Genomic DNA, 48354 nt, shown 5'->3' with positions numbered 1-48354 from the left:
TGCGAAAGGTTAGGATGTGAAGAGACGCAATATCGTGTAAAGAAGCGTAAAGCCGAAAACGAGTTTGCAGATGCTTTTGAGACGTGTTGTCCATGGTGGAAAGATTTACACAAATATAAGTGAAAAAGTCTGAGAAATCAGGCTTTTTTTAATATAAAAGTATTGCAATTACGTAATGTATATAGTACACTAAAATAGTACCAAGAAGGAGGTGAGATTGATGAGCCTACTTAAAAGGTTACAAGCAAAAAAGCCCACAAAAACCAAACTTGTTGTCAAGATCAATTTGGTAATTGCGAGCTTTGAGCTTACTTTTGAGTGGTAACATTGATTAGTTACCACAGGAGGGGAATCGCCCTTCCCCTTCTTGGTACTTTTAGTATAACACATCAAATAGGAGGTTGTACAAATGAAGTTATTTGAATATCAAAAGGGTAAATTTAAAATGAGTGCCTCTGTTAGAAGAACAACTAAAAAAGAGATGATCACAAGTGCTATCGCCTTGATCGTGATAGCTGGATTAATTGCTTGGTGGGTGATGAAGTAATGGCATTATCACAGACAGAACGGAATAAACGCTGGCAAGCTAAGAACAAAGAAAAGGCTGCCTATATGCGCAAGCGATCGGTAGCAAGGACATTTATCACGAAGTATGGCAAGTATGAAGATCTATTAGAACTTAAAGAACTGCTTGATAAGAGACTATCAGAATAAACCGTTGCTTTTCCGCTGGAAATCCGCTGTAAAACCGTTGAAATAGCGCTGGTAAACCGTTGGAACATCATAGTATTATGATAGTGTTCCAGAAATGGGACATGAGTTTGATTATTTACTTTGAGAATATCTTGGATGAGAAAGCATGACGTGCTAGAGCGTCACTAAATAAGTTTAGCGTGTGGGCGCGATAAGTCCAGCTCGCAACTGACCGAAGCGAGCAAAATGGTCTATCTAGTGATAAAGTGTTGGTGCAAGTCCAACCTAGGCCTTTAGCTATCAAAAATGGAGATGCGTACATGTTAACAATTTATTTACTGACAGCATGTGTAACATTGCTGATTATATTAGCTATGTTGATCGTTGTAGCTAAGAAATTCAAATAATATCTAAGTCAGCTGTAATAGGCTGGCTTTTTATTTTGCAGAAAGGAGCGATCAAATGAAAGTGATCGAAATGCCTATTGATCAAGTTAAGCCATATGAAAACAATCCCCGAGTTAATGATGATGCGGTGCAAGAAACAGCTAATTCAATCAAAGAATTCGGGTGGCAACAACCGATCGTGGTTGACAAGGATAACGTGATCGTTGTAGGGCATACACGTTTAAAAGCTGCTAAGAAATTAAAATTGAAAAAAGTACCAGTTGTGATTGCTGATACATTATCAGAACAGCAAGTAAAAGCATATCGTTTAGCTGATAACAAAACCGGTGAATTAGCTGATTGGGATATGGAACTGTTAGATATAGAACTAGATGATATTGTTGATCTGGATATGTCTGATTTTGGATTTGATGATTTTATGGAAGATGAACAATCAACTTTTAGAAAAGTCATGTCACAAGATAATGATGCTCCCCCTTTATCTGAAAAATTCGGAGTATTTCCTGGATCTATCCTTGATACACGTCGTGGAGAGTGGCAATCACGCAAGAAACAATGGTTAGACTTAGGGATTGCTAGTGAGGTCGGACGAGAGGGAAACCTAACATTTGCTAAATCACTTGATATGGGTGGTGCAACGGGTGGAACCTCAATATTTGACCCTGTTTTGTGTGAATTGATGTACAACTGGTTTACTCCACATAAAGGTTCAAAAATTTATGACCCATTTGCTGGTGGTAGCGTTCGTGGCGTAACTGCTTCGATTTTAGGTCATGAATATACTGGAATAGAGCTTAGAAAAGAACAGGTTGAAGCCAATATTGAAAATGCTAAGCAAATAGGTGTTCCTAATGATATTACATGGATCAATGATGATAGTTTGAATGTTGATGAGTATGTTCAAGATAACAGCCAAGATCTATTATTGACTTGTCCGCCGTATGCTGATCTTGAAGTATACTCTGATGATCCTCAAGATATATCGAACATGAGTGAGTCTGATTTTGATAAGACTTATGTTGAGATATTGAAGCGTGGTGCTAACAAAGTCAGGGATAACCGCTTCGCCGTAGTTGTTATTTCTGACGTCAGAAGTAAGAAAGATGGACACTACCGCGACCTGCAAGGGCTAACTAAAAAAGCATTTAAAGAGCAAGGATTTATATTTTATAACGATATTGTGTTAGTTAACATCATTGGTTCAGGTGCTATTCGTGCTCGTCGTAATATGGTAAATCGTAAAGTGGTTAGATGTCATCAAAACGTTTTAGTGTTTTATAAGGGAGATACTAAGAAAATCAAAGAGCATTTTCCAGAAATAGAAGTGGCTGATGATCCGTTAGAAGAAAGTGAGTAAAAGCTTGGATAATCTCTTGAACCCCCTATACTCTTACCTTAAGCTTACAGTGTACCAAGGAAAGGAAGGTAAGATAAAATGACAAACGAAACAAAACAATTGAGAGACCAAGCAGAAAAAGGACGTATGTTATATCGAAGTGGTAACGCAACAATGGAAGAAGCTAAAGAATTGGTTATGCCTTACATCAATCATTTCAACAACCGTTCAAAAGAACTAGCAAAGAAATTTAACCAACGTCCAAAATTAATTAGTTTCAAGAGCTTTTGCCGATAGGAGGATATCAAGATGATGACAAAAAAGGAATACAATCAAGTAATGAATTCAAATTTGGTTGCAGAACATAATGGTATGTCCGAAGAAATGCATGTAGTAGATTTTTTAAATGATTTAGGAACAGCAATTAATTTCTATGGGACTATTGATAATGGCGTAGTAATCGACAGTGGAAATTTAATTACTTCTTCGTATGAATTAAAAAAATATATCTCTGATTTTTTAGAAGATGTGGCAGAAGATATGGCGTTTGATGTATTAAAATTCGTTTGATTAATTAAATTACATTGGGATAATGAACGTAAATTTGTATATATTGATTTTAGATAGTCGGGGTTCGAATCCTTGATTGATCTATTGGCATATCCTATCGGGAAAATAAACATAAGGAGTGCCTATCAAGCCGAGCGCAGAGTTGTAACGAACTAAAGCGAACGGCTTTTTTGTTGCTGACTTTTAGGATAAGTGACCGGAGCTCATAACTCTAGTTGGAAGTTCGAATCTTCCCAGCAGCGCTATAACTTGAAAGGAGGTGGCGTTACTTGAAATGGCAAGAGGACAGTACAAGAAGTGGTTAGAAACTGAAAATTTATTATTACTGCAAGGCTGGAAACGTGATGGTCTGACTGATGAACAAATCGCTCATAATATTGGAATTAGACGTGAGACGTTGTATGACTGGATAAAGAAATACCCTAACATATCCAACGCCTTAAAAATGGGAAAAGAGCAGGCTAACTTTATCATTGAGAATGCACTGTTCAAAAAAGCTAAGAGTGGGCACGTCACCGCACAGATATTTTGGCTCAAAAATAATTGGCGTGATAAGTATAACGATAGTCAGTTATCGGTTGAAGAAAGAGAGTTGCTTAAGCATCGTATTAAAGACTCTGAACTTGATACAAAAATCAAGGAAGCTAAACTTAAGATCTTACAAAACGGTGACGGTAGTGCAGAAGATCACTTATTAGAATTGATCGAAACGATTGAAAGCGAGGATGAACGGGAACATGGCACTGAATGATGTACTGACAAAGAAACAGCGTGAAGTGTTACATGCTTATCGCACTAAAGAATTTCGTTTTCTAATCAATTCGGGTTCTGTTCGTTCAGGCAAGACGTATATTGACAATTATTTGTTCTTGCTTGAGTTGTATAGAGTCAGAAAGCTGGCAAAACAGCTGAGAGATTCAAATCCTAAATATATTCTTGCTGGTGTATCGTCAGGTACGATCTATACGAATATCATTTCAGAGCTTGGCAATCAGTTTAGGATAGCGCCTAAGACTGATAGATTTGGGCATTATCACTTGTTAGGCGTTGAGATCGTGCCAGCATATACTGGTTCTATCCGTGGTATGGCCTCTATCCGTGGTATGACCAGTTATGGTGCTTACGTTAACGAAGCTTCATTAGCTGATCAAAACGTATTCCAAGAGATAAATAACCGCTGTTCACGACCAGGAGCACATATTATTTGTGATACTAACCCAGACCATCCCGAGCATTGGTTAAAGACACAGTATATCGATAAAGAAAATGATAGTGGCAAGACGTTGTACTTTAATTTTAAGCTTGAAGAAAATACAACACTTGATCAAAGCTATATCGAAGGTCTTAAGGCGACCACACCAACGGGGATGTTTTACGATCGTTCTATCTTGGGTTTATGGGTATCAGGTCAAGGGCTTGTTTATCCCGAGTTTGATAGACGTACAATGACAATAAACAGGCAACAAGCGTTCGATGAAACATACGAGCGCTTTTTTGTTGGAGTTGACTGGGGCTTTAACCATAAGACTGTTTTTACTGTTATGGGATATAGAGATGGTCAATATACGCTAATGGAAGAGCATGCTGCTAGTTATGAGCAGATCGCTTATTGGGTAGATGTGGCAAAGGATATTAAGGAGCGTTTTGGGAACATCCCTTTTTATTGTGATACTGCCAATCCTGAACATATTTATGATCTGAGTCAAGCAGGCATTCGAGCAATGAACGCTAATAAAAATGTCTTGAATGGTATCGAGTATGTAGCTGGAGCAATGCATAACGACAAATTTAGAGTCGTCTATGATGATTGTCCACAGTTTCGCAAAGAGATCTATAACTATGCTTGGAACGAAAAGACGGGTGATGTCATCAAGAAAGATGATGACTGTATGGACAGCATGCGTTACGCAATGTATAACGATTATCTGGACCACTTAGAAGAAAGCATGTCAGTTGAAGAGCTGGCTAGATTGAAGAGGTTTATGTAATGGATAAAGTAAGTGAATTTGAATATGGTTTGGGGAGCAATGCTAATAAAAATAGCTTGTTCCCTTTTTCTGTAAATAGCAATATTCATTATCGAGTCAACTCTTTAGATGACTTGACAGATAATAATTATGAGACGCTAACACAGATGATACTGCACTTCATCACTAATCAAGTGCCACGATTAGAAGTTTTAGATGGTTATTCTAAAGGACGTAATGCAGGTATCTTTAGTGGCGATCGCCGTTTGGATAAAAATAAAGCGGATCATCGGATCGCACATAATTTTGGTAAGTTGATCGCGCAATTTGTGGCGGGATATACGACTAGTGTACCACTGTCATATAATTTGCCAGATGATAACAAGTTGAATGATAAGCTACTAGAGTTCAATAAAGCAAACGATATAGTGACCTTGGATAACGAGTTGATGTATGACGTTGCGAAGTTTGGACGTGCTTACGATATCCAATATAAGAATGATGACGGCAACAAGATCAAACAAGCAAATGTGTTTGAAACGTTTGTGATCTATGACACGACTATCGAACGCAGGCCGGTAGCAGCAGTAAGGATCGTCGAAGCTGGTTTCAGTAAAGATAGCGTGAAATCATATCAGACGATCTTGTATACCGATAAAAACATCGTTTATTTTAAGCCAAGCACGTTTAAAAATGCTGCCTTACAGGAAGATCACACCGATGGTCATTTCTATAATGGTGTGCCGATCGTTGAGTATCAAAGCAACAAATATCGCACGTCGTGGTATGAAGATGTATTGCCGTTGATCGATGCTTACGACCAAGTGGAAAGTGATACGAGCAACTATATGACTGACGTTATCAATTCATTGTTAGTCATCAATGGTGATTTTTCGACTGCTAATACTAACGTAAATGAGTTGATAAAGCAGATACAGCAATATGGTATTTTAGGTCTTCAAAGTGGTATCGATCGCAATGGTAATGCTACAAGTCTTGACGCTAAATATATCAGCCCTGAATTTGATAGTGCTGCTAGTGAGAGTTACAAAGAGCGTATTCGCAAAGATATTTTTAACATCAGCAATATTCCAGATATGACTGATCAAAACTTTGCTGGCAATACAACGGGCGTGGCTATGCGGTATAAGATCTTTGGCTTTGAACAAGCTATCGGGCAAACGATCAACGCTTTTAAACGTTCGATTGCTAATCGTTGCGAATTGTTGTTCAACTTAGAAAGTAATCTATCTGTTTCTAAGAAAGAGCATTCTAATGTGTTAGTAGATTACACACCTAATCTGCCTTATGCGGTCAGTGAAGAAGTAACGATGTTGATAGATGCAGGCGTGCCTATCTCACGTAAGACTTTATACGATTTAACACACTTTACCACGGCTGAAACAGAAGAAAGCAATCTCAAAGCAGAAGAAGAGCAACTACAAAGCTCTGACAAGCTATCAGAGAGCTTTAAACAGGCTAACAATGTAAATAGATTAGACGATAAAGAAGTGCGCTCAAATACGACTAAAGAAAGCAAAAACGGTGATGTAGATGGATAGCAAGGATTACTGGCTCAAACGTGAGCAGGAACATGCTAAAGAATTACGTAAAGTCGTATCGGGTAAGACCGATGAGATCATGAAAGAGTATCATAAAGCTTTAAATGATATTGAAGCTGATATTAACCGTAACTTTCTACGCTATGCTAAAAACGGTAAAATGACAATGGCGGAAGCTATGAAACTTGCCGATAAAATGGATGTTGAACGTTTTGCTGATAAAGCTAAGCAGTATGTGCAAAATATGGATACCTCACCGCAAGCTAATGCTGATTTGAAGTTGTACAACTTGAAGATGCGAGTAAGTCGCTTGCAACTGTTAAAAATGGAGCTCAACCTTGAGATCGATAATTTGACAGGTAAGCTGAATGATGAAGCTTATAAGCATTTACACAAAGTTGCCTTAGATGAATATCGACGCCAAGCAGGTATCTTAGGACAGTCACTTAGATTTGATGATAAGAAAGTAAAAAGCTTAGTCAATGCGTCATATAAGCTTGGTAATGGCTATGTGACGTTTAGCAATAACGTGTGGCATAACACAGAAGCTTTAAAATCTAAGCTAGGAAGTGTGCTAAACAGTGCGATCTTACAAGGCAAGAATCCTAACCAATATATCTCTGAATTTAAGAAAATATTTGACGCTCAGTCGTATCAGGTTGGGCGTCTTTTGATTACTGAGACAGCTAGAGTACAAGGTGATGTTCAGCTAGATAGCTATAAACAAGGTGTTATCGAATGGTACGATATTAGCTTTGAAAGTGGTGCGTGTCGTATTTGTCGTCGTGCTGCATCTGGTGGGCCATATCGGCATGATAGAGCTGTTGTAGGGTATAACATGTACCCGTTTCATCCTAATTGCTTATGTTCGATAATGCCGGCTGAGATAATGAGTGAGAAAGAACGTCACGCCTTGAATAGATACATTAGTTCTGAATCATATACTCTAAATAATATGCTTAGATATTATCCAGACATGCTGACCGATGATCAAAAAGAAATGGTAAGATACCTTGATGCTGCACTGGATAAATTACCAAAATATAGTGGTAGATTACAGCGCGACTATTTCTTTGAAACTGCTGATGACCTTAGGAGCTTTGCAAAGAATTTCAAAATTGGAGAAATTTTTTCAGACAATGCTTATCTTTCAACTTCTAAAATACACTACGGCGAAAATCAGGAGCAATTACACTTTGAAATATTGAATAGCAAGACAGGGAGAGATGTTTCAAAGTATAATGAGAACGAACAGGAAGTATTGTTCAAGAGAGATACACCATTTAGGATACTTAGAATATATTACAACGATAAAGGTATTCCTACCGTAGATTTGGAGGAAATAATCGATGATAAAGAAGATAGATAAACATTCGAGGTTATACGGTACAAGTGGGCAATTAAAATTTTGGAATAATGTCAAACGACCACAAACAAAAGAAGAAAAGGAATGGGTTGAAGGCACTGTAAAATGGTTTGCTGAGAATCATGGTGATAAAAAGAAAGATAAGAAATGATATTTTGTCTTTTTGCGATCGCAGACGTTAAAGAACGATCGTTAAAAAATAAAACTGTATATGGATGACTAGATGCGCGTGCTTGGAAGCTTTGCTTGTGAGTGGGCGCTTTTATTATGTCTAGATCGTGTGTATGTGGTTAGGAGGAAAACCAATGAATACTGAAGAAGTATTAGATACAACAGCAACTGAAGAGGAACAAGCAAAGCCATATAAAACATTTGAGTCGCAATCTGATTTGGATAGCTATACGGATAAGCGAGTAGCTAAAGCTTTAGAAACGGCACGTTCTAAATGGAATGATGAGCTTGATACCAAGTTAAAAGAGCGTGAAGACGAAGCTAAGCGCCTTGCCAGCATGAATGCTAAAGATCGTGCTGAAGCTAAGCTAAAGAGTCGTGAAGAGGCTTTAAAGCAACGTGAGCATGAACTAAACATGAAAGCATATCGTATCGAAGCACAAAAGCAATTAGAAGAGCAGAAACTACCTGCAGATCTTGTTGATTTGGTATTGACTGATGACGCTGAAAAGACGCACAGCAATATTCGCAAACTTGCTGAGTCAGTTGATATGTTGGTCAAAGCACGAGTCGAAGAGCTATCTAAAACGGATAGTCCAAAGGAAAGTGCAGGTTTTAAGACTAGTGACAATTCAATGAATGATATTGCTAGCTTTGCACAAACCAATAGATTAATTAAATAGAGGAGGGCTTACAATGCCACAAACATTTGATCCAAATAACGTAACACTTTTACAAAAACGAGATGGGAGTATCCCAGAAAAACATGCGATCTTGACGATCCAAGAGATCATGCAAAATTCAAAAGTCATGCAACTTGGTAAGTATGAAGCTATGGATGGCTTAGAAAAGAAGTTCGATGTCTTCGTTAAAGGTGGCGGGGCTTATTGGGTAGATGAAACTCAAAAGATCCCAACGGCCAAGAGCGAATGGAAGACAGTCGAAATGCGAGCTAAGAAATTGGCTGTTATCTTGCCTGTATCTGATGAATACCTCAAATGGGGTATGAGCAATTTCTTTGAATTCATGAAACCTAAAATCGCTGAAGCTTTTTATAAGAAATTTGATGAAGCTGTTTTGTTAGGTAAGAACAACCCGTTCAAGCAATCGTTGGCACGTTCGATCGCTACTGCTGGTACAAACATCACTGGTTCGATCGATTATGATACTATCTTAGATCTTGAAGATAAGTTATATGACAATAATATTGAGCCAAATGCCTTTATTTCCAAAGTGCAAAACCATTCAGCCTTACGCAAAGCGGTCAAGACTGAAAACGGTGTGGCAACATCATTATATGATCGGGCCAATGGAACAATCGACGGGATCACGACCGTAAATCTAAAGTCAGATGAACTTCCTAAAGGATCTTTAATCGCTGGGGACTTTAATTATTTATATTACGGTATTCCAGCAGGCTTAGAGTACTCTGTATCTGACCAAGCACAATTATCTACGTTGACTAACGAAGACGGCACACCTATCAACTTGTTTGAACAAGGTATGAAAGCTTTACGTGTAACAATGCACGTAGCTGCTTTAGTAGTCAAAGATGAAGCATTTGCAGGATTGAATATGACAACAGACGATAACGTCTTTGAAACCATGCCAGGCCATGATACGAATTCCTCTGATCCAGATGCAGTAAAGAACACAAAGAAAGCTAAAGCCAAAGCTAGCGAGTAGGTGATCTAATTGTCAGAAGGAACAATGAAAGTGGTAAACACGGTCAAGCTTCTGGCAGGGATCACAGATAATGAACAAGACGATGTCATCTTAGCTCTAGAAGAGATGACACGTAATCAGCTTTCAATGATGGTTGATGAGACCTCAGTACCACCACCATTGGAAGCCGTAGTATTACCTGTGACGCTTGCCAGATTTAACCGTCTTGGTAATGAAGGGATGCAGTCTTATAGCCAAGAAGGAGAAAGTATCACTTATCCTGCAAGCGATTTTGATGAGTATACGAACGTGATCGAGCGTTACAATTCTGAAAAAAATTCAGAAAAAAAGCGTGGGAAGATCGTATTTTTTACTGAAGATAAGGCTGGTGCTTAAGATGCGTTTTAACAAAAGAGCTTCTTTCAAAAAGAATGATCTTGAAGGTGAGATCTTACCTGTTAACTTAACATCGATGGGAGCACAACAACAGCAATTAGTATTCGGTGATGTAAAACAAGAGCGTGTGATCGCTCGCTTTCAACGACCTGTGAGCGTTAGAACGGGCTATTTTATTGTTGATGATAAATCATATCAGATAACGTTAAACATTAGCTCAGAGCGTCGCACAGCGTTATATGGAGTTGAGTATCGTGGCAGGTTATAAAGTTGAGCTAAAAGGGACGGATGAACTTGTTAAAGCTCTGATGTCTAATAAAAAAATGACTCAAGTAAAAGAACTGGTAAAAGGTTCAACGGTCAATATTGCACGTCAAAGTCAACAGCTTGTACCTGTTGGCTGGGGACGCAGATATCCAGCTAAGACAAAAGCGCCAAATGGTTATCGTGGTGGTACGTTAAAACGTAGTATGACGCAAACTATCGGTAATGGCGGTCTGGAAGGCAAGGTCATGTACGATACAGCTTATGCAGCTTATCAAGAGTATGGGACACGTAAACTGCCTGCTCGCCACTATCTCAAGAAACCTTTTGAGAGCGAAAAAGAAGTGTTTATCTCGAAAATGAAAGGGTTGGTTAAATGATGGACCCATATCAAGAAATTTTTGAGAAGGTCATAGAATTATCAAATGAATCAGGATATGCGACTTTTGACTATTTACCAGATGAAAGTCAAGCATATCCTTTTGTTTATGTCGGTTATCAACAAAATATCGATAGGATCACTAAGACTCGATTTTTAGGTAAAACGCATATTCAACTTGATGTGTATGCGGAGCATGATCGACGTTTTGAAGTGTCAAGGATCTTGAATGATCTGCTAAATGTGATCCAACACAACAGACGAACTGAGCACTATAACTATACTGTTGTAAACAGTGAAAGTCAGTTGATGGGAGATAATACGACAGATATTCCGTTGATCCATGGAATCTTAGAGTTAGAAATTCAATACAGTTAACAGGAGTGTGACTAAACATGGCAGAAAATATTAAAACATTACATGGGAAAGATACATTTCTCTTTGTTCGCAAGTTAAAAGATGCTAAGACGAGCGAAGGTAAGTTGATCCCATTTCAAACGTCGTTAAGTTTTGGACCTAGTCGGGACTCAGATACGACACAAACTAAATCAGGTCCAGTAACAACTGCAGGTGGTATCGAAACAGATCTAAGTGTGGAGTTTATCAATAACACATCTGCGATCGTAGATGCTTTACAAGATAGTTTGTTTGATGGTGACAAGTTAGAGTTTTGGATCATTTATACAGGGCGAAAGAACGCACAAGGACAGTATTTCTCATTTTATGGTCGTGCGATCGTGTCAGAAGATAGCAACGATAACGATGCGGATGATCTATCAACTCGTGAAGTGTCATTTGGCGTTGATGGTACACCAAAACGAGGGTGGACCACATTGCCACAATCTGCTCAAGAAGCTATCGAATATGTTTACCGTGGCTTAGAAGCTTTAGGCGATAAAGAAACTACTGGTACAGCTTGGAAAGATGCTGATGCTGGAATCAATTCGGAGGAATAAAAGATGATCTTAAAAATTAATGAAAAAGATGTTGAATTAAAATTTGGTATTCGTTTTGTGCGTGAACTTGATAAAGTTGGTGGTGTTGATACTGGTAACTTCAACATGGGAATGGCGTTGACTAAAGCTATTCCAGCGTTACAAGCATATGACCCTGTGGCGTTGAGCAATGTTATCTATGCTGCGTCTTATGGCAACACTCCCCGTCCAGGTATGACGGAAGTTGATGATTTTTTAGATGGCTATGCGAAGATCGAAAAATTATTTGATGATGTCACAAAAGAAATGATGAAAGCTAATGCTGTAAAAGTTGCAGCAAAAAACCTAAAAGCCTAGATAACCAATCTGGAGATCAACAATATCATGAGATAATGTTAAACTCATTGGCTTATCTAGGTTTTTCTGATATTAGAAAAATCGAAGATATGACATTTGCCGAGTACAATTTGCGGATCGAAGCGCATCAACTCAAGCAGATCAAAGAACAAGAAAAGTTGGCTTTGTTAGCGTGGTTTAATCAATCGGTTCAAGCTACGACAGGCAACGCTAAGCATCCTAAACCGAAATATCGAAAGTTTACTGATTTCTTTGATAGTTTAGAGATGATAGATGAATTACGTGATGAATTTGAATTGGATTATCAACCACGCACACAAAAGGTCAAAGATAAAAAACGTCGTGATCTGATCAATGCTAGATTAGCAGAATTTGAAATGATGAGGAGGGGAAGTCATGGCGCAGAGTTATAGTGTTACTGCTGTTTTAAGTGCTGTTGATCGTGGCTTTTCTTCTACAATGGATAAGGCTGCAACAGCAACAAAGTCGTTAGGTAGTACAGTTCAAGAAAAGATGAGCGGTATCGGAAAAGCTGTAACAATTGCGGGTGCTGCAACTACTGCAATGGGTGTTAGTGCTTTAAAGAGTTATGGATCTTTTAAACAATCATTAAACCAAGCAGCAGTCATTGCAGGTGGTACGGCTAAAGATATTGATGGTTTGGCTGATGTAGCTAACAGAATGGGTGCAGAATTGCCGCTAAGTGCGCAAGATGCTGCAGACGCTATGGTGGCTATGGCTCGTGATGGTGCTTCTATTGGTACGATCAAGAAAGAATTTCCTGCGATTGCTAAGGCTGCAACTGCTGCTGGAGCAGATCTTCAAACAACCGCCTCTGTTGTTCAACAATCGATGAACATTTGGGGAGATAGCTTAAAGTCACCAGAGCAAGCAGCGGGCATTTTGGTTTCAACTGCTAATATGTCCAACGCTTCGATTGAAAGTATGCAACAAGCTCTTGCTACAATGGGACCAACGGCAACCATGACTGGCATGGACATGCAGACTGTTGCTACAGCTATTGGTTTATTGACTAATAAAGGTTTTAGTGCAGCACAAGCATCTGATGACTTGAATCATGCAATTCTGCAAATGGCAGCTCCATCAAAAGTTGCTAAGGGTGCAATGGAAGACCTGGGTATTTCTTATCGTGATGCCGAAGGAAATATGAAGCCATTTCCACAGATTTTATCTGAAGTAGCGGAGAAAACAGATGGCTTAGGCAAGGCACAAAAAGATGCAGCATTAAAAGCATTATTTGGGACTGCTGGTATGAAAGCTATCTTGCCATTATTAGATTCGGTTAAGGATAAGACAGGCAATACTGCTACGAGTTGGGATGCTTTCACTAAGGCAATGGATGAAGCCGCAGGAACAACTGAAAAAGCAAATAAAACACTTAACAAACAAGCTGTTGAAATGCAGAAAAATGTCGGTTCAAAGATTGAGCAATTAGGTGGTAACTGGGAATCTTTGCGTAATAAAGCAATGGATTCGCAGAGCAAGGTTACAGGTTCTATGCTTGATATGGCTAATACTGCTTTAGATTGGGCTGGGAAAACTGATTCATCTACTGCTAAAGTTATACGTGGTTTTATAGGTCTTAGTCCTGCTATTGGACCAGCCATGACGGCTGTTGGTGGTTTCTTAACTAATGCGCAAAAAATTGGTAGTGCATTGGGCGGTGGTATTAGAGCAATCAAATTATTTGGTAGTGGCGTAGGAAGTTTTATCAACGTTTCAAGAGCCTTAATCGGAATTGCAAAAGGATCGCAATCAGCATTATTAGCATTACAAATGCTAGCCAAAACGTCAATTATCGCCAAAACAGCATTATTCGCATACAATGCTGCAGTAAAAATAGCGACAGTTGTACAAGCTGCGTTTAATGCTGTTATGGCGTTGAATCCGTTTATCTTGATAGGTGTGGCGATAGCTGCTGTTATCGCTGCATTAGTGTTGTTTTTTACAAAAACTAAGTTAGGTCAACAGATTTGGCAAGGTTTTGTTAGCTGGCTGTCTAATGCTTGGAATACTTTGAAAGAATTAGCCTCAGCGGTTTGGAACGCTATAGCTGAAATAATTTCTAGTGTTGTTGAAAAGATCAAACCTATTTGGAATACAATTGTAGAATTTTTTTCAAATCTTTGGAACACGGTCGTTAATATAGCAACAAACACTTGGGATTCATTTATTGCGGGCGTTGCACCAATCATAGAAAGTCTTAAAAATCTCTGGAATTCATTAGTTGAGTTCTTTTCAGCGCTATGGCAACAGATAATTACTGTTGCAACGCCAATGTGGAATATTTTAGTTATTGTGATTACAACAGTCTGGGAACAGATAAAAATGGTGGTACAGGCGGCAATCACGATTTTATCGTCAGTAATTCAAGCTGGGTTAAGTGTTATTCAGGTTATTTGGAGTGCTATTTGGAATGTTATAGTTGCTTTATTGGCAACTATTTGGGATCAAGCGAAGATTATTATTCAAACTGCTATATCTGTGATTTCAACGATAATTCAGACGGCGATGTCTCTTATTTCGACAATCTGGAGTGCGATTTGGAATACTATTGTAAATATCGTTTCGACTGTTTGGAACATAATATCAACAGTGGTTTCCACTGCTATCAATGTCGTTGCTAATATTATTAAAGCAGTGACTGCAGCTATAAAAGGTGATTGGTCTGGTGTATGGCAAGCAATTAAAAATATTGTTTCGACAATCTGGAACGGTATAAAATCTGTTGTAACAATAGCTATTAATGGTGTTTCTACTGCGATCAGCATTACTTTAAACGTTATAAAATCTATTTGGTCTGCAATTTGGAATTCTGTTAAAAATGTTACAATTAGTATTTGGAACGGTATTAAGGCGTTGATTTCAACAACGTTAAACGGCATCAGTTCGATTGTTTCAAGTGTTATGAATGGTATTAAAAGCGTCACTTTAAGTATTATGAATGGCATTAGAAATGTATTTTCAACTGGATGGAACACTGTTTCAAAGGTTACCGGCGAGGGTATCAATCGAGCATATAAAGCTGTTAAAAATATAGCAGGTAATATGTTAAGTGCAGGACGTGACTTTGTCATGGGGTTTGTAAAAGGTATTACTGGTGCGATTGGGTCAGCTGTTAATGCAGCGGCTAATATGGCTAAAAAAGCTTTGAATGCTGCTAAAAGTGCATTGGGTATTCACTCACCATCACGTGTTATGCGTGATGAAGTTGGTAAATGGGTGCCAGCTGGTCTTGCAGTAGGTATCATGAATAATTTATCTGATATTGAAAATGCAAGCGATAAAATGGCACAAGCATCAATGTTTAGTATTCCACCGGTTAATACGCATGACTTTGTTAATTCGATTGCAGCGATGAATGGTCAATTAACTGGTAGTGTCAGTGGTGATTTGACACATGAACTGTCGATCAATCAGCAATCTGCTTACATCAATGTTTCACTTGGTGGCACTGATTATGGCGCATTTGTTGAGGATATTAGTCGTGAACAAGGATCACAAGCTAGTTTGACTCGTAACTATAAATTCTAAACAAAAAGGAGGAATTAATCATGTACGATTTTAGAGATTTACAACCACGGGCAGAACCTAGCCCATCTTTGCCACTTGAAGCAATCTGTTATGCGGGTAAGTGGCTAGATCGTGAAATTCCAGAATTCGAGACTTTAGTTGTAGAAGGTCGAGCTGGTTTTGAACGTCAAATAAACGCTCCTGATCGCGTTGGAGATGGTAGCCTATATCTTAACTCACGTATCAAGGAACGAAAAATCACAGTTACTTTTAGATTGCTATGTAATACGATTGAACGATATAACAAATCACTAGCTAAGTTAAATCAATTAACGTATGCTACTAATGTTGAAGTTAAGTTTGCTGATGAACAGGATTATCACTATATCGGAACGATTGAAAGTATCAGTTTAGATAAGCCATTATTTAGTACGACTGGAAAAATCGAGATCGTTTGCGCTGATCCATACAAGTACAGCACAGCTAAAACAATTAATTTTACTGGGACATCGATAAACGTCTTAGATATTGAACTTAGCTATCCTCAAACACCAAAGCTCATTGAATTCACACCAAATGAAGCTATTTCTAAGTTTGAAATGCGAACAAATGATTCTAAAGTATTTACCTTCAATGAATCGATTGGGGCAGGAACCAAATTAACGATCGATTTTACAAAATTGACGGTTAAGCTCAATACTGTTCAACATTTGATGGGTTTGAAACTATCATCTAATTTTAGTGATTTCTATATTCGAAATGGTACAGTAATCACACTCAATGCTAGAGGATATTTTAAAATGATTTACGAGGTGAAACGCTTATGATTATGTATTTATTGGATAAACAGCAAAATATCATCAAAGCGATTTCTGATGGGATCATCGAAGCGAAGATGACAGAAGAAATCAACGCAGCGGATAAATTGTCGTTTAGCTTAGTTCAAAATCAGCGTTTAACAAGTAATATCTATTTTGTATGCATTCCTGCAACTCGCGGGGATGCTTTTTTGATGTTTAAAATTATCTCTGAAAGTGTCAAAGATGACTGCATTGAATACACATGTATTGAGTCTGCTTATGATGAACTAAAAAGTTATGCGTATATCAAAGATGTTAGACCACAAGATAAAACGGCTAGTGAAATGTTGCGAATTGCTTTGGATGGGACGCGTTGGGAAGTTGGACATAGTGAAGAAACGGTACGTAAGAGAACGAATTTTTACTATATTTCAACACTGGAAGCTATCCAAAAAGTTGTGGAACTATTTAAGATCGAACTAACATTTACAGTTGTTATTGATCCGATCACAAATAGAATTGTCAGACGGCAAGTTAATTTGTACAGTCAACAAGGAGAACGTACAGGCAAGCGTTTTGAATACGGTTCTAACTTACTTAGCGTTACTCGAGAAGAATCTAGCGAGGACCTCGTTACAGCGCTTGTAGGACGTGGGAAAGGCGAACAGCTAGACGATGGTAATGATGATACGGTTGATGGCTATGGTCGACGTATTATGTTTACTGACGTTGTCTGGAGTAAAGCTAATGGCAATCCTACTGATAAACCAGCAGGTCAAGAATACGTTGAAGATAAAGAAGCTACTAAACTTTACGGTTTTGATGATGGAAAACCAAGAATCGGAATCGCTGTTTTTGAAGATATTGAAGATGTTACACAGCTTATAAATGCAACGTGGGCAGCATTACAGGTGGCTAAGCGTCCGAAAGTGTCTTTTAAAGCTAGTGCCTTAGATATTGGTGATCTTAGTCTAGGTGATACAGTTGCGATCATCAGACATGAGCTAAATATTGAATACTTCACCCGTGTTTATAAGGTAGAGCACGATTTACTAGACAAAAATAATAACGTGATCGAGTTAGGTGATGATTTTAGCGAAAAGAGTCTAACGAGCTATGTGGCGTCGGTCAAGCAAGCTCAAGAAGAAACATCAAGAGTTGCTAATATCGCTCTGACATCTGCCAATGGCAAAAATAAAAACTTTTATTCGAATGTTAAACCCACGACTGCAGCTGAAGGAGACAACCTTTTTCTTGATCTAGGCAATGGTGAGACAGAGTATTACGTTTGGCGTAATGGTAACTGGGAACTCATTTTAAGTACAGCAGAGATCAAAGTAACACAAAAAGAAGTTGATAAAGCGCTCGAAGATATTGAAGATGTAAGGTTAAAAGCTAACGAAGCGTACAACTCAGCTAAAAGTGCGCATTCAACCTCTAATTCGATTTATGCGTCGTTTATGGATATGCAAAACAGCTTATCTACGCAATTAACTGAAATCGATACGAGAGCACAGCTAGGCGTACAGAATGCTTTGGATAACGTAACAAAGCTTGCTAAAAATTATGATGATTTTACGAGAGCTGTTAATGGGCGAATCGATTTATCTGCTTCTGAATCAGCTAAAAGGATTGCAGAGGTATCTGCAAGCACTAAAGAATTATCAGATAGGGCCAAGCAACAGCAAAAAGCGATCGCAGATCTAACTACGAGTGTTGATGGTGTTAGAAGTCAGTATGCGACTTTGGATGGACGTGTTAGTCAATTCAGCGCTGGCATTGATGGATTAGACGCCCAATTAAGAGATGCTAAAGGTCAGTTAGCAGCAATTAAAGTAACTGCTGATGGCACTGCGACTAATCTTGCTAATGCACAAGGAGATATTGCCAATGTAAGAGAAAAAGCTAATTTACTTGAACAGCAAATGCTAGGTAAGGTCGGTAATGACGTCTTTGAGAGTTTTCGATCAAGTACGGCACAAGCGCTAAATAGTAAGTTAACTGCTAGCGATCTTAATGGATATGCTAGATCATCAGAAGTTGAACAAACAGCAAATGGCTTAAGAGCAAGTATCATTAGCGTAGATGGTAAGATCGATAACTTGAAATTGGGTGGTCGTAATTATCTACAAGGGTCGTTAGATTTTACTTGGCCGACAGGTATTGGTCAAAATAACGTCACTCCTACGTTTGATACACAAGGCGATACTAAGATCATGCATCTAAGTAGTCAATATGCTGGTGGTGTGTATACCAAATGGGGTGGAGCATTTCCAAATGGAGAACTACAAGTTGGCGACGATTATACGTTATCATTTGATGCTAAAGGATCAGGCGTATTTAAAACTGTGAAAAACGAAAGCGAGGCTGGCGACGGATCTTTATCTGGAACTAGTCTTACTTCAAACTGGAAACGATATAGCGTATCTGGAAAGATCAATAGTCTTAACAAAGCATATGTCATCTATTTTAACGGTGGATATGATGCGAACATTAAACGTGTGAAGATAGAAAAAGGTAATAAACCTACTGACTACACACAAGCACCAGAAGATATTGAGAGCAAATTTAACAGTGTAAATAATACGCTCAAAGCTTACAAAACAGACTTTGATTTATTCAAAGATGGGATGAGTTTACGGGTAGCTGAGATCGATCGTGTAAACACTCGAATTAATGATCTAAATATTCAAAACCTTGTCTATAATTCTGAATTTTCTAATAATGCTGAAGCTTGGACTTTGTTTGGTATTGAAAATGGTAGGACAATTCTTTTTGCGAATAACGAGTGGGACGCTTACAAAGGTTCAACAGGTTTGGCCTTTAGAAATACTATTGGTGGTTATTACAACTTATCAGCAACAAGTAAATCGATCAGAGTAACTCAATATGACAAACTATCTGCAAGTGTTTGGATGCATGTAACGGACAACATTACCAACGGAAACTGCAAAGCAAGAATGGAAATTGTATTTTTCAGAGAAGAGTCTACGGGATACTTAAGTAGCTCAAATCAAGCTACGCAAGAGGTTAGAAACATCAGTAATGGGCATCAGCAGTTGCTGTATTGTAACGATGTTAGCTTACCGGACGGGACAAAATATGTTGCAATGCGTTTAATCACTAACGGAGTAGGAAATGTGATTTTTAACCAACCTATGATGTCATTTAGTAGTTCATATGTTCCATATACGCAAAATACAGGGCTATTAGAAACATTGCCAGGAAGGTATTCAGCTATTAATGTTAGAGTTGATAGTATCAATTCGACGGTAGCCAACAAGGCCGATAAATCTTATGTAGATCAGAGAGCTAACGAGATCACGGCTGCTGTGTCTGATAAAGCAAGTTGGGCATATGTCAATCAGAAAGCTAGCGAGATTAGTAGTGTTGTTGCAAATAAAGCCGATGCTTCTTATGTGGATCAAAAAGCAAATCAATGGCAACTTATGCTACAAAATATGCATATCGGCGGTACTAACTTACTCAAGGGAACCTCTAAGGAATTTAAATTCATCAGTGCACCAACAACAGGATTGATAGAAGGAATTCGCTATGACACTTCCAGATCGCTTGATAAAAACCGTTATACTTTGTCATTTGAAGCAAAGGCGTTATTTAGTGGTCAAAAAATGGCATGTTATTTATGGCATGGAGATCTTGGAGGAGATAATAGGGTTAGGGGCGTTATTGAATCAAATGGCGTCGAAAGAGATAATTCGGTAGATGGTTATTGGGAAGTTACCTTAACTTCCAGTTGGAAAAAATACTATATCACTTATAAGCTAGATCCTGACGATAAGCGTAAAAGTGTCATTATCGGAAGACGTTTTGCAGATTCATCTCCAAAACCTGCAGGTTATGTATATGTGCGTTGTGTGAAATTAGAAGAAGGAACAAAAGCGACTGACTGGTCACCTGATCCAGAGGACACAACCGTTGCAATCACTGCTGTAAAAAATGAGCTAGATACTGCGATAAATTTGCGAGTACAGAAGGATGAGTTACTATCACAGATCAACATGCAAGCCAACCGTACGTTGATTCAGTCGAAGAAGATCTATCTTGATGCTGATTCGGTTGCTTTTAGTGGTCGAGCATTTATTCCAAGTGCTGCGATCACTGATTTAAATGCAGATAAAATTACAACGGGTACACTCAATGCCGCCAACGTCAACATTATTAACCTAAATGTTTCTAAATTAACTGGTGATAGGACAGAGTTTGTGAGATCGTTTTGGCGTAGTGCTTACGGAAGTTATGTGAATATAGATTATAGTGGTATGCGTGTTACTTACGGAAATACTACAACTCAGTTTTACGATCACGGGATGTTAATACAGGCAGTCGGTGAAAAAATCGGTGGGATTGGATGGCAAGGCATGCAAGGAATGCCAAGCAATTACCAAGGCTTATTGTTCTGGTTAGATGGTGGCGGTGATTATATGGCTTGGGCAGCTAGGGATAATGGAAATTATAGTATGAATCCACAGATTAAGATGAGTTGGTATAGAAATGAATGGAGACCTAATAGTGCTAATTCAGGATTCAATTTCTATGATCCAGTTACGTTTAGCGAACCGATTACATTACGCAATGTGGTATATCCTAGTGGAAATCCTAGTGATGGGATGGCTATTAGATTTTTCACTGTAAACTACAATGGGCATAGCTATCCTACAATTGGATCGAAAAGTATGAAAGCAGGGATAATGATTGGCGATTGGGATTTATTCTTGCTCTTCAATAATAAAGTATATCCTTTACAAGGTTGGAAGGTTCCGACAAATCTTGATCAAGGACGTGTAGCAAGATACCTAGATATTGAATACTAGAAACTAATGGAGGTTTATCATGAATACAGTAACATTTAAAAATAGTGAATTAGTACACATTTCTAATTTGTTGACTAGTCTTAAATTAAGCGGTAAAGCAAGCCGTGGGCGTTCTAAGTTGGTTAAATTACTGGCGAAAAAAGAACAAGAATATAATGACGATTTTAATGAGATTCGTAAGCCACACATTTTATTAGATGATAGTGGGCAACCAATTATTCAAGATGACAAAGTTCAATTTAAAACTAAAGAAGATCGCCTTCAGGTAAATATCGAACTTGAAGAGTTGTCCAATGAACAAGCAGTGATTGATATTACTGAGTATAAAGAAAAATTAGATGCTCTATATCAAGCGTTGGATAGCTATCCTTATGAATTAGAACGAATGGACGCTATGGCTTATGATACTTTGATGGATCAGTTAGAAGAAAGTATGGAGGACAAATAATATGTTAAAAAAAGAAAAAACACTCAATTTAACGGGGCAATCATTGATCAATGATACTGATGTAGTACGTTTCGATGCTCGATTGTCGTCAAATGGTGGTACTACAACAATCAACACGTACATTAATAATCAAGAACTTTATGAAAAAAATCGGCGTGAAGTACGTAAAGATATGAATGATTTTCGTCAATATGTATTTGATCAAGAAGACGAGCTGTTTGATGATGTGAAAACAGATGAATCAGATACAACGACCACAGAATAATTCATGGTGCTGGGCGGGAGCGGTGGAGAAAGGATATAACCATGATCGAAAATTTAAAAAAGAATCGTTTTTGGTTTATTAAAGCACTAGAGACATATTCTCTAGCGCTTTATTTTATTGTAAAACGAAGTGCAGGCACTTTTGACTGGATTCATAGTCCATTAGCTGTGCTTGATGATCCGCCATTTATTTTTTTATTGGCGTGTGTTGGAACTGTTGCACTAGTTTATGCGCTCTGGAATGTTAAACATTTGTACTATAAACAAATTATGACTGGAACACTGACTTTTGTTTGGTTAGTGTTCTTTTTGTCGTTTGTTTTGGCTGATATTTTTATTGGCAGAATTCTTAGTTTTCCAGCAATTTATGCTTTCTTTGTGTTATCTGGCATAGTAGCTGAAGTTCTAGTGAAAGGGTGAGGTGATGAGTGATCAAGTTTTAGTTGCGATTGTGAGTGCCTTGGGCTCTGCTTTAGTCGCATGGATCACGGCACACGAGAACAATAGGCAAAAAATGGATAAGCTCGAAAAGAAAAGTGAGTTAGAGAAGCTACGGGAGGAAAACACTCGCTTAAAAGAAGAATTAGAAAGGAAGAATTGTGATGAAAGTAGCAAATGATGTAATTGATTGGTTGATCTCAAGTGGTGCTTTAGTAAGCTTTATTGCTTTTGCTTGGGCTTATGTAAAGCCTTGGCTTGAAGCTAAAGTGAAAACTAATGAAGCTAAACAATCAGCTTTAGCTTGGGAATTATTAGAAAAAGTTGCTACAACCGCAGTAGAATCATTAGTCAGCCAAAATTTGGACGGTAAGACCAAATTTGATCTAGCAACTAAAAATGTCCAAATGGCTATGCAATCAGCAGGATTTAAAGTTAATGATGAAGCTGCACAAACAGCAGTACAATCAGCTTACGAAAAGTCAGAATTAACACCAACAGTAGAAATCAAGGAGGACAAATAACATGGTTAATTTAGTAGCAGACGTTTCATCTCACCAACCAGATACGCTAGCGTTTTTCCAAGCAATGAAAAACGCAGGCGTTAAAGCGGTAATTGTCAAGATCACGCAAGGTTCTAATCCGGGGGATGCTTATGTTAACCCTAAGGCACGTAATCAAATCAAATATGCTCGTCAAGTAGGTTTGCTAGTCCATGCTTATCATTATGCTAAATTTCATGGTGTGGCAGATGCTAAAGCAGAAGCAGCGTGGTTTGTAAAAAATGCTCGTGATCATGGTATTGGACCAGAAAGTGTAATGGCACTTGATGTGGAAGATGAAGTGCATAAGTATGATGTAACTGAAGATAGCAATGCGTTCTTACAGTACGTTAAAGATGCCGGCTATCCTAACGTTGACTTCTATACAGGAGCAAGTTGGATTTGGACTAAACGTGTCGATCGTAACCGATTGATTGCCAAAAATTTATGGATCGCATCTTATGGTGTAAGTCAACCAGGTGTCGATAATGTAGGTACTTGGCAGTTTAGTAGTACTTATCAAATCGGAGGAGTTGGTATCGATATGAGCTATGATTTTAGCGGTTTTTACACTAATGCTAAAGTTACAGCTAACTCATCTAGCGTTATCAATACACCTGCACCACAACCAATCGCAGTGCCTGACAAGTGGGTCGACACGCTTGGTGCTACTTGGCACAAAGAAGATGGAACATTCACGTCTAATACAGTAATCAACTTGCGCTGGGGTGCTACATTGCAATCTAGTAAGTTAGCTGAACTTCCTGCAGGTAGTGAAGTCAAATATGATGCATACTCAATCAGTAATGGGTTTGTATGGATCAGACAACCACGAGGCAATGGGCAGTATGCTTATTTGGCAACAGGACGTGCATATGATGGTAAACGTCTTGATAGTTGGGGTTCATTCAAATAACGGAGGTACTTATGAGAAGAGTATCTATTAATGATCAGATCCAGAAAGCTCGTGATACTAGCCGTATTTACGAGCTTTCTTTATTTGATGATAAAACTGCTGTTAAATTGACTGATGAAGATGATGTGATCGTTAAGATCGGAAATCGTATCGGATATTTAGCAGATATTGAATGTGACGTAAAGAATGGATCAGTGCTACTTGATAGTACAAAACTTGCAGAATTCCCAGCTGATAAGTATCGGTTAGAAATTTGGATCGAAAAGGAAGATCGAAAGTATATCTATCCTGATAAAGATCAGATTTTGTTAACTTTGACTGATAATTTAATGGATGTTAAAGGTGATTTAGTCAATACGATCACGATTGAACAGATTCGAAAAGAGCTCGCCGAAAGTGGTGGTACTAGCATCCCTGTTGCTGGTAAAGATGGCAAGGATGGTGCTCAAGGACCTAAGGGTGATAAGGGTGATCCCGGCCCTGCTGGTGAACGTGGACCCGCTGGAAACGATGGCCAAAATGGGCATGACGGCAAAGATGGAAAGTCAGCCTATCAAATTTGGTTAGATCTTGGAAATACAGGATCAGAGCATGACTTTATTGACAGCCTAAAACCTAAGCCAGATGAAGACAACAAGGGTGAAGTGCGACATGCACCGACTGCGTGGACGTTAGATCGTAGCATTACGCCTTGGACGATCCGGTTTGATAACGGTTGTGGATTACAGTTTCCAGAGTATGCTACAACGGCTACTGTTTATGGCTATGGCTTTGCTGGCAATTTAAATGCTACTGATTTTGTAACTTGGCCACTCATTCCAAACGTGATCAGTGCATCACGAGGAACGCTTACACTTGAAAAATTTAAATCTAAATCAGGTATGTTTGATTATTGGTCACCACGAACAAAAGTGCTCAACCCGTTGCAAGACGCAAGTAAGTACGATTGGACTAATGCTTTTGGTGATGCTGGTACAAATAGCGGTTCGTATGGTCGTAAGCCAGTTTACGCCCGCGTGATGTACGAATTAGGCATTTGGTCTGATGATGATGTGTTGAGTATTGGAGCTGTTAGGAAGGAAGGATAACATGGCAATCTATTATATGTATGATGCAGTGACGAAAGAATATATTGGTGAGGTGCAAGCGCCAAACCAACCGGAGTACTCGACAGAGCTACCGCCAACTAGAACTTTAAATAATGAAGTTTATCATTTAGCAAATCCTAAATGGGATGGCATTAAGTGGACTGGAGACAACAAAGACTTAGATTTATTGAAGGCGATCGAAGATCTATCTATTCAAGTAGCGCAAAATACAGAATTGCTTTTAGCTTTAACTGGAGGTGATGAAGAAGATGTATAACGTGTGCAAATCACTTCACAAGTTAGGTTTGTCGATCAAAAAATTTGTGAAGCTTAAATCTATTACAGCTGAGCAGTATGAAGAGATCACAGGCAAGGAATATGAATAGCTAACTTAAGCGCCTCGCTCGATTTTTCGGGCGGGGCGCTTTTTTGTGTTCAATTATATAAAATTGTCTATTTTGATATGAAAATAACCGGCAAGTCAGTCAAAAATACAGTCACGATTGTGCATTATGTTGTGAGTTGTTGATATATTAAGCTTTCTGAAGCTATATCAGAAAATGACTTATTTTTGTGTAAAATAGTTTGATTTGATTATCCGACTGAGAATAAGTATAATTGGGGATAGAAATAATATAAGGGAGATGGGCGATTGAGCGCAGAACAAGTAGTTGAAAGAAGTTTCGTTCTCAACGATTCTCAATTGCAAATTTCACTGTCAGGTATTAATGACAGTCATTTGGAGCTAATTGAAGAAGGGTTAGATGTCGATTTAAGTCCGTTTGGTGGCACGATCAAGCTCACTGGAGCGGAAGAGAACGTGGCATTAGCATATCAAGTCCTCAGTGAACTGACTGGACTTTTACGTAAAAAGATCACAATCAGTAGTGCTGATGTAGTGTCAGCGATGAAAATGGCACAGCGTGGGACTTTAGAATACTTCAAAGATCTTTATACTGAAGAATTGATAAAAGATCGGCGTGGTCGTTCGATCCGCGTTAAAAATTATGGTCAGCGCCAATATGTGCAAGAAATAAAGCGTAAAGATCTAGTTTTTGGGATCGGTCCGGCTGGGACAGGGAAAACTTATTTAGCGGTAGTTATGGCTGTAGCAGCGCTCAAACGTCATGAAGTTGAGCGCTTGATTTTAACGCGTCCAGCGGTTGAAGCTGGTGAGTCTTTGGGCTTTTTACCGGGTGATTTAAAAGAAAAAGTTGATCCATATTTGCGCCCGATTTATGATGCCTTGAATTCAATTTTAGGGGCTGAACACACTGAGCGCTTGATCGAACGTGGTGTGATCGAAGTTGCACCGTTAGCTTATATGCGTGGGCGGACGTTAGATAATGCTTTTGTCATTTTAGACGAAGCACAAAATACAACGCGCGCACAGATGAAGATGTTTTTGACGCGTTTAGGTTTTGGTTCAAAAATGATCATCAATGGTGATAAGTCCCAGATCGATCTTCCCAAGGGACATAGTCAAAGTGGCTTAGTTGATGCTGAGCGGATCTTGAAGGGACTACCTCATATTGGCTTTGTAAAATTTGATTCGGCCGATGTTGTGCGTCACCCAGTCGTTTCTGAGATCATCAAGGCTTATGATAACTATAATTCGACGGAAAATGAGGAATAAAAATGGATTTGGAAGTATACGATAATACCGAACAAGCTCCAGCAGAATGGCTTGATTTGATCAAACAAGTCTTAAATTTTGCGGGCGATTATATTGATTTACCTCAAAATACTGAAATGTCAGTGACTTTAATGGATAATGAAGAGATCCATCAAATCAATAAAGAATATCGTGGGGTCGATAAACCGACCGATGTGATCAGTTTTGCGATCGAAGAAGAAGATCCGACTGAAGTACCGATCATTTTACCAGATGATGAAGAGTTTGAAATTCCTAAAAATATCGGTGATATTATGGTCTCGATCGATAAAGTAAAAGAACAAGCAGAATATTTGGGACATTCAAAAGAAAGAGAATTAGGTTTTTTAGTTGTTCATGGTTTTTTACATCTCAATGGATACGACCACATGCGTGCAGAAGACGAACAAGAAATGTTTGGTCTGCAGCGAGAAATTCTAGAGGCGTATGGACTTAAACGATAAAGAGCAAAAGACAACAGTGAATAACTGGAAAAACAGGCACTTTTTCCAATCGTTGCGATATGCGATCATTGGTTTAAAAACTGCCTATCGCGAAGAGCGTAACTTAAGGTTTCATGTGAGTGCTATAACATTGGTCGTAATTATGGGACTTGCGTTTAATGTAACCATTGGTGAATGGCTCTGGCTATTTTTAAGTATTTTTTTGGTCGTTTCAAGTGAAGTCTGGAATTCAGCGATTGAAAATGTAGTTGATTTAGCAACAAATTATAAGCGTCATCCGTTAGCTAAAAAAGCCAAAGATATGGCGGCCGCAGCTGTTTTATTGGCGGCGATCTTCTCAGTGATCACTGGATTGTTGATATTTGGACCAAAAATTTGGCAATTATTATTTAATTGATTTATAGGGAGTGTAAATTTTGGAAGAAAAGTTTCATTCAGGTTTTGTGGCGATCGTTGGTCGTCCGAATGTTGGTAAATCGACATTTTTAAACAACGTTGTGGGCCAAAAGATCGCTATCATGAGTGATAAAGCACAAACAACAAGAAATAAGATCCAAGGTATTTATACTGCGGATAACGCCCAAATCGTGTTTATCGATACCCCAGGGATCCATAAGCCACATAGTCGCTTAGGGGATTTCATGGTTCAATCGGCGTTGTCGACTTTAAATGAAGTTGATGCAGTTATTTTCATGGTCAATGCGGAACAAAAACGTGGGCGTGGGGATGACTTTATTATTGAGCGTCTAAAGAAAGTTAAAAAGCCAATTTATTTGGTGATCAACAAGATCGATAAGATCCATCCTGACCATTTATTAGAAGTTATGGATGATTATCGTGATACACTTGATTATAAAGATGTTTTCCCAATTTCAGCGTTGAATGGTAACAACTGTGCCGAATTAGTGCATGATTTGGTGGAAGATCTTCCAGAAGGTCCCCAATACTATCCTGAAGATCAAATTACTGATCATCCCGAACGCTTTATCGTGGGAGAATTGATCCGGGAAAAAGTTTTACAACTTACACGTGAAGAAATTCCGCACTCAGTTGCGGTCGTGGTTGAACGAATCAAACGTGAAGATGACGAAAAAGTGTTGATCCAAGCTACGATCGTTGTTGAACGTGCTAGCCAAAAGGGGATCATTATCGGTAAGGGCGGTAAGATGCTCAAAGAGATCGGAACTCGTGCGCGTAAAGAAATTGAATTTATGTTGGGCGATAAGGTCTTTTTGGAACTTTGGGTCAAAGTTCAACCTAACTGGAAAGACCGCCAAGTTGACTTAAAAGCCTTTGGTTATCGTCAAGATGATTATTAAAATAAGCCAAAAGAGGGGGTAACTCCTCTTTTATTTTTGGGGGATAAAATGGCAATACAACAAGGTGTCGAATTTGATGGGATCGTGGTTTCAAGACGTGACTATAAAGAACGTGATATGTTGGTAAAGATTTTGACTGATAAGTATGGTTTTAAAACATTTTTTATTCGAGGTGCGCGCAAGCGTGGATTTAAATTAGGGGCAGCGATCCTTCCTTTTACCCATGGAACATACTTAGGTAGTATCAATGACGATGGGCTGTGTTTTTTGACAACTGACCGTGAGATCGCGCAATATCGTGAGATCTCACAAGATATTACGTTAAATGCCTATGCATCATATATTTTAGGTTTAGTGGAACGAGCCTTAAACGAACAACAATTAGTAGTTGAGGGTTGGTTTTTAAAAGTTCAAAAAGCCTTAGAATTGATTGATGAAGGATTTGAACCTGCCATTATCACTAATATTATTGAAATCCAATTGTTGCAGTATTTTGGGGTCAAACCACACTTGGAAAGTTGTACTGTTTGTCAAAGAACTGATCTAGCTTTTGATTATTCGGAAAGTTATGGTGGTCTTTTATGTCAAGCTCACTGGCATTTAGATCCTAATCGACTGGGGTTGGATCAGCGGACGATCTATTATCTTCGGTTATTTTCGGTGCTCGATTTGTATAAGTTAAACTCGATTAAAGTCAAAGAACAAACCAAAATGGCATTACGCCAAACGATCGATGAGATCTATAATAGTCAAGTGGGGATCTATGTGCCCGCTAAAAAATTTTTAGATCAAATGTCGACTTGGGATCAAGTCTTGAAAAAAGACGACCAATCATAGTTTACAAATGAAGTAATGATAAAAGTAGGACTTGACAAAAAATGTCCCTTAAACTATGCTAATGTTATCAATATTAGGAGACGTTGAAAAAAGAGGATCGATCTCATGGTCAAACAAGCGAGTCTGGGATGGTGAAAGCAGATATTGAGCGAGATTTGATTGGCACTTTTGGAGTCTCAACGAATTAAGTTGCTAGTAATTACTAGAAGTAGGGTGGAACCGCGATTTTCGAAAATCGTCCCTATGTAGCCAGATGGCGCTACATAGGGACATTTTTTGTGCGCTTTTTGGTAAAATTTCGAAATTAAAATTTTGGAGGAGATCTTATGGCAGATAAATTGTCAATGCAAGATATTATTTTAACGTTGCAACAATTTTGGGCAAAACAAGGTTGTATGTTGATGCAATCGTACGATACAGAAAAAGGGGCCGGCACGATGAGCCCATATACTTTCCTTCGTGCAATCGGACCTGAACCATGGAATGTTGCTTATGTTGAACCTTCTCGTCGCCCTGCCGATGGACGTTACGGTGAAAATCCGAACCGTTTGTATCAACATCACCAATTCCAAGTTATCATGAAGCCATCCCCAGAAAACATTCAAGAATTATACTTAGATAGTTTACGTGCTTTAGGAATCGACCCACTAGAACATGATATTCGTTTTGTTGAAGATAACTGGGAAAACCCTTCGATGGGTTGCGCCGGTGTTGGTTGGGAAGTTTGGCTTGATGGGATGGAAATCACCCAATTTACTTATTTCCAACAAGTTGGTGGTTTAGAAGTTCGCCCTGTAGCAGTAGAAGTTACCTATGGTCTGGAACGTCTTTCTTCTTACATTCAAGATGTTAACTCAGTCTTTGAACTTGAATGGGCTGATGGCGTTAAATATGGAGATATTTTCAAAGAACCTGAATTTGAACATTCTAAATATTCATTTGAAGAAAGTAACCAAGAAATGTTGTTTGAACTTTTTGATACCTACGAAAAAGAAGCTAAACAACAAATCGAAAATGGCTTAGTACACCCAGCGTATGATTACATTTTGAAATGTAGCCATACCTTTAACTTACTTGATGCTCGTGGTGCAGTTTCTGTAACTGAACGTGCTGGGTATCTTTCACGGATCAGAAATATGGCGCGTATGGTCGCACGCGCATTCGTTGCTGAACGTAAGAAATTGGGTTATCCATTGATCAAGGATGAAAAATTACGCGCTAAGCTTTTAGAGGAGGATAAATAATGGCACACACATATTTGCTAGAAATTGGATTAGAAGAAATTCCTGCTCATGTTGTTACACCAAGTAGTCAACAATTAGTTAAGAAAATGGAAAACTTCTTGCAAGCAGAACGGTTAGAATTTGAAAAAATTGAAGCTTATTCTACCCCAAGAAGATTAGCGGTCAAAGTTTTAGGTTTAGCCGATAAGCAAGCTGACATTGAAGAAGAAGCTAAAGGGCCAGCTAAAAAGATCGCTTTAGATGCTGAAGGTAACTGGTCAAAAGCAGCTCAAGGTTTTTCACGTGGTCAAGGTTGTACTCCAGATGACATCTTTTTTAAAGAGCTAAAAGGTGTTGAATATGCCTATGTTAAGAAATTTATCCCTGGCAAAACAGCAAAAGAAGTTTTAAGTGGGGTAAAAGATGTTGTGATGGATCTAAAATTCCCAACGATGATGCGCTGGAGCACTAACGATTTTGAATATGTTCGTCCGATTCGTTGGTTGGTTTCTTTACTAGACGATGAAGTTGTTTCATTTAGTGTCTTAGAACGTGAAGCTGGTCGCACAACTAAGGGGCATCGTTTCTTAGGTAAAGACATTAAGTTAGCCAATGCCCAACAATATCCGGTCGCATTGGAAAAAGAAATGGTCATTGCCGATGCTAAAAAACGTCAAGCCATGATCGTTGACCAAATCGAACAATTAGCTGCTAAAAACGATTGGCAAGTTGTGGTCGATCCAGAATTATTAGAAGAAGTAAATAACTTAGTTGAATATCCAACTGTTTTTGCTGGCTCATTTGATAAAAAATATCTGACGATCCCAGATGCAGTTTTGATCACGTCAATGAAAGATCATCAACGTTTCTTCTACGTAACTGATCAAGCAGGTAACTTACTACCAAACTTTATTTCAGTTCGTAATGGTAACAAAGAACATCTTGATAATGTGATTGCTGGTAACGAAAAAGTGTTGACAGCACGCTTAGAAGACGCAGCATTCTTCTATGAAGAAGATCAAAAACAAACGATCGCTGATTATGTTGAGCGCCTAAAGAAAGTCATGTTCCATGATAAGATCGGGACGATTTATGAAAAGATGGAACGTGTAAACTTGATCGCACATTACTTAGGTGAAAAACTAGGCTTAAGTGACCAAGAATTAGCAGATCTTGATCGTGAAAGTCAAATTTACAAATTTGATCTTGTAACGGGAATGGTTGGCGAATTTTCTGAATTGCAAGGTGTGATGGGTGAGATCTACGCTAAATTGCAAGGTGAAAATGATGCCGTTGCGCGTGCAATCAGAGAAGAATACATGCCAACAAGTGCAGATGGTGAATTGCCAGCAAGTAATGTTGGGGCAGTGTTATCACTTGCCGATAAAATTGATAGTATTCAAGCATTCTTTAGTGCTGGCATGTTGCCAAGTGGTTCAAATGACCCATATGCTTTAAGAAGACAAGCCTTAGGGATCGTTAGAATTGCCCTAGATAAAAACTGGGCTCTTTCGACACCATTGTTACAAGCAGCTGTTAGGGATGCTTACATCAAACGTCCTGATTTGTATGAAAAGATCGCTCCAAGTGAAAATAAAGCTGAGATCCGTGACTTTATTGCCGATCGTGTTCAACAGATCTTGACGGGAAATCTTCGTCATGACGTATTAGAAGCGGTAATGGCTAATAAGGATAATGCCTTTACTTTAACAAGAAAAGCTGCTGACTCTTTGACTAAGCATTTAGAGGATGCAAACTTCAAAGAGGATATGGAAGCTTTAACACGGGTAACTCGTTTAGCTACTAAATTAGCTGATAAAGATGTGGACAGTGTAGATCCTGCCTTATTTGAAAATGATTCTGAAAAAGAATTGTATAATGCGGTAAATACGCTTAAGCGAGATTTTGCAACTGCTGATATTGATGAAAAATTCATGGCCTTGCGTTCATTGCGTCAACCGATCGAACGTTATTTTGAAGAAACAATGGTTATGGCCGATGATGAAGCAGTTAAGTTCAATCGTTTGCGTCAATTAGCTGAAATTGCGCGTTTGACCTTTATTTTTGGTTCATTAGATGCTTTAAATACCAAATAAATGCCTTTAAAAAGTTGTTAGAAAGAATCTCTTTCTAGCAGCTTTTTGTGTTGTTGGGCGGATTATTAAAAATAAACCTTGTCAAAGGTGAGTCAATCTGATATAGTAATTATTTACGTTTGCTCTTGCAATAAATAATCATCTATTATAAAATGGTTATTGATTATGTAAATAATACGGAAGGTCGTGCCTCGTGTGCGGCTTTTCTCAACGGCTCATAAAAATGGGGTGAGACTGTGAATCAACGTCGAATACCAACAGATGTGATCGACCAAGTCAGGTCAGATGTTAATATCTTAGATATCGTTGGGCAGTATGTTCAGTTACACCGCTCGGGTAGTAACTGGTTTGGCTTGTGTCCATTTCATACTGAAAAAACAGGTTCATTTTCTGTTAATGAAGCTAAGCAGTTCTTTCATTGCTTTTCATGTGGCAGAGGGGGAAATGTTTTCAAATTCTTGATGGAAATCGAAGATCTGACTTTCCCTGAGGCAGTTTATCGTACTGCGCAATTAGCAGGAATTGAATTAGATAAGAGTTATTTACCACAACAAAACAGCGCTAATGACCGCTCTGAAACGGGCCAATTAAAACGGTTATATACCCAAGTTAGCCAATTATATCATCATATTTTAGTTAACACGAAACTTGGACAACCAGCATTAGATTATTTGCATCAGCGTGGGTTAGATGATGAGTTGATCAAAGAATTTCAATTGGGTTATGCTCCAGCTGATGAGTTGTTACGCGCTTTTTTGCATGAAAAAAAAGAAGACGATTATCAACTTTTGAGAAAATCGGGTCTTTTTAGTGAACGTGAGACAGGTAACCTGGCTGAACGTTTTAATGATCGGATCATGTTTCCGATCCGGGATCAAACGGGCCAAGTTATTGCTTTTTCAGGTCGCTTATTAGCTAAGGTTCCAAAACTTCCTAAATATCTTAACTCCCCAGAAGGACCATTATTTAACAAGCGCAAGATATTATTTAACTTTGATAAAGCTAAAAAAGAAATTCGCCATGAAGGTCAAGTTATTTTATTTGAAGGTTTTATGGATGTTTTAGCGGCTTGGCGCTCAGGGGTCAAAAACGGTGTTGCCTCCATGGGAACGAGTTTGACTAGCGAGCAGATCTATTTATTGGAGCAAACGGCTAATAAGCTGTTTATTTGCTACGATGGTGATACTCCAGGACAAAATGCTACTAAACGTGCTCTAGAATTGATTGCACCATTAAGTAAATTTGAGATAGGAGTCATAAGTTTACCTGAAAAATTAGATCCAGATGAATTTGTTAATAAATATGGAACCGATAAATTTAAAGAATTTATCGCGCAAAATAAGCAAACAGAACTAGAATTTTATTTAGAATATTTTAAACAAGATCGTAATCTTGAAAAAGAAAATGATCAGTTAAGTTATATTACCGATGTACTTGAGAGGGTTGCGACTGTTAAGGATCCTGTAGCACGTGATCTAGCACTCAATCGTTTAGCCAAAGATTTTGGAATCGAACGTGTCAATCTTAACAGTCAGCTCCAGTCGTTTATCCAACAAACGCAAGCACAAGAGATCAAAGAAAATCAAACTGCATCATATAAACGTTCTGATCAAGTATCGTACAGTACCCAACAACGACAAGAGCAAAAGCGTTATAGCCCACTTGAACAAGCAGAACGGCTTTTGTTATATCGTATTTTGCATGATCATGACGTCTTTACTAGGATTCAAAATTTGGCTGATTTTGCCTTTGTTCATGAAGACTACGAAACGATTTATTTATTAGCTGAAGGCTATTTTGATCGTTATGCTAGTTATGAAAGTGCTAGCTTTTTAGATTATTTAAAAGATGAAAATCTCCGCCAGTTGATCATTTCGCTTGAATTGACCGAATATGGTGAAGTTAGTGAACAAGAAATCAGTGATTGTCTTAACTTTATCATCCAACGCTCACCACTTGAAACTCAGATCTCAGAAGTTCAAGCTAAGATCAATCAAGCAAAGCGGATCGGAGATGCTCAAGCTGTTGTTACCCATACAGCAAAACTGATCGAGCTATTACAAAAAAAGCAGACAGAGAAGTCAATCATTTAAGGGAGGCCTCTATTTTGGCAGAAGAGAAAACAAACAAAACTTTCGATGAAGTTGCATATAAAAAGGCATTGCGTGAATTACTCCGCGAATATAAACCGAAAAAAGAAATTAGATACGATGAATTGACTGACAAAATGGTCACACCATTTCATTTAGAAGCAGATCAAATGGACGCCTTGATCGTGCGCGTAGAAGATGCGGGCATCTCAGTGGTCGATGAAAACGGTGATCCAAGTGAAATTAGTTTGAAAAAAGCTAGTCATGAAGAAAAAGAACTTTCAAAAAGTGACTTATCTGCGCCATCAGGGGTTAAAATAAATGATCCTGTCAGAATGTATCTAAAAGAAATCGGCCGTGTAAATCTCTTGACTGCAGATGAAGAGGTAGCCTTAGCGTTACGAATTGAAGAAGGCGATGAAGAGGCCAAGCAACGTCTAGCAGAAGCCAACCTACGTTTAGTTGTTTCGATCGCTAAACGTTATGTTGGTCGTGGCATGTCATTTCTTGACTTGATCCAAGAAGGGAACATGGGTTTAATGAAAGCCGTTGAAAAATTCGATTATCGTAAGGGATTTAAATTTTCAACTTATGCAACTTGGTGGATCAGGCAAGCAATTACGCGTGCGATCGCTGATCAAGCGCGGACGATCCGTATCCCAGTGCACATGGTGGAAACGATCAACAAGTTGATTCGGATCCAACGCCAAATGTTACAAGATCTTGGTCGTGAACCGATTCCAGAAGAAATTGGGGCAGAAATGAATATGCCAACTGAAAAAGTGCGTGAGATCTTAAAAATAGCGCAAGAACCAGTTTCACTTGAAACTCCGATTGGGGAAGAAGATGACTCTCATTTGGGTGATTTCATTGAAGATCAAGATGCAACTAGTCCAGCAGAACATGCGGCGTATGAATTATTAAAAGAACAAATCGAAAGTGTTTTAGATACTTTGACTGATCGAGAAGAAAATGTTTTACGTTTGCGCTTTGGTTTAGATGATGGGCGTACTCGTACCCTAGAAGAAGTTGGGAAAGTCTTTGGGGTCACACGTGAGCGAATCCGTCAAATTGAAGCAAAAGCGTTACGTAAATTGCGTCACCCATCTCGTTCAAAACAATTAAAAGATTTCTTAGAATAGCAAGCTCAAGATCCGGTGTAATTTACACCGGGTTTTTTTGATAAAAGTCTAAAGCAAGCTTTCTGATGTGTGGTAGAATATTTTTAGAAGTAATTTATTGGAGGGATGCAGATGGATGCACACCATCTTTCAAAACGTTTGCTAGCAGTGGCTAAATTAGTGCCAACTAATGCGCGCTTAGCAGATATTGGTTCAGATCATGCTTATTTACCAGCTTATTTGGCGTTAAACGATCAATTAGCTTTTGGCGTTGCTGGTGAAGTTGTTAAAGGACCATACCAAAATGCTAAACAGGAGATCAAAAAAGAGGGACTTGATGATATCATTGAAGTTCGCCTGGCTGATGGGCTAGCTGCAATCAAAGCAACTGATAAAATAAATGTCGTAACGATTTGTGGCATGGGAGGCACTTTGATCAGTGATATTTTAGCAACTGGAAAAGATAAATTAGCTGATCATCCTCAATTGATCTTACAACCAAATGTTGGTGAAAGTAATGTTCGCAAGTGGTTAGTTGAAAACAATTATCAAATCGATTCTGAACAAATCATGCAAGAAGATGGACACATCTATGAGATCATTTCTGCCAGTTATACGCCAGTAAAACAAGAATTGACAGAGGCTGAACTTATCTTTGGACCATGGCTCTTAAAAGAAAAAAATGAAACTTTTAAAGCTAAATGGCAAAAAGAAATCGCAAAACTCGAAACAATTTTGATCGAGTTACAAAAAGCAAGTCATGTTCCAGCCACTAAAAAAGAAGCGCTTCAGACTAGAATTGCGCAAATAAGAGGTGTCTTAGATGGTGAAGGTTAAAGAGATCGTTCAAAAGTTTGAGGCCTTTGCGCCTAAACGGATCGCAGAACCAAATGATCCGATTGGGCTACAGTTAGGCGACTTAGAACAAGAAGTTAAAAAGATGATGGTGACGTTAGATGTCAGACCGGATGTGGTCAAAGAAGCCATTGAAAATCAGGTAGACTTTATTTTTGCGCATCATCCAGCAATGTTTGTCCCAGTAAAGCAATTTGATTTGAGTGTGCCTCAAAATAAAATGTATGCTGAGTTGATCAAACACAATATCACGGTGTATGCGGCACATACAAATTTAGATAATGCCAATGGAGGCATGAATGATTGGTTGGCGCAAGCTTTAGGTTTAGCTAATGTGAGTCCACTTTTACCAACACGGGCCGAAAAATGGTATAAATTAGCGGTTTTTGTCCCTACTGAAAATAGTGAGAGTTTGCGTCAAGCTTTAGCCGAGGCTGGTGCAGGTCAGTTAGGTGAATATAAGAGTTGCTCTTATACTCTGTCTGGTACAGGGCGTTTTATGCCAACTGAGGCCGCGGATCCTTATATTGGAAAAGCAGCCAAATTAGCTGAAGTTGCAGAAGATAAGATTGAGGTCGTTTTTCCAGCTAGCAAAAAAGCTCAAGTTTTAACTGCTATGCGTGCCGTTCATCCTTATGAAGAAATTGCATATGATTTATATCAAGTCGAAGATTTAGGCGAAAAGACGGGAATGGGACGAGTCGGTGAGTTAACAACTGCCATGACAGTTGAAAAATATGCAAAATTTTGTAAAGAAGTTTTGTCATTACAAGGATTACGCTTAGTAGCTCGTGATAAGCAAAAAATGGTTGAAAAAGTAGCAGTTTTAGGGGGATCAGGAGCAAAATTTTATCCGTATGCATTGAGACAAGGGGCTGATGTGTACGTGACAGGTGATGTATCTTACCATACTGCTCACGATATGTATGAAAGTGGCATGGCAGTTATTGATCCAGGCCACCATTTTGAAGCAATTTGTAAGCCACATTTAAAAGAACTATTTACTAAGTGGAATGGAGAAAATAATTGGGAGATCAAAGTTCTTTCTTCAAAACTCAATACTGATCCGTTTGACTTTATTTAAATAAAAAGGGGACCAAAGACTATGCCAAATTATCCTAATTTAGTACCACGCTTTTTAGAATATGTAAAAAAAGAAACACGATCTGATGAAAATTCAACGACTGTGCCTTCTACGCAAACACAGGTACAATTTGCTAAGGATATAGCTGTTGAATTAACTGCGATCGGGCTAAAAAATGTCCGAATCTCGGCCAAAAGTGGTTATGTTTTTGCGGAGTTACCAAGTAATTTAGCCGATGACAGTAACGTAAAGAAGGTTGGTTTTTTGGCTCATATGGACACAGCTGACTTTAATGCAACTGATGTTAAGCCAAAAATTGTTGAAAATTATGATGGTGAAAGTGACATTGCCTTAGATGATGCGCAAACGATCATGTTATCACCAAAGGATTTTCCTAATTTGAAAAATTATCAAGGTCATGATTTGATCACGACGGATGGGACCACCTTATTAGGTGCTGACGATAAAGCCGGAGTAGCTGAGATCATTACGGTGATGGAATACTTAGTAGCACATCCTGAGATCAAACATGGGACAGTCATGATCGGAATCGGACCAGATGAAGAGATCGGAACTGGCTCACTGAATTTTGATGTCGCCGAATTTGGTGCGGATATCGCGTATACTGTCGATGGTGGTCCATTAGGTGAGCTAGAATATGAAACGTTTAATGCAGCTCAAGCTAAACTCAAATTTTTAGGTAAAGAAGTTCATCCTGCTACGGCTAAGGGTGTGATGGTCAATGCGATCCAATTAGCCATGGACTATCACAATATGTTACCTAAAGATGAGGTTCCTGAAAAAACTGAGGGGCGTCAAGGCTTTTTCCATGTGATCGATGTCAACGGTTCGGTAGCCGAAGCTAGTTTGGCTTATATCATTCGTGATCATGACCGCGAGATCTTTGAACAAAGAAAACAATTAATGTTAGATAATGCGGCTAAGATGAATGCAACTTTAGGCGAAGAACGAGTGTTGATCGAAGTTAAAGATCAGTATTACAACATGCGTGAAGTGATCGAAAAGGATATGACGGTCGTTGAATTAGCTAAAGAAGCGATGAAAAATCTGGGGATCACACCAGAGATCTATCCGGTCCGTGGCGGTACAGATGGTTCAACGATTTCTTTTATGGGCTTACCGACCCCAAATATTTTTGCCGGTGGAGAAAATATGCATGGGCGTTATGAGTATGTTTCAAAACAAGTCATGCAACAAGCAGCTGATGTTGTATTAGAAATTATAAAATTAGCTGCTAAATAAACGTCAAGTAAGCGTGGTAAACTGCTACCACGTTTATTTGCATAAATTTAAGTGATTCGAGGTAATAAAAGATGAATAATGAAAATAATTTAACATCTGCTGTGCAAGATGCTTTAGGGCAAGCACAACAAATTGCTATCAATCGTCACCAACAAGAGATCGAAATTGCACATTTATTTAAATTTTTAGTCCAACCAGGACAATTGGTAACGGATATTTATAAAAAGGCGGGTGTTGAAGTTACCGCTTTTGAAGCTAAGATCGATGAAGTTTTAGATAAACTTCCAGAGGTTTCTGGTAGTGTTCAATATGGACAATCTTTTAGCCCTAAAATGCTACAGTTATTGCGGGATGCTGACGAAGTTAAACAAGAATTTACCGATGAATACATTTCACTTGATACGTTAGTTTTAGCCCTAATGACACAAAAATATGACCCATTAACTAGTTGGTTAGTTGAACATGGCTGCACCCGAGAAAAACTTTTAGCTACGATCACACAGATGCGTGCTGGTGAACGGGTGACCTCTAAAAATCAAGAAGAACAATACCAAGCATTGGAAAAATATGGGGTGGACCTAGTTAAACAGGTTCGGCAAGGAAAACAAGATCCAATCATTGGGCGAGACGAAGAAATTCGGGATGTTATCAGAATTTTGTCACGTAAAACAAAGAATAACCCTGTTTTGATCGGAGAACCTGGTGTGGGTAAAACTGCGATCATCGAAGGGTTAGCACAACGGATCGTGCGCAAAGATGTCCCTGATAATCTTAAGGACAAAACGATTTTTTCTTTAGATATGGGATCTTTGATCGCAGGAGCGAAATATCGTGGTGAATTTGAAGAACGCCTAAAAGCAGTTTTAAAAGAAGTTTCTAAAAGTGAAGGGCAAATTATCTTATTTATTGATGAGATCCATAATATTGTTGGTGCCGGCAAAACAGAAGGTAGCATGGATGCAGGTAACTTATTAAAACCCATGCTTGCTCGGGGTGAATTGCATTTGATCGGGGCAACGACTTTAGACGAATATCGTGAATATGTTGAAAAGGATAAAGCATTAGAGCGTCGTTTCCAAAAAGTTCTAGTCAAAGAACCCACAGTTGAAGACACAATCTCGATTTTACGTGGCCTAAAGGAACGCTATGAGATCCACCATGGAGTACGGATCCACGACAGTGCCTTGGTTGCGGCCGCTACCTTATCTAATCGCTACATTACTGACCGCTTTTTACCTGACAAAGCGATCGATTTAGTAGATGAAGCTTGTGCTGAGATCAGGGTCGAAATGAATTCGATGCCAACCGAACTTGATCAAGTGACACGTCAATTGATGCGCCAAGAAGTCGAAGAAGCGGCTTTGAAAAAAGAGACCGATCCAGCATCTAAGAAACGCCTGGCTGAAATGCAAAGTGAATTAGCTGAGTTACGCGAAAAAGCTAACCAATTAAAAATGCGTTGGGAAAGTGAAAAAGAAGATGTCCAAAAACTAAGTGAGAAAAAATCCGAGTTAGACAAAGCTAAGCATGACCTAGAAGAAGCTGAAAATAACTATGATCTCGAAAAAGCTGCTAAATTACAGCATGCAACGATTCCCGAATTAGAAAAAGAATTAGCCAATTTAGAGCATTCTGAACGGACCGATGATTGGTTAGTCGAAGAATCAGTGACTGAAGAAGAGATCGCTTCGGTAGTAAGTCGGTTGACAGGGATCCCAGTAGCTAAGTTGGTCCAAGGTGAACGCCAAAAATTATTGCATTTAGCAGAAAACTTGCATAAACGAGTTATTGGGCAAGATGAAGCTGTAAAAGCAGTCTCAGATGCTGTTTTACGCTCACGTGCTGGCTTGCAAGATCCATCTAAGCCTTTGGGATCATTTATGTTTTTAGGACCTACAGGGGTCGGTAAGACCGAATTAGCCAAAGCTTTGGCTAAAGATCTCTTTGATTCAGATAAACATATGGTTCGGATCGATATGTCAGAATACATGGAAAAAGCATCGGTCTCGCGTTTGGTTGGGGCAGCACCAGGATATATCGGTTATGAAGAAGGCGGGCAGTTAACGGAAGCTGTTCGGCGCAATCCTTATACGATCGTTTTGTTTGATGAGATCGAAAAAGCTCACCCAGATGTGTTCAATATTCTTTTACAAGTGCTCGATGATGGACGTTTAACAGATGGACAAGGACGGACCGTTGATTTTAGAAATACGATCTTGATCTTGACTTCAAATCTAGGTTCAAACTTATTGCTAGATGGTTTAAACGAGAATAATAAAATTTCGGATGAAGTAAAAGAACAAGTGTTAAAAGTTGCACAAGCGCACTTTAAACCAGAATTTCTCAACCGAATTGACGATATCATCATGTTTTCACCATTAACGATAGATGTAATCGGACAAATTGTTGATAAATTTGTGGCACAGTTGTCAAATCGCTTAGCCGCTCAAGAGATCAGTTTAACGATCTCACCAGAAGCAAGAGATTGGATCGCTAAAAATGGTTATGATCCAGCTTATGGTGCTCGTCCATTACAAAGATTCATTACTAATCAGATCGAAACTCCACTAGCACGTGAGATCGTTGCGGGCAATATTTTACCACACAGTGAAGTTAAGATCGCTTTAGTAGATGGTAAATTAGAATTTGTCAAAGAAACAAAGTGATAATAAAAAAACGAGGCTAATTTTAGTCTCGTTTTTTATTACTTATTCTTTTTAGCTTCTTTTGGGCTCTTAACGAAGAATTGTAAGCAGTTGATCGCAATAAAACCACCGATCATCGCAATAACTCCGCTTTGAACTGGTTGGAATTGAGTCGCATCTAATGCTGAAAGAACATAACCGATCACTTCACCATAGATAAAGCCCCAAAATAAGATCGTAAGTTGTTTTGCCATTAGCCAACACCTCTCATTCTCAATAGTAGTTTAGCATAAAGCAAAAAAATTTGCACAGATAATTTGCAAATCTTGTCGCTTTTTGAAAATCAAAGAGTAAATTTGTATAATTATAACAAAGAATTTGAAAGGAGGAAGTGCTATGTTTAGTCCGCTACAAGTCATAAGTTCTAACAGTTTGTTAAAAAGTACTTTACGGATCGAAGATTATGTTAAGCAAGCCAAAGAGTTAGGTTATAAAAACATTGCGCTTAGTGACATCAACGTCATGTATGGGGTGCTTGATTTTTACCACGCTTGTCAAAAATATGACATTAAGCCGATCATAGGGCTAACGTTAGAATTTGAGGAAAATGCCCAACTGATGGTCTTCGCTAAAAATAATACGGGTTATCACAATTTACTCAAGCTTTCTTCGCTTAAAATGACACATCAAAATATCCCTTTAGACTTTAGCGAATTTTTGGAGTTATCAAGTTCATATTGGCATGATCTGGTGATCGTTTCTCCTGCGCAAAGCTCGCTTTTTACTAAGTATTATGAGCAAGCGCCTGAATTATTAGGTGCATTAAAAAAAATCGGAGACCCAAATAGTGTTTATCTAGGAGTCGATCCGTTAGTTGCAAAACAAGAAACGTTGACGTCAAATGTTTTGGCAAAACAAACAAATACTCCTTTGATCGCAGCGAGTGCAGTCCATTATTTACAGCAAAATGAATACTTTGAAGTTAGCGTTTTGCGTGCGATCGGTAATTCAGAAAAATTAGATTTTGAAACAGCTGTCAAAAATATGAGTGGCATTCACTATTTACGTGAACCAAAGCAGTATCTAGTCGAATACGAACGTGCAGGGCTAAAAACTGCTTATGAAACGAACCAACAAGTGTGCGCGCAATTTGAGCTGACGCTAGACTTTCCTAAAACAAAATTGCCTCACTTTAAGACACCTAATGGATTGAGTGCAAAAGAGTACTTGGCAAAGTTGTGTCGCGAAGGTTTACGGATGCGGATCCAAACCGATCAAATAGTTGACTATACTCCTTATATCGCACGGTTAAAAGAAGAATTAGATATCATTCATCAAATGGGGTTTGATGATTATTTTTTGATCGTGTGGGATGTCACCAATTTTGCCCATGAAAATCAGATCCGTATCGGTCCAGGGCGTGGTTCGGCAGCCGGTTCTTTAGTCTCGTATGTGTTAAAAATCACAGATGTTGACCCCCTAAAATACGGGCTGTTGTTTGAACGTTTCTTAAATCCTAGACGGGCTCAAATGCCTGATATTGATCTTGACATTCCGGATACTAAACGTGATCAAGTCATCAAGTATGTTCATCAAAAATATGGACATGAACATATGGCTCAGATCATTACTTTTGGAACTTTAGGCGCTAGACAAGCGATTCGAGATGTAGGGCGAGTTTTAGGTCTGACGAGTTTTGAATTAGATCAGTGGGCTAAAGCTTTACCACATAAATATAAATTAACACTAACTGAAGCTTATGCAGAATCACAAAAAGTTAAAAATTTAGTAGCCGATAGCCAACGAAATGAGTTGTTATTTAAAACTGCGCTCAAATTAGAAGGTTTACCACGGCACTATTCAACTCACGCTGCTGGGGTGATCTTAAGTGATCAAGTTTTAAGTGACCTAGTTCCAGTTCAATTGGGCTCAGATCAGATCTTGTTATCACAATTTGCTAAAAATCAAGTTGAAGAAGCCGGCTTATTGAAAATCGATTTTTTAGGCTTACGTAATCTATCGATCTTAGACAATGCACTAAAATTCGTAAAAAAAGGCTATGGCACGCAACTTGATTTAAAAAAGATCTCGTTAAATGATCCTTTGACTTTGAAATTATTTCAAGCAGCTAAAACTAATGGGATCTTTCAATTTGAATCATTTGGGATCAAAAATGTTTTGCGTGAGTTACATCCAACTTCATTTGAAGACATTGCTGCGGTCAATGCGCTTTATCGCCCTGGTCCGATGAATAATATTGAAAAATTTATCGTACGCAAGCATGGGAAAGAAGCAATCACTTACCCAGTAGCAGAATTAGCTACGGTATTAAAAAATACTTACGGTATCATTGTTTACCAAGAGCAAGTTATGCAAGTAGCGACAGTAATGGGGGGCTTTAGTCTAGGGCAAGCCGATCTTTTACGGCGTGCGATCAGTAAAAAAGATCATCAAAAAATCGCGGAGATGCAAAATTTATTTGTTGCGGGCGCTTTAAGCAAAGGCTATGCTAAAGAACAAGCTTTAAGAGTCTATGAGTATATGAAAAAATTTGGTGATTATGGCTTTAACCGTTCCCATGCGGTGGCATACTCAAAAATGGCTTTTGAGCTGGCTTACATTAAAGTCCATTATCCGGGAGCTTTTTTTGCGGCTTTGATAAATTCTGTTACTGGAAATGATACAAAAATCAGAGAATATTTAGCCGAAGCAAAACAGTTTAATTTAAAGATCAAAGGTCCAGATATTAACGCTAGCCAAGCATATTTCACTTTGAAAGATGGAAATTTGGTGTTTGGCTTAAATTCGATCAAAACCTTACGTGGCGACCTGATCAAAGAAATTTTGACTGAACGCTATCAAAACGGCAAATTTAAGAGCTTGACCGATTTTATCCAACGTTTAAATAAAAAATTTCTCAAAGAAGAACAACTTATAGCTTTGATTTATGCTGGTACGTTTGATGCTTTAGAACCTGATCGAAGCCAATTGTTAGCGCAATTACCACAGATCATGAATAATGTTTCTTTAAGTGGTGAAAATCAAACACTTTTTGAAATGTTAGCACCAAAAGAAGTAAAAGCTCCTGAGATCACGCAAGATGAATTACTAGCTAAGGAATTTTATTATCTAGGGACTTATGTTTCAGGTCATCCGATCGAAAAATATCAGTGGTTGGCTAAATTAAAACAAACAAAATTAGTGTCTGAATTAGTGCCAAATACATCGACTAAAACTTTAGTCTACGTTAAAAATGTGCGGGTGATCCGAACTAAAAAAGGTGAGCAAATGGCATTTGTACAAGTTGCTGACCAAAGTGCCGAATTAGAGTTAGTTGTTTTTCCAAATGTTTACCAGCAGTGCTCAACTCTGCTGGAAAAAGGTAATATTTTATTGGTCTCAGGCAAAGTTGAACTCAGAAATAACACTAAAAATCTATTGGTGGCAGATCTACGGCTAGCAACTGATTTTTCGAAAAAATGTTATTATTTGCGGCTAGTTGATGAGCTTGAGCAATTTAAACCAGCTTTGAACCAAATTTTAAGACAACATCATGGAAATGTTCCAGTAATTTTAATTGAAGAAAATGAGAATAGAAAAATAATTCTCAAAGAAAATTTGTGGCTAAAAGATGATGATCAGACAATCGAAGCGCTATCAAAGTTGTTAGGTAGCAAAAACGTTATCTTAAAGCAATGAAAATTTATGAAAACAGATTTTAATTTATTGGCAAAAAAGCAATTTTTTACAAGACAACTGTCACTAAAAGTGATACTATTACATTTGGAGAATGTAGTACTACAATTATTACTTGAGGTGAAGAAATGAAACGCATTGGTATTTTAACAAGCGGTGGCGATGCCTCCGGGATGAACGCTGCTGTACGTGCAATTGCCCGTTCTGCTATGAATGCAGGCCTTGAAGCTTATGGTATCAACTATGGCTACAAGGGTCTTGTTGAAGGCAACATCTTCAAGATGGAATCTTCACAATTAGACGGTATCATCAATCGCGGTGGCACAATTCTTTATTCCGCACGTTTCCCAGAATTTGCGGAAGAAGAAGTGCAACTAAAAGGTATCGAACAACTTAACAAGTTCGGAATCGATGCTTTAGTTGTTATTGGTGGCGATGGTTCTTACCATGGTGCTTTGAAGCTTACAAAACATGGCTTTAACTCAATTGGTGTTCCAGGCACGATCGATAATGATATTCCAGGAACTGATTTCACAATTGGTTTTGATACAGCTGTTAATGTGGCAACTGAAGCACTTGACCGCATCAATGATACTGCAACTTCTCACCAACGTGTATTCGTTGTTGAAGTTATGGGTCGTGGCGCAGGTGATATCGCATTATGGTCCGGGATCGCAGCCGGAGCAGATGCAATCGTTGTTCCTGAACGTGATTATGACGTTAAGGCAATTGCCGACAAGTTGCTCAAGAATCGTGAAAATGGCAAAGATCATGGCTTGATCGTTTTAGCTGAAGGGGTAACTTCTGCTGCTAAGTTCAAAGAAGAACTTGACAAGCATGGTGACTTTGACAGTCGTGCTATCACATTAGGTCACATCCAACGTGGTGGCGTACCAACAGCTAAAGACCGTGTCTTGGCTAGTCGCTTTGGTGACTATGCTGTCCGCTTATTGCTTGAAGGCAAGGGTGGCTTAGCTATCGGTATCCGCGATAATAAGCTTGTTGCAACAGATATCATTGATACTTTAGAAAATCACAAGCACATGACAGACGTGTCCTTGCTTGACTTAAACGAACGGTTGAGTTTCTAAGATCTATGATAGCAAGTGGTAGTTGACCGGTACTACCAGAACAGTTTTACTGTCGAAGTTTTGATTTTATCAAAATGATCCGGGACAAGATGCAGAGCATTAAGATTTTCAAAGGAGAGAATTAACTCATGAAAAAGACCAAGATCGTAAGTACACTTGGACCAGCTAGTTCAGATTTAGATACAATTTCAAAATTGATCGAAGCAGGCGCTAACGTCTTCCGCTTCAACTTTTCTCATGGTGACCATGAAGAACATTTAGGCCGTATGAACCTTGTGCGTGAAGCAGAAAAGGTTACAGGTAAGATGGTTGGTATCATGCTTGATACAAAGGGTGCTGAAATCCGTACAACTGTACAACAAGGTGGTAAATTACACTTTAACATCGGTGATGAAGTACGTATTTCGATGGATCCTACTGTTGAAGGTACAAAAGAAAAGATCGCTGTTACTTATGCTGACTTATACGATGATGTTCATGAAGGTGGCCACGTATTATTTGACGATGGTTTGATCGACATGAAGATCGAAAAGAAAGACGAAGCAAACCGCGAATTAGTATGTACAGTTCTTAACGAAGGTACACTTGGTTCCCGTAAAGGTGTTAACGCTCCTGGCGTTTCTATCAACTTACCTGGTATCACAGAAAAAGATGCTGACGATATCCGCTTTGGTTTAGATAACGAAATCAACTTTATCGCTGCTTCCTTTGTACGTAAGCCTCAAGACGTTTTAGATATTCGTGAACTTTTAGAAGAAAAGAACATGGAACATGTTCAAATCTTCCCTAAGATCGAATCTCAAGAAGGTATCGATAACTTTGATGAAATCTTGAAAGTTTCTGATGGTTTGATGATCGCTCGTGGTGACATGGGTGTTGAAATCCCAGCAGAAAATGTTCCTTTGGTACAAAAAGAATTGATCAAGAAGTGTAACGCTGCTGGTAAACCAGTTATCACAGCTACGCAAATGCTTGATTCTATGCAAGAAAACCCACGTCCAACACGTGCTGAAGCTTCTGACGTTGCTAACGCTGTGTTTGATGGTACAGATGCAACAATGCTTTCTGGTGAATCTGCAAACGGTGACTACCCAGTTGAAGCTGTTGCAACAATGGCTCGTATCGACGTTAAAGCTGAAAATGCATTACGTCAACACAAACCATTTACATTGAACGAATTTGACAAGACAGACGTGACAGAAGCAATCGGTCGTGCCGTTGCTGAAGCAGCTGACAACTTGAACATCAAGACAATCGTTGCTGCTACAAAATCTGGTCACACAGCTCGTATGATCTCCAAGTACCGTCCAGATGCAGATATCTTGGCAGTTACATTCGATGAACGTACACGTCGTGGCTTGTCTATCAACTGGGGTGTCTTCCCTGTTGTTGCTGAAACACCAAGCTCAACTGATGAAATGTTCAGCTTAGCAACAGAAAAAGCTAAAGAAGTTGGCTTTGCTAAGGAAGGCGATTTGATCTTGATCACTGCTGGTGTTCCTGTTGGTGAAAAAGGTACAACTAACGTTATGAAGATCCAATTAATTGGTTCAAAATTAGTTGAAGGTCAAGGCGTTGGCGACGAAACAGTTATCGGTAAAGCTGTTGTAGCAACATCTGCTGCTGAAGCAAACGAAAAAGCTGTTGAAGGTGCTATCCTTGTAACAAAGACAACTGACAAAGATTACTTACCAGCAATCGAAAAAGCATCTGCTTTGATCGTTGAAAACGGTGGTTTAACATCACATGCTGCTGTTGTAGGTATCTCAATGGGTATTCCTGTAATCGTTGGTGCTACAAACGCAACAGAATTGATCTCTGACGGCGAAGTTGTTACAGTTGATTCTCGTCGTGGTATTGTTTACCACGGTGCATCAAACGCACTTTAAGCCGAAAGGTAAAAAATAGGACTTTACTGATTGTAAAAAATTAGAAATTGTCCCCAAAATTAAATAACTAGTTATCGGACCCGCTTCGTTTGAG

At 38.7% G+C, this 48354-nt stretch carries 48 protein-coding genes; 47 read left to right on the top strand and 1 reads right to left on the bottom strand.

The annotated features are described in order from the left end of the window. Positions 1-409: 409 nt before the first annotated feature. The 44 genes from FC32_RS10620 to clpB all read left to right on the top strand — a co-directional run bounded on the left by FC32_RS10620 (position 410) and on the right by clpB (position 41605). Positions 410-547, top strand: a complete 138-nt coding sequence (locus FC32_RS10620) for a hypothetical protein (RefSeq protein WP_156399008.1) — start codon at positions 410-412, stop codon at positions 545-547. Further along, entirely contained in the window at positions 547-714 is a 168-nt protein-coding gene (locus tag FC32_RS10810; protein WP_004047968.1) for a hypothetical protein, read from the top strand. The genes FC32_RS10620 and FC32_RS10810 overlap by 1 nt, the downstream gene beginning before the upstream one ends. A 441-nt stretch (positions 715-1155) precedes the next feature. Then, positions 1156-2457 (top strand): ParB N-terminal domain-containing protein, encoded by a 1302-nt coding sequence (locus FC32_RS08720; RefSeq protein ID WP_056957397.1) that lies wholly within the window; start codon positions 1156-1158, stop codon positions 2455-2457. A gap of 78 nt (positions 2458-2535) precedes the next feature. Then, the gene (locus FC32_RS08715; RefSeq protein WP_025087918.1) at positions 2536-2733 is read left to right on the top strand and encodes a hypothetical protein; all 198 of its coding nucleotides are present in this window, start codon (positions 2536-2538) and stop codon (positions 2731-2733) included. A 12-nt stretch (positions 2734-2745) separates the two neighbouring features. Next, positions 2746-3006, top strand: coding sequence for a hypothetical protein (locus tag FC32_RS08710; protein ID WP_025087917.1), 261 nt, complete (start codon positions 2746-2748; stop codon positions 3004-3006). A gap of 274 nt (positions 3007-3280) precedes the next feature. Continuing rightward, on the top strand, positions 3281-3757 hold the full coding sequence (locus tag FC32_RS08705; RefSeq protein WP_025087916.1) for a hypothetical protein: 477 nt from the start codon (positions 3281-3283) through the stop codon (positions 3755-3757). Continuing rightward, the gene (locus FC32_RS08700) at positions 3744-4994 is read left to right on the top strand and encodes a PBSX family phage terminase large subunit (protein ID WP_025087915.1); all 1251 of its coding nucleotides are present in this window, start codon (positions 3744-3746) and stop codon (positions 4992-4994) included. The genes FC32_RS08705 and FC32_RS08700 overlap by 14 nt, the downstream gene beginning before the upstream one ends. Then, complete coding sequence (locus FC32_RS08695) at positions 4994-6535, top strand: phage portal protein (RefSeq protein WP_025087914.1); 1542 nt, start codon at positions 4994-4996, stop codon at positions 6533-6535. Before FC32_RS08700 ends, FC32_RS08695 begins: the two co-directional genes overlap by 1 nt. After that, positions 6528-7904, top strand: coding sequence for a minor capsid protein (locus FC32_RS08690; protein ID WP_025087913.1), 1377 nt, complete (start codon positions 6528-6530; stop codon positions 7902-7904). The genes FC32_RS08695 and FC32_RS08690 overlap by 8 nt, the downstream gene beginning before the upstream one ends. Beyond that, a complete protein-coding gene (locus FC32_RS10615; RefSeq protein ID WP_155891505.1) occupies positions 7885-8052 on the top strand; it encodes a hypothetical protein in 168 nt (55 codons plus the stop codon). The genes FC32_RS08690 and FC32_RS10615 overlap by 20 nt, the downstream gene beginning before the upstream one ends. Before the next feature lie 154 nt (positions 8053-8206). Beyond that, the gene (locus FC32_RS08685) at positions 8207-8755 is read left to right on the top strand and encodes a DUF4355 domain-containing protein (RefSeq protein ID WP_025087912.1); all 549 of its coding nucleotides are present in this window, start codon (positions 8207-8209) and stop codon (positions 8753-8755) included. A 13-nt stretch (positions 8756-8768) separates the two neighbouring features. Then, entirely contained in the window at positions 8769-9758 is a 990-nt protein-coding gene (locus tag FC32_RS08680; protein ID WP_025087911.1) for a phage major capsid protein, read from the top strand. 9 nt (positions 9759-9767) lie between these two features. Further along, positions 9768-10133 (top strand): phage head-tail connector protein, encoded by a 366-nt coding sequence (locus FC32_RS08675; RefSeq protein WP_155891503.1) that lies wholly within the window; start codon positions 9768-9770, stop codon positions 10131-10133. Between the two features lies 1 nt (position 10134). Further along, on the top strand, positions 10135-10401 hold the full coding sequence (locus FC32_RS08670) for a hypothetical protein (protein WP_025087909.1): 267 nt from the start codon (positions 10135-10137) through the stop codon (positions 10399-10401). Beyond that, positions 10373-10777, top strand: a complete 405-nt coding sequence (locus FC32_RS08665) for an HK97-gp10 family putative phage morphogenesis protein (protein WP_082587127.1) — start codon at positions 10373-10375, stop codon at positions 10775-10777. Before FC32_RS08670 ends, FC32_RS08665 begins: the two co-directional genes overlap by 29 nt. Continuing rightward, positions 10774-11154: a hypothetical protein gene (locus FC32_RS08660; RefSeq protein WP_051533677.1), complete on the top strand. Its 381-nt coding sequence runs from the start codon at positions 10774-10776 to the stop codon at positions 11152-11154. The genes FC32_RS08665 and FC32_RS08660 overlap by 4 nt, the downstream gene beginning before the upstream one ends. A 17-nt stretch (positions 11155-11171) precedes the next feature. Then, positions 11172-11732: a phage major tail protein, TP901-1 family gene (locus FC32_RS08655; RefSeq protein ID WP_025087906.1), complete on the top strand. Its 561-nt coding sequence runs from the start codon at positions 11172-11174 to the stop codon at positions 11730-11732. 3 nt (positions 11733-11735) lie between these two features. Continuing rightward, entirely contained in the window at positions 11736-12068 is a 333-nt protein-coding gene (locus FC32_RS08650) for a tail assembly chaperone (RefSeq protein WP_025087905.1), read from the top strand. 35 nt (positions 12069-12103) lie between these two features. Next, the gene (locus FC32_RS08645) at positions 12104-12481 is read left to right on the top strand and encodes a hypothetical protein (RefSeq protein ID WP_051533676.1); all 378 of its coding nucleotides are present in this window, start codon (positions 12104-12106) and stop codon (positions 12479-12481) included. Next, positions 12465-15623: a phage tail tape measure protein gene (locus FC32_RS08640; RefSeq protein ID WP_025087903.1), complete on the top strand. Its 3159-nt coding sequence runs from the start codon at positions 12465-12467 to the stop codon at positions 15621-15623. The genes FC32_RS08645 and FC32_RS08640 overlap by 17 nt, the downstream gene beginning before the upstream one ends. 20 nt (positions 15624-15643) lie before the next feature. Next, on the top strand, positions 15644-16429 hold the full coding sequence (locus tag FC32_RS08635; RefSeq protein WP_025087902.1) for a distal tail protein Dit: 786 nt from the start codon (positions 15644-15646) through the stop codon (positions 16427-16429). Continuing rightward, a complete protein-coding gene (locus FC32_RS08630; RefSeq protein ID WP_025087901.1) occupies positions 16426-21237 on the top strand; it encodes a phage tail spike protein in 4812 nt (1603 codons plus the stop codon). Before FC32_RS08635 ends, FC32_RS08630 begins: the two co-directional genes overlap by 4 nt. A gap of 19 nt (positions 21238-21256) precedes the next feature. Beyond that, positions 21257-21685 carry a DUF1617 family protein gene (locus FC32_RS08625; protein WP_025087900.1) on the top strand — a complete coding sequence of 143 codons (429 nt, stop codon included), beginning with the start codon at positions 21257-21259 and terminating at the stop codon, positions 21683-21685. Position 21686: 1 nt separating this feature from the next. Continuing rightward, entirely contained in the window at positions 21687-21950 is a 264-nt protein-coding gene (locus FC32_RS08620; protein WP_056957395.1) for a hypothetical protein, read from the top strand. A gap of 41 nt (positions 21951-21991) precedes the next feature. Further along, the gene (locus FC32_RS08615) at positions 21992-22369 is read left to right on the top strand and encodes a hypothetical protein (RefSeq protein WP_025087899.1); all 378 of its coding nucleotides are present in this window, start codon (positions 21992-21994) and stop codon (positions 22367-22369) included. Between the two features lie 4 nt (positions 22370-22373). After that, the gene (locus tag FC32_RS08610) at positions 22374-22568 is read left to right on the top strand and encodes a hypothetical protein (RefSeq protein WP_025087898.1); all 195 of its coding nucleotides are present in this window, start codon (positions 22374-22376) and stop codon (positions 22566-22568) included. Next, complete coding sequence (locus FC32_RS08605) at positions 22552-22911, top strand: phage holin, LLH family (RefSeq protein WP_025087897.1); 360 nt, start codon at positions 22552-22554, stop codon at positions 22909-22911. Before FC32_RS08610 ends, FC32_RS08605 begins: the two co-directional genes overlap by 17 nt. A 1-nt stretch (position 22912) precedes the next feature. Continuing rightward, positions 22913-23845, top strand: coding sequence for a GH25 family lysozyme (locus FC32_RS08600; RefSeq protein WP_025087896.1), 933 nt, complete (start codon positions 22913-22915; stop codon positions 23843-23845). An 11-nt stretch (positions 23846-23856) separates the two neighbouring features. Next, positions 23857-24933, top strand: coding sequence for a collagen-like protein (locus FC32_RS08595; RefSeq protein WP_025087895.1), 1077 nt, complete (start codon positions 23857-23859; stop codon positions 24931-24933). A gap of 1 nt (position 24934) precedes the next feature. Continuing rightward, entirely contained in the window at positions 24935-25210 is a 276-nt protein-coding gene (locus FC32_RS08590) for a hypothetical protein (RefSeq protein WP_025087894.1), read from the top strand. After that, on the top strand, positions 25203-25319 hold the full coding sequence (locus FC32_RS10455) for an XkdX family protein (protein WP_155891502.1): 117 nt from the start codon (positions 25203-25205) through the stop codon (positions 25317-25319). The genes FC32_RS08590 and FC32_RS10455 overlap by 8 nt, the downstream gene beginning before the upstream one ends. A 266-nt stretch (positions 25320-25585) precedes the next feature. Then, on the top strand, positions 25586-26569 hold the full coding sequence (locus tag FC32_RS08585; protein ID WP_025087893.1) for a PhoH family protein: 984 nt from the start codon (positions 25586-25588) through the stop codon (positions 26567-26569). A gap of 2 nt (positions 26570-26571) precedes the next feature. Further along, positions 26572-27051, top strand: coding sequence for an rRNA maturation RNase YbeY (gene ybeY, locus FC32_RS08580; protein ID WP_025087892.1), 480 nt, complete (start codon positions 26572-26574; stop codon positions 27049-27051). Beyond that, a complete protein-coding gene (locus FC32_RS08575) occupies positions 27035-27448 on the top strand; it encodes a diacylglycerol kinase family protein (RefSeq protein WP_056957394.1) in 414 nt (137 codons plus the stop codon). Before ybeY ends, FC32_RS08575 begins: the two co-directional genes overlap by 17 nt. Before the next feature lie 19 nt (positions 27449-27467). Further along, positions 27468-28370, top strand: a complete 903-nt coding sequence (gene era / locus FC32_RS08570; protein ID WP_025087890.1) for a GTPase Era — start codon at positions 27468-27470, stop codon at positions 28368-28370. 48 nt (positions 28371-28418) lie between these two features. Beyond that, a complete protein-coding gene (gene recO / locus FC32_RS08565) occupies positions 28419-29207 on the top strand; it encodes a DNA repair protein RecO (RefSeq protein ID WP_025087889.1) in 789 nt (262 codons plus the stop codon). 326 nt (positions 29208-29533) lie between these two features. Next, entirely contained in the window at positions 29534-30451 is a 918-nt protein-coding gene (gene glyQ / locus FC32_RS08560) for a glycine--tRNA ligase subunit alpha (RefSeq protein WP_056957393.1), read from the top strand. After that, on the top strand, positions 30451-32526 hold the full coding sequence (glyS, locus tag FC32_RS08555) for a glycine--tRNA ligase subunit beta (RefSeq protein WP_056957392.1): 2076 nt from the start codon (positions 30451-30453) through the stop codon (positions 32524-32526). The genes glyQ and glyS overlap by 1 nt, the downstream gene beginning before the upstream one ends. 236 nt (positions 32527-32762) lie before the next feature. Next, entirely contained in the window at positions 32763-34619 is a 1857-nt protein-coding gene (gene dnaG / locus FC32_RS08550) for a DNA primase (RefSeq protein WP_035460096.1), read from the top strand. Between the two features lie 14 nt (positions 34620-34633). Beyond that, positions 34634-35758 carry an RNA polymerase sigma factor RpoD gene (gene rpoD / locus FC32_RS08545; RefSeq protein WP_056957391.1) on the top strand — a complete coding sequence of 375 codons (1125 nt, stop codon included), beginning with the start codon at positions 34634-34636 and terminating at the stop codon, positions 35756-35758. Positions 35759-35869: 111 nt separating this feature from the next. Continuing rightward, entirely contained in the window at positions 35870-36574 is a 705-nt protein-coding gene (locus FC32_RS08540; RefSeq protein ID WP_025087678.1) for a tRNA (adenine(22)-N(1))-methyltransferase, read from the top strand. Further along, complete coding sequence (locus FC32_RS08535; RefSeq protein ID WP_025087677.1) at positions 36561-37676, top strand: Nif3-like dinuclear metal center hexameric protein; 1116 nt, start codon at positions 36561-36563, stop codon at positions 37674-37676. The genes FC32_RS08540 and FC32_RS08535 overlap by 14 nt, the downstream gene beginning before the upstream one ends. 21 nt (positions 37677-37697) lie before the next feature. Then, entirely contained in the window at positions 37698-38939 is a 1242-nt protein-coding gene (gene pepT, locus FC32_RS08530; protein WP_025087676.1) for a peptidase T, read from the top strand. 71 nt (positions 38940-39010) lie between these two features. Further along, complete coding sequence (clpB, locus tag FC32_RS08525; protein WP_056957390.1) at positions 39011-41605, top strand: ATP-dependent chaperone ClpB; 2595 nt, start codon at positions 39011-39013, stop codon at positions 41603-41605. A 38-nt stretch (positions 41606-41643) separates the two neighbouring features. Here clpB and FC32_RS08520 read toward each other — a convergent pair whose 3' ends face one another. After that, on the bottom strand, positions 41644-41838 hold the full coding sequence (locus FC32_RS08520; RefSeq protein WP_025087675.1) for a YjzD family protein: 195 nt from the start codon (positions 41836-41838) through the stop codon (positions 41644-41646). 142 nt (positions 41839-41980) lie between these two features. Between FC32_RS08520 and dnaE the strand changes: the two genes are divergently transcribed. From dnaE to pyk, 3 genes are all read left to right on the top strand, one after another. Further along, positions 41981-45283 (top strand): DNA polymerase III subunit alpha, encoded by a 3303-nt coding sequence (gene dnaE / locus FC32_RS08515; protein ID WP_025087674.1) that lies wholly within the window; start codon positions 41981-41983, stop codon positions 45281-45283. A gap of 125 nt (positions 45284-45408) precedes the next feature. After that, on the top strand, positions 45409-46371 hold the full coding sequence (gene pfkA, locus FC32_RS08510) for a 6-phosphofructokinase (protein WP_025087673.1): 963 nt from the start codon (positions 45409-45411) through the stop codon (positions 46369-46371). A gap of 128 nt (positions 46372-46499) precedes the next feature. Further along, a complete protein-coding gene (gene pyk, locus FC32_RS08505; protein ID WP_025087672.1) occupies positions 46500-48260 on the top strand; it encodes a pyruvate kinase in 1761 nt (586 codons plus the stop codon). Positions 48261-48354 lie beyond the last annotated feature (94 nt).

Source organism: Ligilactobacillus apodemi DSM 16634 = JCM 16172 (assembly GCF_001434405.1).
Classification (GTDB): domain Bacteria; phylum Bacillota; class Bacilli; order Lactobacillales; family Lactobacillaceae; genus Ligilactobacillus; species Ligilactobacillus apodemi.
Note: the sequence above shows the minus strand (reverse complement) of the source record. Positions and strands in the feature narration are given on the sequence as shown.

What these genes read in the sequence shown, in the direction of transcription:
- FC32_RS08615 (WP_025087899.1), top strand. Translation starts at nt 21,992, where the DNA reads ATGATCGAAAATTTAAAAAAGAATCGTTTTTGGTTTATTAAAGCACTA.
- FC32_RS08665 (WP_082587127.1), top strand. Translation starts at nt 10,373, where the DNA reads ATGGAGTTGAGTATCGTGGCAGGTTATAAAGTTGAGCTAAAAGGGACG.
- recO (WP_025087889.1), top strand. Translation starts at nt 28,419, where the DNA reads ATGGCAATACAACAAGGTGTCGAATTTGATGGGATCGTGGTTTCAAGA.
- pepT (WP_025087676.1), top strand. Translation starts at nt 37,698, where the DNA reads ATGCCAAATTATCCTAATTTAGTACCACGCTTTTTAGAATATGTAAAA.
- FC32_RS10620 (WP_156399008.1), top strand. Translation starts at nt 410, where the DNA reads ATGAAGTTATTTGAATATCAAAAGGGTAAATTTAAAATGAGTGCCTCT.
- FC32_RS08680 (WP_025087911.1), top strand. Translation starts at nt 8,769, where the DNA reads ATGCCACAAACATTTGATCCAAATAACGTAACACTTTTACAAAAACGA.
- FC32_RS08685 (WP_025087912.1), top strand. Translation starts at nt 8,207, where the DNA reads ATGAATACTGAAGAAGTATTAGATACAACAGCAACTGAAGAGGAACAA.
- FC32_RS08590 (WP_025087894.1), top strand. Translation starts at nt 24,935, where the DNA reads ATGGCAATCTATTATATGTATGATGCAGTGACGAAAGAATATATTGGT.
- FC32_RS10615 (WP_155891505.1), top strand. Translation starts at nt 7,885, where the DNA reads ATGATAAAGAAGATAGATAAACATTCGAGGTTATACGGTACAAGTGGG.
- FC32_RS08645 (WP_051533676.1), top strand. Translation starts at nt 12,104, where the DNA reads ATGTTAAACTCATTGGCTTATCTAGGTTTTTCTGATATTAGAAAAATC.
- FC32_RS08640 (WP_025087903.1), top strand. Translation starts at nt 12,465, where the DNA reads ATGGCGCAGAGTTATAGTGTTACTGCTGTTTTAAGTGCTGTTGATCGT.
- FC32_RS08595 (WP_025087895.1), top strand. Translation starts at nt 23,857, where the DNA reads ATGAGAAGAGTATCTATTAATGATCAGATCCAGAAAGCTCGTGATACT.
- FC32_RS08600 (WP_025087896.1), top strand. Translation starts at nt 22,913, where the DNA reads ATGGTTAATTTAGTAGCAGACGTTTCATCTCACCAACCAGATACGCTA.
- FC32_RS08720 (WP_056957397.1), top strand. Translation starts at nt 1,156, where the DNA reads ATGAAAGTGATCGAAATGCCTATTGATCAAGTTAAGCCATATGAAAAC.
- FC32_RS08700 (WP_025087915.1), top strand. Translation starts at nt 3,744, where the DNA reads ATGGCACTGAATGATGTACTGACAAAGAAACAGCGTGAAGTGTTACAT.
- FC32_RS08535 (WP_025087677.1), top strand. Translation starts at nt 36,561, where the DNA reads ATGGTGAAGGTTAAAGAGATCGTTCAAAAGTTTGAGGCCTTTGCGCCT.
- FC32_RS08660 (WP_051533677.1), top strand. Translation starts at nt 10,774, where the DNA reads ATGATGGACCCATATCAAGAAATTTTTGAGAAGGTCATAGAATTATCA.
- FC32_RS08655 (WP_025087906.1), top strand. Translation starts at nt 11,172, where the DNA reads ATGGCAGAAAATATTAAAACATTACATGGGAAAGATACATTTCTCTTT.
- ybeY (WP_025087892.1), top strand. Translation starts at nt 26,572, where the DNA reads ATGGATTTGGAAGTATACGATAATACCGAACAAGCTCCAGCAGAATGG.
- FC32_RS08670 (WP_025087909.1), top strand. Translation starts at nt 10,135, where the DNA reads ATGCGTTTTAACAAAAGAGCTTCTTTCAAAAAGAATGATCTTGAAGGT.
- FC32_RS08710 (WP_025087917.1), top strand. Translation starts at nt 2,746, where the DNA reads ATGATGACAAAAAAGGAATACAATCAAGTAATGAATTCAAATTTGGTT.
- glyS (WP_056957392.1), top strand. Translation starts at nt 30,451, where the DNA reads ATGGCACACACATATTTGCTAGAAATTGGATTAGAAGAAATTCCTGCT.
- FC32_RS08520 (WP_025087675.1), bottom strand. Translation starts at nt 41,838, where the DNA reads ATGGCAAAACAACTTACGATCTTATTTTGGGGCTTTATCTATGGTGAA.
- dnaE (WP_025087674.1), top strand. Translation starts at nt 41,981, where the DNA reads ATGTTTAGTCCGCTACAAGTCATAAGTTCTAACAGTTTGTTAAAAAGT.
- pfkA (WP_025087673.1), top strand. Translation starts at nt 45,409, where the DNA reads ATGAAACGCATTGGTATTTTAACAAGCGGTGGCGATGCCTCCGGGATG.
- FC32_RS08635 (WP_025087902.1), top strand. Translation starts at nt 15,644, where the DNA reads ATGTACGATTTTAGAGATTTACAACCACGGGCAGAACCTAGCCCATCT.
- FC32_RS08540 (WP_025087678.1), top strand. Translation starts at nt 35,870, where the DNA reads ATGGATGCACACCATCTTTCAAAACGTTTGCTAGCAGTGGCTAAATTA.
- FC32_RS08705 (WP_025087916.1), top strand. Translation starts at nt 3,281, where the DNA reads ATGGCAAGAGGACAGTACAAGAAGTGGTTAGAAACTGAAAATTTATTA.
- FC32_RS08715 (WP_025087918.1), top strand. Translation starts at nt 2,536, where the DNA reads ATGACAAACGAAACAAAACAATTGAGAGACCAAGCAGAAAAAGGACGT.
- FC32_RS10455 (WP_155891502.1), top strand. Translation starts at nt 25,203, where the DNA reads ATGTATAACGTGTGCAAATCACTTCACAAGTTAGGTTTGTCGATCAAA.
- FC32_RS08625 (WP_025087900.1), top strand. Translation starts at nt 21,257, where the DNA reads ATGAATACAGTAACATTTAAAAATAGTGAATTAGTACACATTTCTAAT.
- FC32_RS08610 (WP_025087898.1), top strand. Translation starts at nt 22,374, where the DNA reads ATGAGTGATCAAGTTTTAGTTGCGATTGTGAGTGCCTTGGGCTCTGCT.
- FC32_RS08695 (WP_025087914.1), top strand. Translation starts at nt 4,994, where the DNA reads ATGGATAAAGTAAGTGAATTTGAATATGGTTTGGGGAGCAATGCTAAT.
- clpB (WP_056957390.1), top strand. Translation starts at nt 39,011, where the DNA reads ATGAATAATGAAAATAATTTAACATCTGCTGTGCAAGATGCTTTAGGG.
- FC32_RS10810 (WP_004047968.1), top strand. Translation starts at nt 547, where the DNA reads ATGGCATTATCACAGACAGAACGGAATAAACGCTGGCAAGCTAAGAAC.
- FC32_RS08630 (WP_025087901.1), top strand. Translation starts at nt 16,426, where the DNA reads ATGATTATGTATTTATTGGATAAACAGCAAAATATCATCAAAGCGATT.
- FC32_RS08650 (WP_025087905.1), top strand. Translation starts at nt 11,736, where the DNA reads ATGATCTTAAAAATTAATGAAAAAGATGTTGAATTAAAATTTGGTATT.
- FC32_RS08575 (WP_056957394.1), top strand. Translation starts at nt 27,035, where the DNA reads ATGGACTTAAACGATAAAGAGCAAAAGACAACAGTGAATAACTGGAAA.
- glyQ (WP_056957393.1), top strand. Translation starts at nt 29,534, where the DNA reads ATGGCAGATAAATTGTCAATGCAAGATATTATTTTAACGTTGCAACAA.
- pyk (WP_025087672.1), top strand. Translation starts at nt 46,500, where the DNA reads ATGAAAAAGACCAAGATCGTAAGTACACTTGGACCAGCTAGTTCAGAT.
- FC32_RS08620 (WP_056957395.1), top strand. Translation starts at nt 21,687, where the DNA reads ATGTTAAAAAAAGAAAAAACACTCAATTTAACGGGGCAATCATTGATC.
- FC32_RS08605 (WP_025087897.1), top strand. Translation starts at nt 22,552, where the DNA reads ATGAAAGTAGCAAATGATGTAATTGATTGGTTGATCTCAAGTGGTGCT.
- FC32_RS08690 (WP_025087913.1), top strand. Translation starts at nt 6,528, where the DNA reads ATGGATAGCAAGGATTACTGGCTCAAACGTGAGCAGGAACATGCTAAA.